This window comes from Halorientalis sp. (assembly GCF_028275115.1).
GTDB lineage: Archaea > Halobacteriota > Halobacteria > Halobacteriales > Haloarculaceae > Halorientalis.
The window spans coordinates 1-47,825 of the sequence record NZ_JAQCNH010000052.1 but is presented as its reverse complement, the minus strand read 5'-3'; the positions used below and the strand labels follow the sequence as shown (position 1 = coordinate 47,825).

51 protein-coding genes, 1 tRNA gene and 2 pseudogenes are annotated in these 47,825 nt (G+C 66.0%); 26 read left to right on the top strand and 28 right to left on the bottom strand.

What is annotated here, in order from left to right; all coding sequences use genetic code 11:
• The first annotated feature begins 272 nt into the window (after window positions 1-272).
• The 3 genes from Q0964_RS07850 (at window position 273) to Q0964_RS07840 (ending at window position 4,362) form a co-directional block, all read left to right on the top strand.
• Entirely contained in the window at window positions 273-1,247 is a 975-nt protein-coding gene (locus Q0964_RS07850; protein WP_299265636.1) for a lamin tail domain-containing protein, read from the top strand.
• Window positions 1,248-1,306: 59 nt separating this feature from the next.
• Window positions 1,307-3,142: a histidine kinase N-terminal 7TM domain-containing protein gene (locus tag Q0964_RS07845; RefSeq protein WP_299265633.1), complete on the top strand. Its 1,836-nt coding sequence runs from the start codon at window positions 1,307-1,309 to the stop codon at window positions 3,140-3,142.
• Between the two features lie 98 nt (window positions 3,143-3,240).
• Complete coding sequence (locus tag Q0964_RS07840; protein WP_299265630.1) at window positions 3,241-4,362, top strand: molybdopterin-dependent oxidoreductase; 1,122 nt, start codon at window positions 3,241-3,243, stop codon at window positions 4,360-4,362.
• Here Q0964_RS07840 and Q0964_RS07835 read toward each other — a convergent pair.
• From Q0964_RS07835 to Q0964_RS07825, 3 genes are read right to left on the bottom strand one after another with little or no spacing between them, the layout of a single operon-like run.
• Window positions 4,354-4,968 (bottom strand): HAD family hydrolase, encoded by a 615-nt coding sequence (locus Q0964_RS07835; protein WP_299265627.1) that lies wholly within the window; start codon window positions 4,966-4,968, stop codon window positions 4,354-4,356. The two genes, Q0964_RS07840 and Q0964_RS07835, sit on opposite strands and share 9 nt — an antisense overlap.
• Complete coding sequence (locus tag Q0964_RS07830) at window positions 4,965-5,381, bottom strand: coaE operon protein (protein WP_299265624.1); 417 nt, start codon at window positions 5,379-5,381, stop codon at window positions 4,965-4,967. Before Q0964_RS07830 ends, Q0964_RS07835 begins: the two co-directional genes overlap by 4 nt.
• Entirely contained in the window at window positions 5,378-5,932 is a 555-nt protein-coding gene (locus Q0964_RS07825; protein ID WP_299265621.1) for an AAA family ATPase, read from the bottom strand. The genes Q0964_RS07830 and Q0964_RS07825 overlap by 4 nt, the downstream gene beginning before the upstream one ends.
• Window positions 5,933-6,149: 217 nt before the next feature.
• Here Q0964_RS07825 and Q0964_RS07820 point away from each other — a divergent pair.
• A tRNA-Arg gene (locus Q0964_RS07820) sits at window positions 6,150-6,256 on the top strand.
• A 318-nt stretch (window positions 6,257-6,574) separates the two neighbouring features.
• Here the strand turns inward: Q0964_RS07820 and Q0964_RS07815 are convergent.
• The gene (locus Q0964_RS07815; protein ID WP_299265618.1) at window positions 6,575-6,940 is read right to left on the bottom strand and encodes a hypothetical protein; all 366 of its coding nucleotides are present in this window, start codon (window positions 6,938-6,940) and stop codon (window positions 6,575-6,577) included.
• 176 nt (window positions 6,941-7,116) lie between these two features.
• Here Q0964_RS07815 and Q0964_RS07810 point away from each other — a divergent pair, with 176 nt between their 5' ends.
• Together Q0964_RS07810 and Q0964_RS07805 are read left to right on the top strand one after the other, a co-directional pair.
• Window positions 7,117-7,587 carry a YbaK/EbsC family protein gene (locus Q0964_RS07810; protein ID WP_299265616.1) on the top strand — a complete coding sequence of 157 codons (471 nt, stop codon included), beginning with the start codon at window positions 7,117-7,119 and terminating at the stop codon, window positions 7,585-7,587.
• Window positions 7,588-7,663: 76 nt separating this feature from the next.
• Complete coding sequence (locus tag Q0964_RS07805; RefSeq protein ID WP_299265613.1) at window positions 7,664-8,896, top strand: ABC transporter substrate-binding protein; 1,233 nt, start codon at window positions 7,664-7,666, stop codon at window positions 8,894-8,896.
• A 6-nt stretch (window positions 8,897-8,902) separates the two neighbouring features.
• Here Q0964_RS07805 and Q0964_RS07800 read toward each other — a convergent pair whose 3' ends face one another.
• From Q0964_RS07800 to Q0964_RS07785, 4 genes are read right to left on the bottom strand one after another with little or no spacing between them, the layout of a single operon-like run.
• Window positions 8,903-9,607 (bottom strand): ABC transporter ATP-binding protein, encoded by a 705-nt coding sequence (locus Q0964_RS07800; protein ID WP_299265610.1) that lies wholly within the window; start codon window positions 9,605-9,607, stop codon window positions 8,903-8,905.
• Window position 9,608: 1 nt separating this feature from the next.
• A complete protein-coding gene (locus Q0964_RS07795) occupies window positions 9,609-10,454 on the bottom strand; it encodes an ABC transporter ATP-binding protein (RefSeq protein WP_299265607.1) in 846 nt (281 codons plus the stop codon).
• A complete protein-coding gene (locus tag Q0964_RS07790; protein ID WP_299265604.1) occupies window positions 10,451-11,764 on the bottom strand; it encodes a branched-chain amino acid ABC transporter permease in 1,314 nt (437 codons plus the stop codon). The genes Q0964_RS07795 and Q0964_RS07790 overlap by 4 nt, the downstream gene beginning before the upstream one ends.
• Window positions 11,761-12,861, bottom strand: a complete 1,101-nt coding sequence (locus Q0964_RS07785) for a branched-chain amino acid ABC transporter permease (RefSeq protein ID WP_299265601.1) — start codon at window positions 12,859-12,861, stop codon at window positions 11,761-11,763. Before Q0964_RS07785 ends, Q0964_RS07790 begins: the two co-directional genes overlap by 4 nt.
• 200 nt (window positions 12,862-13,061) lie before the next feature.
• Here Q0964_RS07785 and Q0964_RS07780 point away from each other — a divergent pair, with 200 nt between their 5' ends.
• The gene (locus Q0964_RS07780) at window positions 13,062-13,280 is read left to right on the top strand and encodes a hypothetical protein (RefSeq protein WP_299265599.1); all 219 of its coding nucleotides are present in this window, start codon (window positions 13,062-13,064) and stop codon (window positions 13,278-13,280) included.
• A 24-nt stretch (window positions 13,281-13,304) separates the two neighbouring features.
• On the opposite strand, the gene Q0964_RS07775 is transcribed toward Q0964_RS07780, so the two are convergent.
• The 4 genes from Q0964_RS07775 to Q0964_RS07760 form a co-directional block, all read right to left on the bottom strand.
• Window positions 13,305-13,967, bottom strand: a complete 663-nt coding sequence (locus tag Q0964_RS07775; RefSeq protein WP_299265598.1) for a translation initiation factor IF-6 — start codon at window positions 13,965-13,967, stop codon at window positions 13,305-13,307.
• A 2-nt stretch (window positions 13,968-13,969) separates the two neighbouring features.
• Window positions 13,970-14,245, bottom strand: coding sequence for a 50S ribosomal protein L31e (locus Q0964_RS07770; protein ID WP_299265596.1), 276 nt, complete (start codon window positions 14,243-14,245; stop codon window positions 13,970-13,972).
• On the bottom strand, window positions 14,245-14,397 hold the full coding sequence (locus Q0964_RS07765; RefSeq protein WP_299265594.1) for a 50S ribosomal protein L39e: 153 nt from the start codon (window positions 14,395-14,397) through the stop codon (window positions 14,245-14,247). Before Q0964_RS07765 ends, Q0964_RS07770 begins: the two co-directional genes overlap by 1 nt.
• A 194-nt stretch (window positions 14,398-14,591) precedes the next feature.
• Window positions 14,592-15,401 (bottom strand): ZIP family metal transporter, encoded by an 810-nt coding sequence (locus Q0964_RS07760; protein ID WP_299265592.1) that lies wholly within the window; start codon window positions 15,399-15,401, stop codon window positions 14,592-14,594.
• 194 nt (window positions 15,402-15,595) lie between these two features.
• Between Q0964_RS07760 and Q0964_RS07755 the strand changes: the two genes are divergently transcribed.
• Window positions 15,596-15,862 carry a DUF7999 family protein gene (locus Q0964_RS07755; RefSeq protein ID WP_299265590.1) on the top strand — a complete coding sequence of 89 codons (267 nt, stop codon included), beginning with the start codon at window positions 15,596-15,598 and terminating at the stop codon, window positions 15,860-15,862.
• A 473-nt stretch (window positions 15,863-16,335) separates the two neighbouring features.
• Here the strand turns inward: Q0964_RS07755 and Q0964_RS07750 are convergent, their stop codons facing one another.
• Window positions 16,336-17,091: a hypothetical protein gene (locus tag Q0964_RS07750; protein WP_299265588.1), complete on the bottom strand. Its 756-nt coding sequence runs from the start codon at window positions 17,089-17,091 to the stop codon at window positions 16,336-16,338.
• A gap of 309 nt (window positions 17,092-17,400) precedes the next feature.
• Window positions 17,401-17,961, bottom strand: a complete 561-nt coding sequence (gene thpR / locus Q0964_RS07745; RefSeq protein WP_299265586.1) for an RNA 2',3'-cyclic phosphodiesterase — start codon at window positions 17,959-17,961, stop codon at window positions 17,401-17,403.
• Between the two features lie 108 nt (window positions 17,962-18,069).
• Between thpR and Q0964_RS07740 the strand changes: the two genes are divergently transcribed.
• The 4 genes from Q0964_RS07740 to Q0964_RS07725 all read left to right on the top strand — a co-directional run bounded on the left by Q0964_RS07740 (window position 18,070) and on the right by Q0964_RS07725 (window position 22,848).
• A complete protein-coding gene (locus tag Q0964_RS07740; protein ID WP_349254445.1) occupies window positions 18,070-18,522 on the top strand; it encodes a M67 family metallopeptidase in 453 nt (150 codons plus the stop codon).
• A gap of 264 nt (window positions 18,523-18,786) precedes the next feature.
• Window positions 18,787-20,352, top strand: coding sequence for a high affinity choline transporter 1 (locus Q0964_RS07735; RefSeq protein WP_299265584.1), 1,566 nt, complete (start codon window positions 18,787-18,789; stop codon window positions 20,350-20,352).
• 160 nt (window positions 20,353-20,512) lie between these two features.
• Window positions 20,513-21,535 carry a phosphate uptake regulator PhoU gene (locus Q0964_RS07730; protein WP_349254446.1) on the top strand — a complete coding sequence of 341 codons (1,023 nt, stop codon included), beginning with the start codon at window positions 20,513-20,515 and terminating at the stop codon, window positions 21,533-21,535.
• A gap of 203 nt (window positions 21,536-21,738) precedes the next feature.
• The gene (locus tag Q0964_RS07725; protein WP_299265581.1) at window positions 21,739-22,848 is read left to right on the top strand and encodes an agmatinase family protein; all 1,110 of its coding nucleotides are present in this window, start codon (window positions 21,739-21,741) and stop codon (window positions 22,846-22,848) included.
• Here the strand turns inward: Q0964_RS07725 and Q0964_RS07720 are convergent.
• Window positions 22,845-23,249 carry a hypothetical protein gene (locus tag Q0964_RS07720; RefSeq protein WP_299265579.1) on the bottom strand — a complete coding sequence of 135 codons (405 nt, stop codon included), beginning with the start codon at window positions 23,247-23,249 and terminating at the stop codon, window positions 22,845-22,847. The genes Q0964_RS07725 and Q0964_RS07720 overlap by 4 nt on opposite strands.
• A 53-nt stretch (window positions 23,250-23,302) precedes the next feature.
• Between Q0964_RS07720 and Q0964_RS07715 the strand changes: the two genes are divergently transcribed.
• Entirely contained in the window at window positions 23,303-24,061 is a 759-nt protein-coding gene (locus Q0964_RS07715) for a tetratricopeptide repeat protein (protein WP_299265578.1), read from the top strand.
• Window positions 24,058-24,348, top strand: a complete 291-nt coding sequence (locus Q0964_RS07710; protein ID WP_299265577.1) for a DUF424 domain-containing protein — start codon at window positions 24,058-24,060, stop codon at window positions 24,346-24,348. The genes Q0964_RS07715 and Q0964_RS07710 overlap by 4 nt, the downstream gene beginning before the upstream one ends.
• 5 nt (window positions 24,349-24,353) lie before the next feature.
• On the opposite strand, the pseudogene Q0964_RS07705 reads toward Q0964_RS07710, so the two are convergent.
• Window positions 24,354-24,470 (bottom strand): annotated as a pseudogene (locus Q0964_RS07705) (zinc ribbon domain-containing protein); the annotation flags it as partial.
• Between the two features lie 324 nt (window positions 24,471-24,794).
• Between Q0964_RS07705 and Q0964_RS07700 the strand changes: the two are divergent.
• The 3 genes from Q0964_RS07700 to Q0964_RS07690 all read left to right on the top strand — a co-directional run bounded on the left by Q0964_RS07700 (window position 24,795) and on the right by Q0964_RS07690 (window position 28,045).
• Window positions 24,795-25,892 carry a mandelate racemase/muconate lactonizing enzyme family protein gene (locus Q0964_RS07700; RefSeq protein ID WP_299265575.1) on the top strand — a complete coding sequence of 366 codons (1,098 nt, stop codon included), beginning with the start codon at window positions 24,795-24,797 and terminating at the stop codon, window positions 25,890-25,892.
• A gap of 381 nt (window positions 25,893-26,273) precedes the next feature.
• Window positions 26,274-27,515, top strand: coding sequence for an aminotransferase class V-fold PLP-dependent enzyme (locus tag Q0964_RS07695; protein ID WP_299265572.1), 1,242 nt, complete (start codon window positions 26,274-26,276; stop codon window positions 27,513-27,515).
• Between the two features lie 128 nt (window positions 27,516-27,643).
• Window positions 27,644-28,045: a hypothetical protein gene (locus Q0964_RS07690; RefSeq protein WP_299265570.1), complete on the top strand. Its 402-nt coding sequence runs from the start codon at window positions 27,644-27,646 to the stop codon at window positions 28,043-28,045.
• A 22-nt stretch (window positions 28,046-28,067) separates the two neighbouring features.
• Here the strand turns inward: Q0964_RS07690 and Q0964_RS07685 are convergent, their stop codons facing one another.
• Both Q0964_RS07685 and Q0964_RS07680 read right to left on the bottom strand, forming a co-directional pair.
• Complete coding sequence (locus Q0964_RS07685; RefSeq protein ID WP_299265567.1) at window positions 28,068-28,409, bottom strand: AzlD domain-containing protein; 342 nt, start codon at window positions 28,407-28,409, stop codon at window positions 28,068-28,070.
• Window positions 28,399-29,097, bottom strand: a complete 699-nt coding sequence (locus Q0964_RS07680) for an AzlC family ABC transporter permease (RefSeq protein ID WP_299265564.1) — start codon at window positions 29,095-29,097, stop codon at window positions 28,399-28,401. Before Q0964_RS07680 ends, Q0964_RS07685 begins: the two co-directional genes overlap by 11 nt.
• 313 nt (window positions 29,098-29,410) lie before the next feature.
• On the opposite strand from Q0964_RS07680, the gene sufU reads away from it, so the two are divergent.
• Window positions 29,411-29,836 (top strand): Fe-S cluster assembly sulfur transfer protein SufU, encoded by a 426-nt coding sequence (gene sufU / locus Q0964_RS07675; RefSeq protein ID WP_299265562.1) that lies wholly within the window; start codon window positions 29,411-29,413, stop codon window positions 29,834-29,836.
• A gap of 47 nt (window positions 29,837-29,883) precedes the next feature.
• Here the strand turns inward: sufU and Q0964_RS07670 are convergent, their stop codons facing one another.
• Entirely contained in the window at window positions 29,884-30,240 is a 357-nt protein-coding gene (locus Q0964_RS07670) for an ATP-binding protein (RefSeq protein ID WP_299265561.1), read from the bottom strand.
• On the bottom strand, window positions 30,183-30,848 hold the full coding sequence (locus Q0964_RS07665) for a PAS domain-containing protein (RefSeq protein ID WP_299265560.1): 666 nt from the start codon (window positions 30,846-30,848) through the stop codon (window positions 30,183-30,185). Before Q0964_RS07665 ends, Q0964_RS07670 begins: the two co-directional genes overlap by 58 nt.
• A 252-nt stretch (window positions 30,849-31,100) precedes the next feature.
• On the opposite strand from Q0964_RS07665, the gene rtcA reads away from it, so the two are divergent.
• The 3 genes from rtcA (at window position 31,101) to thrC (ending at window position 33,952) form a co-directional block, all read left to right on the top strand.
• Window positions 31,101-32,126: an RNA 3'-terminal phosphate cyclase gene (rtcA, locus tag Q0964_RS07660; RefSeq protein ID WP_299265558.1), complete on the top strand. Its 1,026-nt coding sequence runs from the start codon at window positions 31,101-31,103 to the stop codon at window positions 32,124-32,126.
• 67 nt (window positions 32,127-32,193) lie between these two features.
• A complete protein-coding gene (locus Q0964_RS07655) occupies window positions 32,194-32,580 on the top strand; it encodes a helix-turn-helix domain-containing protein (RefSeq protein WP_299265557.1) in 387 nt (128 codons plus the stop codon).
• 49 nt (window positions 32,581-32,629) lie between these two features.
• Entirely contained in the window at window positions 32,630-33,952 is a 1,323-nt protein-coding gene (gene thrC, locus Q0964_RS07650; RefSeq protein ID WP_299265556.1) for a threonine synthase, read from the top strand.
• A gap of 125 nt (window positions 33,953-34,077) precedes the next feature.
• Here the strand turns inward: thrC and Q0964_RS07645 are convergent, their stop codons facing one another.
• Together Q0964_RS07645 and Q0964_RS07640 are read right to left on the bottom strand one after the other, a co-directional pair.
• On the bottom strand, window positions 34,078-34,791 hold the full coding sequence (locus Q0964_RS07645; protein ID WP_299265554.1) for a 3-keto-disaccharide hydrolase: 714 nt from the start codon (window positions 34,789-34,791) through the stop codon (window positions 34,078-34,080).
• A 116-nt stretch (window positions 34,792-34,907) separates the two neighbouring features.
• Window positions 34,908-35,234: a hypothetical protein gene (locus tag Q0964_RS07640; protein WP_299265553.1), complete on the bottom strand. Its 327-nt coding sequence runs from the start codon at window positions 35,232-35,234 to the stop codon at window positions 34,908-34,910.
• A 288-nt stretch (window positions 35,235-35,522) separates the two neighbouring features.
• On the opposite strand from Q0964_RS07640, the gene Q0964_RS07635 reads away from it, so the two are divergent.
• A complete protein-coding gene (locus tag Q0964_RS07635) occupies window positions 35,523-35,882 on the top strand; it encodes a hypothetical protein (protein WP_299265551.1) in 360 nt (119 codons plus the stop codon).
• Between the two features lie 3 nt (window positions 35,883-35,885).
• Here Q0964_RS07635 and Q0964_RS07630 read toward each other — a convergent pair whose 3' ends face one another.
• Complete coding sequence (locus tag Q0964_RS07630; RefSeq protein ID WP_299265550.1) at window positions 35,886-38,882, bottom strand: glycosyltransferase; 2,997 nt, start codon at window positions 38,880-38,882, stop codon at window positions 35,886-35,888.
• 194 nt (window positions 38,883-39,076) lie between these two features.
• Window positions 39,077-40,678, bottom strand: coding sequence for a phosphoglycerate dehydrogenase (gene serA / locus Q0964_RS07625; RefSeq protein ID WP_299265549.1), 1,602 nt, complete (start codon window positions 40,676-40,678; stop codon window positions 39,077-39,079).
• Between the two features lie 200 nt (window positions 40,679-40,878).
• Here serA and serB point away from each other — a divergent pair, with 200 nt between their 5' ends.
• Together serB and Q0964_RS07615 are read left to right on the top strand one after the other, a co-directional pair.
• Complete coding sequence (gene serB, locus Q0964_RS07620; RefSeq protein ID WP_299265548.1) at window positions 40,879-41,514, top strand: phosphoserine phosphatase SerB; 636 nt, start codon at window positions 40,879-40,881, stop codon at window positions 41,512-41,514.
• A gap of 132 nt (window positions 41,515-41,646) precedes the next feature.
• Window positions 41,647-42,360: a sterol carrier protein gene (locus Q0964_RS07615; protein ID WP_299265546.1), complete on the top strand. Its 714-nt coding sequence runs from the start codon at window positions 41,647-41,649 to the stop codon at window positions 42,358-42,360.
• Here the strand turns inward: Q0964_RS07615 and Q0964_RS07610 are convergent.
• Window positions 42,357-43,649, bottom strand: coding sequence for an O-acetylhomoserine aminocarboxypropyltransferase/cysteine synthase family protein (locus Q0964_RS07610; protein ID WP_299265543.1), 1,293 nt, complete (start codon window positions 43,647-43,649; stop codon window positions 42,357-42,359). The genes Q0964_RS07615 and Q0964_RS07610 overlap by 4 nt on opposite strands.
• A 132-nt stretch (window positions 43,650-43,781) precedes the next feature.
• Between Q0964_RS07610 and Q0964_RS07605 the strand changes: the two genes are divergently transcribed.
• Window positions 43,782-44,042 carry a hypothetical protein gene (locus tag Q0964_RS07605; RefSeq protein WP_299265540.1) on the top strand — a complete coding sequence of 87 codons (261 nt, stop codon included), beginning with the start codon at window positions 43,782-43,784 and terminating at the stop codon, window positions 44,040-44,042.
• A 21-nt stretch (window positions 44,043-44,063) separates the two neighbouring features.
• Here the strand turns inward: Q0964_RS07605 and metX are convergent, their stop codons facing one another.
• The 3 genes from metX to Q0964_RS07590 all read right to left on the bottom strand — a co-directional run bounded on the left by metX (window position 44,064) and on the right by Q0964_RS07590 (window position 47,047).
• Complete coding sequence (metX, locus tag Q0964_RS07600; RefSeq protein WP_299265537.1) at window positions 44,064-45,269, bottom strand: homoserine O-acetyltransferase MetX; 1,206 nt, start codon at window positions 45,267-45,269, stop codon at window positions 44,064-44,066.
• Window positions 45,270-46,562, bottom strand: a complete 1,293-nt coding sequence (locus Q0964_RS07595; RefSeq protein ID WP_299265535.1) for an O-acetylhomoserine aminocarboxypropyltransferase/cysteine synthase family protein — start codon at window positions 46,560-46,562, stop codon at window positions 45,270-45,272.
• A 128-nt stretch (window positions 46,563-46,690) separates the two neighbouring features.
• The gene (locus Q0964_RS07590; RefSeq protein WP_299265533.1) at window positions 46,691-47,047 is read right to left on the bottom strand and encodes a hypothetical protein; all 357 of its coding nucleotides are present in this window, start codon (window positions 47,045-47,047) and stop codon (window positions 46,691-46,693) included.
• A 395-nt stretch (window positions 47,048-47,442) separates the two neighbouring features.
• On the opposite strand from Q0964_RS07590, the pseudogene Q0964_RS07585 reads away from it, so the two are divergent.
• Window positions 47,443-47,825, top strand: a pseudogene (locus Q0964_RS07585) (alanine--glyoxylate aminotransferase family protein); the annotation flags it as partial.

The following is a 47,825-nucleotide window of genomic DNA, read 5'->3' as shown; positions in this document are numbered from 1 at the left end:
GTCGCCGGACTGCGTCCGACTGTCGGCGGCGCCTCGCGCCTCGCTGTCCTCGACGACGACGGAGCCGATACCCTCGCCGTGAAGCAACCCGGCGACCGCAACAGCGTCGAACCCGGGGCTGACCGTCTCGACTGTCAGGTGCATTACTTCGCGGATGGTGACGGGGACGAGTACTGTTTATACGATGCAGGGCCGGTGCGCCTCTGCCTTGTGGTCGACTCACAGACGAGTCGCCCTCGTCGCTCAAGTGGCTGGCCCGCTCAACGGAGAGTATGGACCGCGCCGTCGTCGTCGCCGTCGTCGTCGCTCTCACCGTCACGAGCGGCTGTCTGGGCCTCTCACCGGGCGGTTCGCCGACGCCGGGGACGCCCGCGCCCCCCACCGACGCCGACCTCGCGAACAGTTACGCGGTCACCGTCACGGGGGTAGTCGACGGCGACACTGTGAAGATTCGGTACCGGAACGGCACGGAAGACACCGTCCGTCTGCTCGGCGTCGACACGCCCGAGACCAGTGGCGAGAACGACCCCGCGGAGTTCGGGGGTGTCCCCGAAACCGCGGCCGGTCGCGCCTGTCTCCAGGCAGCCGGACACGACGCCACTCGCGCGATGACGCAGCGACTGCTCGGGGAGACCGTCACAATCGGGATCGACGCCGAGAGCGATCGCCGGGGCTACTACGGCCGTCTGCTGGGCTACGTCTATCAGGACGGGGAAAACGTCAACGGCTGGCTACTCGCTGCGGGCCACGCTCGCGTCTACGACAGCCAGTTCACCGAGCGTGGAGCCTTCGACACGGCCGAACGGCGGGCCCGTGGAAACAGTACTGGGGTGTGGACCTGCGCGGCCGACGACCCGACGACGCCAGTGGTAACGACCGGAACCCCCGTCGCCGACGGTGGAACGGCCGACGGCGGACCGTTCTGGGTCGTCACGGTCCACGCGGACGCCGCCGGAGACGACCGCGAGAACCTGAACGACGAGTTCGTCGTCTTCGGAAACCGCGGCGAGACGGCGCTCGACCTCTCTGGGTGGACGGTGACCGACGACGCCGACCACACGTACACGCTCCCGCCCGGAACGGCCCTCGAACCGGGAACGCAACTCACTCTCCGGACCGGCGACGGGACCGATTCGGCGACCACGCTGTACTGGTGGCGAGGGGCACCAGTCTGGAACAACGGCGGTGACACGGTGACTGTCACCGACCGGCGTGGCCGCCTGCGCGGCCAGCGGACGTACGACTGAGCTCTGAATATCGACAGTGATAATTGAAGCGGGAAGCGTTTCAGTGAGGCTACACCCACTTGGTAGCGACTGCCGTGTTCTTCGAGTCCTCGCCGTACACGTTGCCCCTGTTGCTCTCGGCGGCGTGCACTGGGATCGCCGCCTACTTCGCCTGGCGGCGCTACCCGAAAGCGGGAGCGCTGTCGTTCGTGGTCGTGATGGGGACGAACACGGTAATCGCGTCGGTCATGCTGCTGTTTCTCTCCACCCGGCAGTACGCACTCGGCGTCGTCTGCATCTCGGTCGTGGTGGTCGGGTTGCTCGTGACCGCGGTCGGTTGGGCCTCGTTCGGGTACACCTACACTGGCCAGGCGGCGTCGGTCTCGGCCGAGCAACGGTACCTGGTCGCTGGGTCGCTCGTCGCCGCAGTCGCGCTCGTCGCGACCAACCCGTGGCACGAACTGGTTTATTCTACAACTCGCATGGCGGACGGGGGCCTCGCCTACGAACTCGGTCCGGCGTTCTGGGCGTTGGAGGTTGAGGTGGTCTTCCTGGTCACGGCGGGGTCGGTACAACTCTTCCGGCAGGCGGTCCGGTCGCGCAACATCTACCGTCGACTCAACTTCCTGAACGGCCTCGGTGGGTTCTCGCTGCTGTTGATACACGAGGCGGACGTGTTGGGGCTGACGCCGACGCCGTACTTCGTCGACGGGATGTTGCTGTTCGCACTCTGGGGGGTGGTGTCCGTCGTGAGTTTACTCAGCGTGCGGTTCGTCCAGTTCCTGCCGCTCGATGCCATCGTGGCACGTCTCGAGCCCGGCTCGGACACGCTCGTCCCGCTGGGCCGTGACTACGTGCTCGAAGACATCGACGACGGGGTGCTCATCCTCAACGCCGACGGGACCGCCGTCGACATGAACTCGACGGCCAAGACGCTCCTGGGTCGGGGGAGCATCGGTGACAGCGTCCACGACCTGCCCGAGGTCGGCGCGGCTCTGCGTACCGACGGGTCGGTCGACACTCTCGCGGACACACACGAGGAGTGCTGGGTCGACGCACCTGGCGGTGAACGCTACTTCAAGATCAGCGTCTCGACCATCGAGTCCGGAACGGGCTCGGCCGCCGGCTACGTCTGTCTGCTCCAAGACATGACCGACCTGAAGCGGCGCGAGGAGACCGTCGGCCTCCTCAAGGACACGATGAGCCGGTTCCTGCGCCACAACATTCGCAACGAGATGAACGTCGCCAGATCGCGGGTCAACATGCTCGGCACGTCGGTACACGAGAGGGACGACGAGTTCGAGGAGACCCGCCGGTTGGCCCTTGAACGCATGGACAAGCTCGTCGAACAGAGCGAGAAGGCACGGCACGTCGAGGAGATCGTCGAGGCCGGCCGGACGGTCACCGACATCGACATCGCACCGGTGATCGACGGACTGCTCGAACAGCTCCAGCGTCGCTATCCCGCGGTCGAGTTCGAGGTCGATATCGACCGGCCGCTCTGTGTCGTGTCGTCCGAACAGATCGGGACGGCAATCGAGAATCTCGTCGTCAACGCTATCGAACACAACGACACCGAGCAGAGACGGGTGCAGATCGCATCCCGAGACCGTGGCGACCGCGTCGAGATCGTCGTCGTCGACAATGGCCCTGGCATCCCGGACGACGAGATCGCCGTTCTTCGTGAGCGCGAAGAGACCGACCTGCGACACGGCAGTGGCTTCGGGCTGTGGCTGGTCAACTGGATACTCGACCACTCCGACGGGACGGTGACCTTCGAGAGCGACGACAGCGGCACGACCGTCTGTCTGAGCCTGCAGCGCGGGATTCCCGGTGCCGCGACGGACGACCGAGACGACGTGTCGTCCGACCAGGCCGACGCCGGTACCGGGTCCGTCACCCGGTCACAGGACTGAGCCGGCGGGTCACGCTCCTGGATTCGTCCGAGGACGCGACCCCGCATGGCGTCGCGGTTCGACACAGGACCCAAGCCGATTCAGCCCTACGACGACGTATGGGCGTTCTCGCTCGTCTGGCACCGCCGCCGCGGCTGGTCGACTGGTCGATCCTCGCGTTAGTCACCTTCGAGGTCAGCTCCGGACTGGTGAGTCTCACCGTCGGCCAGCCCGACGGGGCGTGGTTGTTCACCCTCCACGCGCTGGCCGGCTTTACCCTCGTGGCCCTGCTCGGCTGGAAGTTCCGCCGTGTCCGTCGCCGGATTACCGACCGGAACCTGTGGGACGGCGGCACCCCCGTCTCGATTCTGCTCGGGACGCTCGCGCTCACGACCCTCGGCACCGGCATCTACTGGGCGCTGTCCGGCCCCGTCCGGATCGCCGGGTGGCCACTGCTGTTCGCTCACATGGTACTCGGCACGCTCGTCGCCCCCGTCCTGCTGTGGCATCTACGCCACCGGTTCCGGCTGCCCTCGACAGCCGGTATGGACCGCCGGCGAACCACCCTCCAGTACGGCGCACTACTGGGGTTCGGTGCGCTCTCCTGGAAGGCGCAGCAGGCCGCCGGCGACGCCCTCTCGCTGCCGGGTCGGAACCGCCGGTTCACCGGCTCCAAAGAGGACGGAAGCGGCGACGGTAACGCGTTCCCGGTCACCAGCTGGGTCGCAGACGACCCCGACCCGGTCGACCCCGAAACCTGGACCCTGACCGTCGCCGGGGCGGTCGCTACACCTCTCGAACTCGACCACGACGCCCTCCCGCCGGATTCCGGGTCGGCACCGCGCCGATACGGGGAGCCGTCGACCGACGCGCCCGTCGGCGCGACCAGCGAGCGGGCCGTGCTGGACTGTACCAGCGGCTGGTACTCCGAACACGACTGGGCTGGCGTCCGCGTCGGTGACCTGCTGGACCGGGCGGCGCCGGCCGGCGACGCCGCGTGGGTCCGCTTTCGCTCGGTCACAGGCTACTACTGGAGCCTCCCCATAGAGGAGGCCCAGGACGCACTGCTGGCGACCCGTGTCGACGACGAGCCCCTCTCGCACGGCCACGGCTTCCCTCTCCGCCTCGTCGCCCCCGGTCGCCGTGGCTTCCAGTGGGTCAAGTGGGTCGATGCGGTCGAGGTGACCCACCGACGGGACCTCGGACAGTGGGTGGCCATCTTCGTCAGCAGTCTAAACTAACGCGTCCAGCGCCCGCCAGAAACTGGGTTCCTCGTCTTCGTAGTGTATCGGGACGAATCCGGCCGCTCGCGCGGCTTCCACGTCGTTCTCGTAGTCGGCACCGACCATCACGTACTCGTCGGCGTCGACCTGCTCACGGGCGTACTGGTAGATGCCCGGGTCGGGTTTGGCCGCGCTGGCTTCCGGGCCTGTGACGACCGTCTCGAAGAGACTGGCGAGGTCGTGGGCCGCCAGTTTGGCCATCTGTCGTGCGTGGCTCCCGTTGGTGAGGACTCCGAGGTGGTCGGTCTCGGCGAGCCCCGACAGTGCCGACCGCGCGGCCTCGGGTACCGTCGTCGCCTCGGCCTCGGCCTCGTGGAGCGCCGCGACCAGCGCGTCCGGGTCGACGTCCTCGTCCGCGGTCGTAGCGACGGCCTCGGCGCCCGCCAGTTCCGCCTTGGGGTCGAGCGCCGCTCGCCGTTCCGCGGCCGTTTCGAGGTATGCCTCGGCCAGCACCGGGTCGGCGTCCCCGAGTACCGTTTCGAGTGTTCGTTCGACGACGGTCTTGTGAGTGTCGGTCCGTTCGAGGAGCGTCCCGTCGACTGCGAAAAAGAGGGCCGCCGTCATCGGTCGTCGGGTTGGACCGGCCGCCCCTCCTCTGTCGGCGGCGCGACCTGATTGACGTACTCCTCGACGGTCGGCTCTTCGACCCGCACCCGGGCGTGGATGTCGCCGAGTTCGCTCGGGTTTCCGACGGCGAACGTGACCACGCCCTCGAAGGCCGGCTGTTTCTTCAGGTCGAAACGAAACGTGTCGCCCTGCCGGTTCTCGAAGAAAACCGTCCGGGCGGCGTCGAGAATCTCCTGCCGATGGAGCGACTCCGAAAGCGTCTGGAGGTCGTGGGCCGTCGCCAGCAACTCACCCGGTCGCTCCTCGATTTCGGCGCTCGGGAAGACGTTCTGAATCGCGTCCGCCACCCTGTCCGTGACTTCCGTGTCGTTGACCGGTGCGGTGATCCGGACGTCGACGCTGTAAATCATCGAACCGCCTCCGGTCCCTCGTCGAAGACCGCTCGAATCCGCCCACGGAACCGGTCGAGGGTGTCGGTGTTCTCGATGGTCACGTCGGCCCGCTCCATGGCCGTCTCCATCCCGAAGCCGAGTTCACGCTCGTCGCGCTTCCGGAGGCTCTCGCCGTCCGTCGTGTCGTCGCGCCCGCGGTCGGTAACCCGCTCGCGGCGGACCTCGAACGGCGCTTCGATACTGACGAGATGGAAGTCGTCGCCGAACCGGTCGCGGAAGGCGTCGAGTTCCACGTCCGACCGCAGGCCGTCGACGAGGACGGTGTCCGCGTCGTCCAGTCGCTCCTCGATAAGGGGGAGCGACCGCTCGGCGATGGCCGCTGGGCCGTTCTCCTCACGGAGCGTCGTGGCGATATCGCCGTGGTGACTGGCCGGGTCCAGCCCGCGGTTCCGACACTCCCGACGGATCACGTCGCCCATCGTCACGACCGGCACGCCCATTTCGCGGGCGACCGCCGCCGCCTCGCCTTTCCCACTGCCCGGGAGGCCGACTGTCCCGATAACGGTCATTGGAATCGGTAGTCCCGAGGCGCGCTTAAGCGCTGTGACTGGCAGGTGTCGTCACTGGCACGCTGGTGAGTCCGCACGGCCCGATCCGACAGCACCCGATCCGTTTCAGTCCCACCCCGTAGCCTGTCACGCGTGGCTGTGTCTTCGGGGTGTTCCAGTGGACACTCGTCCCCGAAACCGGGGTTCTTTTTATCTATCGCGGCAGAACCAGGAACGAGGGCACGTAGCTCAGTCCGGACCAGAGCGTCGGACTTCTAACGACGGCAGCACTCGTTGCCGACGGAAGATATCCGACGGTCGTGGGTTCAAATCCCACCGTGCCCGTCATCTGCGAACGGCAGTGAGCAGTGACGGCTGCGTGGGATTTGTGGTAGACCAGACGCGCGCAGCGGAGCGAGCACATCTGGGCGTGGTTCAAATCCCACCGTGCCCGTTCCCGTGCAGGGAGGAACGCAGCGACGACCGAACCGGCACGCAGGGGATTTGAACCCTGGAAGTCACAGCGGTCGAGCGGAGCGAAACCGACCGTCTTCCTCCGGTTCGAATCCCACCGTGCCCGTCCGCTTTTCAGTTCGTCGGATGACGGCGAAGCCGTCACCACCCCTCAAGAAAACGTGGGGAGAAACTCGCTGGCGGTGGCCGTCAGGAGTTGGTGCACGAATCGGCCACATTCACCGTCGGAACTGCACGGTGGTGGTCATAGCTCGTCGAGCGATGTCGGGTCTCACCGTCCGCCTCGCGGACGTCCGTCGCTCGTTCGGCGAGTTGCCGCCGCTGGTGTTCCTGCCTCGACTCCCCGAGCAGGTCGTCGTCCTCGCCCGCCTCTTTCAGTTCGCTCAGTTCCTGTCCGTACGGTTCTGTCTGTGATTCCGGCGGTGACACCGTGACCACGACAGCGACCTCGTCGAGGGTCTCGACCCGCTTTAGGCCAACGTCGTTTACGTCCTGTGTGACCGCCTGGTGGTTGGCACGCCGTTCGGCGAGTTCGTCGGGGTGAAACTGAGACACACCTCGTCGCACTCGTGCCGGTGAGTTGAACTGACCTGTTGGTCGACCGTTATAAAACGAAGTCGGGGGCCGTAGCCACAACCCAATCGGCCTCGGTGTCGCGGGATTGGCTGCGCGGCGTCTGCAGTGGCACACGGCCCCGTGTGTTTTTGTCCCACCGACCGTTCAGACGGCATATGCATCCGCGCGCCGAGGAGTTCAGGGCGGAAGCCGCAGACCGCTACGGTATCGAGATCGACGTCCACGAGTTCGACGAGGGGACGAAGACGGCCGCCGACGCGGCCGACGCGGTCGGGTGTGACCTAGCGCAGATTGCCAGCGGACTCGTGTTCGCTACGGAGGATGAACCGGTCATTGTCGTCACCAGTGGTGCCAACCGCGTGGACGAGGCACATCTCGCGGCCGAGGTCGATGTCACGGAAGTAGAGATGGCCGACCCCGACCGCGTCCGGGCGGCGACAGGCTACGGGATTGGCGGCGTCCCGCCGTTCTGTCACGACTCGGACCTCCCGGCGTACGTCGACGAGACGCTGCTCGACCACGGGAAAGTGTGGGCGGCCGCAGGCACGCCACAGACGGTGTTTCCTATCGACCCCGACCGACTGGTCGAGTTGGCCGACGCGAAACCGGTCCCAGTGACGGACTGACCGGCAGCGGTGACGGGTGTGAGCACCATTGACAACACAACAGTATATATATCAAGAGAGGTAATATCACCCACGTATGAGAAATCGGCTACGCAGACGGGAGGTGCTCGGCGGAATCACTGCAGCCGGTGTCGCTGGCCTGGCTGGGTGCACAGGCGGCGGCGGTGGAAGCGGCCGCACGATCAGAATGGGGCTGTTGATGGGCGTCACGGGCGGGCTGGAAGACCTGGGGCCGCCGATCCGTAACGCGGCGCAGGTGGTCCCGCAGCAGGTCAACGACGCCGACACGGATTTCGAGGTCGACGTGCAGTTCGAGGACACGGCGACGGCTGCGAGCCAAGGCGTCAGCGGTGGCAACGCGCTAGTCAACGGGGGGTATCCGATGATCTGCGGGGCGCTCAGTTCCGAGGTCAGCCTACAGGTGGCGAACCAGGTCGCGATTCCCAACGGAGTCACGATGTGTTCGCCGGCTAGCACCGCACCCGACTTCACGACACTCGAGGACGACGACTACTTCTTCCGGACACCGCCGACGGACGCGCTTCAGGGACAGGTGCTGGCCCAGATTGCCGCGGAGCGGCAGGGCCACAGCACCGCGGCGACGCTGTACCTCAACAACGCGTACGGAAACGGGCTTTCGGCCGGGTTCGCCGATGCCTTCGAGAGCGAGTACGGCGGGAGCGTCAGCGCGTCGGTGTCGTTCTCGGAGGCGCAGAACTCCTACAGTTCACAGTTGAGCCAAGCGCTAGGCGACGACCCCGACGTGCTGGTGGTGGTCGGGTATCCCGCCAGCGGCGTCACCATCTTCCGGGACTACTACACCGATTACAGCGCCGACCGGGACATCCTCGTCTCCGATGGCCTCCAGTCGGGCGACCTCCCGGACAATGTCGGGCGCAGCATGAGCAACGTCACCGGGACCGCGCCGCTGGGAGAAGGGCCCGGCGTGGATTTCTTCTCCGAGCAGTATCAGAACACCTACGATTCGGACCCGGCGGGGAAGCCGTTCACCCGGCAGTCCTACGACGCGGCAGCCGTCCTGGTACTGGCGAACGCCGCCGCCGGCGAGAACACCGGGTCGGCGGTCCGGGACAACATGCGTGCGGTCGCACAGGGCGACGGCTCCGAGGTCACCCCGTCGAACCTCGTCGAGGGGATCGAGATGGCCGCCAACGGCGACGCAATCAACTATCAGGGCGTCTCCGGGCCGGTCGCGTTCGACGACGCCGGCGACCTGGCGGCGGCGAGTTACGAGTACTTCGAGTTCACCGATTCGGGCGTCGAGACGGTCGAGACTATCACGCCCTGAAACGGGTTACCCGCCGAGGAAGTCCGCCCGGACCTGCTCGTCGTTCAGCAGGGCGCGACCGGTGTCCTCGTGGCGGTTCTCGCCCTGGACTAGCACGTAGCCGCGGTCACACCGACGGAGCGCCTCTTTCGCGTTTTGTTCGACGATTAGCACGGCCGTGCCCGCGCCGTTGATTCCGTCGATGCGGTCGAACATGTCGTCGACCAGGTCCGGCGCGAGCCCCGCGCTTGGTTCGTCGAGCAAGAGGAGGGCGGGGTCGAGCATCAGCGCCCGGCCCATCGCGAGCATCTGCTGTTGGCCACCCGACAGCGACCCCGCCCGCTGGCTCTGGCGTTCTTCGAGAATCGGGAATCGCTCGAACACCGCTTCGACCCGTGACTCGGGGACGCCGTCGAGGGTGTAGGCCCCCATCTGCAGATTCTCCCGGACCGTCAGCCCGGCGAAGACGTTCTCGTTCTGGGGCACGTAACTGAGTCCGCGAGTGATGATTTCGGACGGGCCGAGTCGGCTTATTTCCTGGCCGTCGAACCGGACCGTGCCCCCCATGTAGGTCGTCAGTCCAAAAACCGACTTCATCACGGTGGATTTGCCGGCTCCGTTGGGCCCGACGATGGAGACGTACTCCTCGTCCCCGACGTCCATGTCGACCCCGTCGAGAATCTGCAGGTCGCCGTAGCCGGCGTCCAGGTCGCGGATTTCGAGGAGCGCCATCTCAGACGTCCTCCCCGAGGTACGCCTCCAGCACGCGGTCGTCGCTTTTGACCTGCTCCGGCGGTCCCTCGACCAGGACCGACCCCTGGTGGAGGACGATTACCGGTTCACAGTGGTTCATGATGACGTCCATGTCGTGTTCGACGAGCAGGAAGGTGTAGCCGTCGTCCCGCAGGGCGTGGAGGCGTTCGAGCAGTTTCGTCTCGAGGGTCGGGTTGACGCCGGCCAGTGGCTCGTCGAGCAGAATCATCTCCGGTTCGAGCATCAGGACTCGAGCCAGTTCCAGGAGTTTGCGCTGGCCGCCCGAGAGCCCGCCGGCGTACTCCTCGGCGAGGTGGTCGAGTTCGAGGAACTCCAGCGTCTCCCAGGCCTGCTCGCGCAGCCGCTCTTCCTGCTTGACCACCTCGTCACGGACCCCGGGGAGCACTGCTCGCCAGAGTTGCTCGCCGAGCTGGCCTCGCGGAGCGAGCATCGCGTTCTCCAGTACGGTCATCTCGTCGAGTTCGCGGGCAATCTGGAAGGTCCGGACGAGCCCACGGTTGGCCGATCGGTGGGGTCGCCAACCGGTGGTGTCGGTGCCGTCGAAAATCACCTGCCCGCTGTCGGGCGTCTGCACCCCCGTGACGAGGTCGAAGGTGGTCGATTTGCCCGCACCGTTGGGTCCGATGAGGCCGGTAATCGTGCCGCGGTCGACGTCGAACGTCGCGCCGTCGACGGCCGTGATTCCGCCGAAAGACTTCCGAAGGTTCCGGACCTGTAACAGCGGCGCGCCAGTGGTGCCGTCCTCTGTGGCCGCGGCCGGCCGACTGGTGGCCGCTTCGTCGGTGTCCGTGGAGGGGGTCGTCATCGCTCCTCACCTCCCGGGCGCTCCCCGAGGTCGACGCTCGCGGCGGTTTCCGTCCGGTGGCCCAGCAGGCCCTCTGGGCGGTTCTGGATGAGGTAGACGAGGACGACGCCGAGCAGGACGAGTCGCAGGGCCGAGACGTTCACGTCCGAGAGCGTGTACGCGAGCAGGGGCGTCAGGTCCAGCGAAGCCAGCGGGCCGACGGCCTCGAAGATAGTGTTCGGTGTCTGGCCGAACCCGACGTCGAAGTACTGCGTGGCGACCCGACGGACGAAGTTCGGTCCCTCGAACAGCAGGCTGGCGAACACCGCACCGCCCATGACGCTCCCGGTGTTGGACCCGGCACCACCGATGATGAGCGCGACGAAGACGTAGAAGGTCGTAATTGGTCGGAAGTCCTCCGTCGAGGCCAGCCCGCCGATTCGCCAGAGGATAGCCGCCAGCCCCATCAGCCCACAGCCGAGCGCGAACACTTTTATTTTGAACAGTCGGGTGTCTTTCCCCAGGGCGCTCGCGACGGTCTCGTCTTCGCGGATGGCCTTCAGCACACGTCCGAACGGCGAGTTGCCGACGCGGCGCAGGAGTCCGTACACGCCCGCGACGAACACCAGGAGGACGATGGCGTACGCCGTCCCCTCGACGACCGGGGCGCGAACGCCAATGGCCTCGAAGGTCCCGAACACCGCCTCGCCGAAGGCCGAGGGCGGCGACGTGACCTCCTGTGGGTTCTCGTAGAACAGCATCCGGATCGGGTTGGTGGGGAGGGACATCCCCGTCGAGCCGCCGGTACCGAGCGAGACGCCGCCGACCGAGAACGTCTCGAACACGGGTGAGCGGTAGGTCAGTCGGACGATCTCGGAGAACGCGAGCGTGACGATGGCCAGGTAGTCGCCGCGCAGGCGCAGGGCCGGTAACGACGCGACAGTCCCCACCAGCGCGGCGGCGAGGACGCCGCCGGCGATCCCGACCGGCAGGGGGAGGCCCAGCCCCGGCGGACTGGTAGTGGGAGCAGTGCTGAGCATCCCCATCGTGTAGACACCGATGGCCATGAACCCGGCGACACCGAGGTTGAACAGGCCGGTGTACCCCCACTGGAGGTTCAGCGCCAGCACGAGCATCGCGTAGATGGCCGAGAGGAACGTGATACGTCGGAGTGTGTTGACGATTCCACCGAGGTCGTACCCCAGCACGAGCGAAACGAGCGTGAACAGCGCGTACAGTCCGGCGGCCAGCATCAGCAGGAGCGCAGCGTCGCTCCGGCCGTCGAACCACTCGGTGGCCGCGGCCAGGGGGCCGTCGAGTCGGGCGCTCATACGGTCGTCACACCTCCGAGCAGTCCCTCCGGGCGCACCAGTAGGATGACGATCATCACGACGAACGCCGCCACGATGATGAAGCTCTCGGGGAGCCACACGAGCGAGAGCCGACTCGCGAGCCCGATCACGAGTCCGCCGACCATCGCGCCGTAGACAGAGCCGATGCCACCGAGGATGACCGCCGCGAACACGAGCAGGAGCAGTTGCCACCCGAAACTGGTCGTGAGCGCGCCGCGTTCCAGCGCGATTAGGAATCCGGCCGCGCCGGTCAGGCCGGCCCCGAGCAGCCAGGTGGTCCGGATGACCCGCTCTGTCGGAATCCCACTGACCTGCGCGAGGTCCTCGTTGTCGGCCATGGCACGCATGGCAGTGCCGAATGTCGTGTATCGCAGGAGGACATGCGTCCCGAGCATCAGTGCCACCGCCAGCGCGGCCAGCGTGAGTTCGTGTGCGGTGACCGTCACCGTCCCGCTACCGACCGCGAGGTCCCACGAGGGCGTCGCCGGACCGGCGGTCAGCCCGCGAGGTCCGCTTTGGAGCGTGAACACCAGCAGGTATCGCACCGCGAGCGCGACCCCGACGCTGGCGATGAGGAGAGAGATTCCGCGCTGGCCGCGCATCGGCCGGAACACCAGCCGGTCGATCAAAAGCGCCATCGCGGCGGTCAGAACCACCGCGACGAGTAGTCCGACGACGATGGCGACCGGCGCCGTCGCGACACTGACCCCGAGGGTCCGCGACGACGCCGTCAACAGCGCGAGCGATTCCAACTCGGCCGAGCCGAGTCCGCTGACGAGGAACGTAGCGATCCAGCCAGCCACGCCGCCGATAGTGATGTAGTCGCCGTGTGCGAAGTTGGCGAAGTTGAGGATACTGTACGTCATCGCCAAGCCGATTCCCGCGAGGCCGAGCGACAGTCCCAGCACGGTGCCGTCTTTGAGGAACCCGGCGAGGTCGGCAACGGTGATCCCACCGGCCCCAAGTTTGCGGAACAGGTCGACAAAGAGGACGGCGACGAGGACGGCGAGAGCGATACCGAACGGCCGCTCACGGACGAACGCGGCGAGTGAACTTGTATCTGTACCTGTGGCCATACTGTCGCATATACCGCGAGATATAAAACGTTCACAGAGTCGTGCGAGCGTTCGGGTTGCGTCGTCTGCCCCGTCGGCCGCTGGCGAACGTACCAGAACGGCGATAGACGCTGGCGGGGCTATCGCGGATGATAATTGATGCCACACGCACAACAGCCTGAGACCCAAATATACGCCGCTCCATTTATTTTAAGTGACAGGTGACAGCGGTTTTCGGTCGTGGCGAGCGATCGGGGGCCACAGACGAGGCGGTGACGGCAGCGTTCGAGGGCCTCAGGGACGAGAAAGGCGACGAGGCGGCCGTCGACCGTGCGGAGGCGGCGCTTTCGGCGACGCTCGACGAACCGTTCGGCCCGATGGCGGCGGGCGTCGAGCGGGCCGACGAAATCCGCGAGACCGTCGAGAAACAACGGTTCTGAGACAGGTCCAGGGAGCGACCGCCGTCAGATGTAGCCCAGGGCGTCCTCGATCCGGCCCAGTTCAGGCCCCGTGGTGTCTTCGCCCACCACGTAACCGTTCTCGTTGGCGAGCAGGCCCGAACCCACCAACGGTCCGCCGTAGTTGATGGTGCCGATGTCGGCAGGCACGTCGAGCAGGTCTTCGAGGAAATCCAGTTCCTCGTCGGTGGTCTTTGGGTGACAGAGGACGCCCCGGTTCGTGGCGACAGCGGCGGTGCCGACGGTCCGAACGCCGGCCAGTGTGCCGCGTTCGACGGGGACGTCGAGGGCTGTTTTGACCGTCTGGACGGCCTCGCGGGAGAGGTCCGGGTGGAGGTACGCTCCGGTGTCGTTAGCCAGGACGACGTTCCCGGCAGCGGTAATCCGGCCCGGGAGTGCGGTGACCGGTAGGGCGACGGCGTCTTCGATGGTCTCGCGTTCGCGGTCGGTAGCGCGGCCGCTGACCAGCAGACCGTTTTCGTTGCCGGTCGCCAGCGCGCCGACGGTCCCCGAACCACCGACCGTCGTCGGGACGGCCGGGACCTCGAGTTCGTCGGCGAGACTCTCACAGCGGTCGTCGTCGGCGTCGGGGCGGACGAGCAGACAGTCGTCGGTGGCCCGAGCGAAGACGCCGACGTATGCCGAGCCGGCAAAGGCCGCGCGAAGCAAAGCTATGCCGTCTCTGCTTCGACTACGGCTTCGCCCTCCTCCTCGAAGCGGGCGGCCCGTACTCGAAGCTTACTCGGGGGCTTTTTTTGACCGCGCTCCCAGATCGCTTCGTTGATCGAGGGGTCCAGCCGAACGGCGTCACCCTCGACGCTGAAGTGCTGAGCGAGGTGTTCACGGATCAGCGTCATGGCCTTGCCGGCGCGTTCGTGTTTCGGTTCCGCGTTCAGGTCGCGAAGCGGAACGGTGACGACCCGCTCCTCGAAGTCACTCGCGCTCATTATTCGTCGGTGTCGCTGCTACGCCAACTGCGACGCTGCGGGTTGCGCTGGACCTCGCGGTCCGTTTTGAGCATGACCCACGCCGGAATTCGGCTATTCTGTCGGTCCTTCTTTGCGAGACGCTTTTTCTTGGCTTTCGACTTCTTACCCATAGTGCACTTCTCTACCTCGTCGGCGCTTAAATTTGTGTTCTTTCGCACCGCGCTCAGCTTTTTTTGTGTCGGGTTCGCGCCAGCGGCGCGAACCGTTTCTTGAAAAACGTGGGCGAAAAAGCTCGAGCGCTCACTGCGTTGTGCTCGGTACAACGTACTCGAGGCCGGCCGCACAGCGACCGCTCCGGCGCCCCCTACAGAAACGCCAAGGGCACCATCACCGCGAACCCAACGGCGAGGCCAGTAGCCAGTTCCCGGTAGCCACGGCCCGGGAGCCCACTGCCCATCTCCAGGGCCTCGGGCACGAACTCCGAAAGAACGAGATAGATCATCGCGCCCGCGGCGAAGCCGAACCCGGCCGGCAGGAACTCCCGAGCGATCCGCACGAAGTAGAAGGCCAACACTGCGCCGATGGGCTGGGGGAGACTGGAGAACACCGCCCACCAGACCATCTTCCAATTGGGCACGTCCATCGACCGGAGCGGGATGGAGATCGCCAGCCCCTCCGGAACGTTGTGGATTGAGATGGCGACGGTCATGAACACCGCCAGAAGCGGCACGACGAACGGGCCGAGCGCGAACCCGCCTTCGAGGTTCAATTCGGCAAAAGAGACGCCGACAGCGACACCTTCCGGGAAACTGTGGACCGTCAGGATACCTAAAATCAGGACCAGTTTCTGGAAGTCGGCCTCCTCGTACTCCCTGGCGTCGAATTGGTGATCGGAGATGGCCCTGTCGGCGACGACGACGAGCGCGACGCCCGCCGCCAACCCGACAGCGATCAGCAGGTAGTCACCGCGGCCGTCGGCTTCGGCCATCCCCTCCAGGATGAGTCCGAACGTCGACGCCGAGATCATGATTCCCGAGGCCAGTCCCCAAAGCCCGACCTGCAGTCGGTCGCTCACCTCCGAGATGAGGAAAAACGGGAGTGCGCCCAGCCCCGTAGCCAGTGCCGTAACCAGCCCCGCGGCGAACACCAGGGTCAGGTTCGCGAGCGGCCCCATGTCCGAACTTCGGACGTCGACGGCTTAAGAATTGTCACTGAGTTGATTTTTTGGACGACCTAAACGGACGACAGCAGGCGTCTCGGGGTGACCCTTATACACTCGTAGGAACTTTCGAGAGTTCCGTAGACATCCACGCATTTCTATCGCCTAGTACCCAACGTTTATATTCTAATTTCGCATTTTGCTATTTGATGTCAACGACGAAGTCGACTGAGAGTGGAGAAACGGTCACTATCGTATCGCCGATGGACGAGCGCGGCAGGATGACGGTCACGAAGCCGGCGACCGGCGAGACGGTGGAAGTGGTCGACTACGCGGACGAACTGCTCCGTGAGCGTGCGAAAACGCTCTCGCCAGGTGCGACGGCCCGACTGGAGCTGACGCCGACCGAGGACGGGACGTGTTCGCTCACGCGACTCCTCCCCGGTGGTCCGACCATCGGGTTCGGCGCAGACTGAACAGCTCACCGGCGCGTTCGCGTCACGGCGGTTGCCACGCCGGGGGTGGCACACTGGCGTTCCTGCGTCTTCTCTCGTTCCGAACTCGCGAGCGGCGGGACTGCGACTCGCGCCGCTGCCGTACAGAGGGGACACTGCGTCCGACTCGCTCTCGCTGCTCGTAGAGCGTACCGTCGCCGGCGGGGTCCGCGCCCGCGCCCACCGCGGACACGGTCGGATCAGTCGCCGCCGATGCCCGTACGGTACCGGCAATGCCACGCTCGGCTGGCGCGGCCGCCAGTCCGCCGGCCGTCGTGTCGTGTCGGCCCGTCGTAGGAAGCAACGCCCGTCGGCACCGTCGCCTCTCCCTATAGAACGCCACAGACACTACTGCTGTTCGAGCAGTTACGAGAGACACTGTGTTTTGAGTCCGTTCGGCAGTGGCACTGTCGGGCGGCCGAGGACGGTCGGGAGCGACCGGCAGCGGTCAGGCGTTAGACCGTGCCGCCGTAGCCGTATTCCCCGTAGTCCTGTGTCCCGTACGATTCGGACGTCGTGGTGGTCGTCTGCGTCGCGGTCGTAGTGGTCGGCGTTTCGGTCGTCGTCTGCGTCGCGGTCGTAGTGGTCGGCATTTCGGTCGTCGTCTGTGTCTCGGTCGTGGTGGTCGGCGTTTCGGTCGTCGTCTGTGTCTCGGTCGTCCCGGACCGAACGGTCACGGTGTAGTCGCCGCTACCGTCTTCGACGTCGACGACTTGGATGTAGTACTGGCCGTCGGTCGTGGTCGTTTCCGTCAGTTCGACCGGTGCCGTCGCGCTGGCGTACACCTGGTCCTCGAAGTCACCGCCGTCGCTGTAGATCGCGACGACCGCGACGCCCGCGTGGTCCTGTGTCGTGTACTCGACAGTCAACTGTTCGCCAGTGGTTACGTCGACCGCGTACCAGTCAACCTCCCCGATGTCCAGCGTTCCGCTGATCGCCGTGTCCTTCTGGACCACCGTCGCATCTGCTCGTGCGTCGTTTGGCTCCTGCTCTGCGGTCGCGGCGCTCGCTGCGGCGACCGAACCGGCCCCTGCAGCCCCGACCGGTACACCGCCGTACCCGAACTGCCGCTCGACCGGCTGCTCGGGGTCGTCGTCACTGCCGAGGCAACCGGCCACGACGGTTGCTCCGACCGCGGCCAGTCCAGTGCCCTTGAGCAGGGTCCGACGAGCGAGTTCCGTCTCGTCGTCAGTCTGCTGGCCGTCCGTCATCGCGTTGCCTCTCTGGCCCCGACGGGACTCCGGGTCGCTACTCCGAAAGTACTAGAATATAAACTATTGCTGCTGTCTGATGTTTCGGCCGCCCCAAAGTGGTCGGGCTGTGCTCTGTCGCCACAGTGCGTATATTTGATATCTCCGGCGACATCGTCTATTTTTCGCTTTTCGCGCATTGTGGACGGCTCTCATCGGCCACCTCTTAATACCCTTCGCCGCAGGTTATCTAGTATGATATCTGCTTGCATGAGGTGAGACATTAGATAACAGAAATATAATAAGTATCTAATTATATATTTCTTTTACTTATCGGAGCGGGAACGATTCGACCGTCGTGTACGCCGGTCCATCGTCGATGAGGCGGCTCTCGGTGAGGCGGATTTCGTCGACACGGAGTCGGCCCGCTACCGGTTCCCGGTTCCGGACGGCGTTCTGGACCGGGGCTTTCCCGCCGGCGTGTTCCATCCGCGCGACGGTGACGTGTGGTGTGAACTCGTGGTCCGGCGGTTCGAAGCCCAGTTCGACCAGCGGTGGCGCGACCGCCTCGTGGAGGGCGGTTAGACGGTCACCGCCGGATTCGACGTCGAGCCAGACGACGCTGATGTACTCGAGAGACGGGAACACGCCGAGGCCACCGAACTCGGCGGTGAAGGGGTCGACGCCCGATTCGGCGATAGCGGCGTCGAGCGTGGCCGTGACCTCGTCGAGACGGTCGGAATCGGTGTCACCGAGGAAGAAGAGCGTCACGTGTGCCTGCTCCGGGTCGGTGGCGTTCAGCCCGGATGCGTCCGCAAACAGGTCCTGTACCGCCGCGACGGCGTCGCCGAAGCCGTCGAGGTCGACGCTGACGAACAGTCGCTTGCCCATACCGGTCGCAGTGTCGACGGCGAATTGAACGTTGGGACCCGACTCGACGTGTGATACGAGCGAAATTGTCCTAAGTGCCGCGGGCCAAGACCCGACGAGGACGACTGCGTGGTGGCGATTACCCCTATCAGATGTGTGACGATCCCGCGGGCTTTCGTTCGTGCTGTCGAAGAACACGTCGCGGCCGAACATCCCCGAGAAGCAGGCGGTTTTTTATCCTGTGAGCGGCGCAGCGGGCGCCTCCACGCGACTGAACACGTCCCTCTACCGAACGAAGCGGCCACACCCGAGCGTCGGTTCGTCGCCACTGTCGACGAGCGCGCTCCTCCGGAGCCTCGGGTCTGCTATCACTCCCACACGTCGGCGTCGGCCCCGTCGGGGCTGACGGACCTTGACCGGCGGAAGATTCCGGAGCGGTACGCCCTCGTCGTGTTCGCACCCCGCGGTGAGTCCCACAGTTACCGGCTGTTCCGGCGTGGGCTGCTCCGCTGGCGAGAGCTGCCCGTCGGCCACACTGTGTCCAGCCCCGGCGAGTGGCAGCCGCTTCCGCGTCTGGCCTAGTACGCCTTATATTTCTCCTGTCGAGACAGGGTAGTACCGTCCTACCCGCACGTCCACCGATTCACCGCATTCGACGGTATTCGTTGCATCAGTACCGGATTCGATATACAATCATATGGGAAAGCCTTTGAACTGTGAACAGACCCTAACTTTTATGACGAAAACGAGCCTGAACGTGGCACAGCTTGGCGGTGGGACTGGAGCACTTCGATTTCGAACGGCGTTCGGTGACGGATCGGTCACCGTGGAAAGCGGGGTGGTCGTGTGAGCCTCATCCTCTACGGGGTCGGCGGGGCCATCGTCGTGATGTTGGCGGTGGGGTTGTACGTCTCCCGGAAAATCAAGGGTGACAGCATCAACTACATCGTCGCGGGACGGGGTCTGATTCTCCCACTGGCGGCGGCGACGCTGATGGCCCAGTCACTGGACGCGAACGCGACGCTGGGGAACACCGACCTGGTGGCCGCCGCCGGGTTCTGGGCCGGCGCGGCACTGCCCATCGGGTTGGCACTGTGTCTGTTCATCACCGGCCTGTTTTTCGCCAAGCCGATGAATCGGATGAACCTCACGACGTTGCCCGACTTTTTCCGGCGCAGGTACGGCCGCGGCGTGGAGATGCTGGCGAGTCTCATCATGATCGTCAGTTACGCCTTCCTGCTGGCGGGGAACCTCGTGGCCGGCGGGTTCCTGTTCCAGACGTTCGTTGGCACCTCATACGCGACGGGCGTCGTCCTGATCGCTGCCATCGTGTTCGCATACACCATCGCCGGCGGACTGTTCGCGGTCGCGTACACCGACGTGATCCAGGCGTTCGTCGCCTTCTTTGGCTCCATCGGGCTCATCGTCTTCGTGGCGACCCAGTACGGGATCACCGTTCCCGACGGGATGGGACCGATGGCACTGGGCCAACTCACCGACCCGAGCCAGGGTGCGTACATCAACCTCGCGACTATCGTCGCCCTGGGATTGGGTGACATCGTCGCCATCGACTTCATGGAACGGGTGTTCGCAGCCGACAGCCCCGAGACGGCCCAGCGGGCCTGTTTCGTCGGGGCCGCCGGCACGCTGGTCATCGGCATCCCGTTCTCCGTCGTCGCGCTGTCCTCGGGGTCGATTCTGGCGGGTCTGGGCATCGAACCCGGGAGTCAGGCGGTGCTGTACGTCCTGTTACAGAACGCCGTTCCACCGTGGCTCGCGGCGATCGTCATCGCGGGTATCGTCGCGGCCTCGTTCTCGACCAGTGACGGCGCCATCCTGGGCACGTCCTCCGTGATGGCCCGCAACATCGTCGGCATCCGCGTCGACGAGGAACGGAGCTCGAGTGCCGCGACGGCGGCCGACGGCGGCTCGGCCGGCTTGTTCAGCGGCGAGAGCGACAAACTGCTGAAAGTGACGCGGCTGATGGCGGTGCCGATCACGCTGCTGGGTATTTTCTTCGCGCTCCGCGTCTCGGCGACCGGCATGTTGCTCGTGCTGGCGTTCGACATCATGCTCGCCGGCGCACTGGTGCCGCTCGTGTTCGGCCTCTACTGGCCGGACCTGGCGAACACGCCCGCCGCGATGTCCTCGATGGTCGCCGGCTCTGTCACCCGCCTGGTCTTTTTCGTCCTCGTCCCGACGACCTACGCTTACGAGAACACGCTGCTGTACATCCCCAACGACATCTTCACCGCGTCGTTCGACGGCCTGCCGACGTTCATTGCCGCCGCCGTGAGCCTCGTCGTGTTCGTCGTCGTGGGGTATGCCACCCGCGACAGCTACGGGAGTCGCTCGCTCGACGACGAGGGTCAACGGACCATCGTCGCCGGCGGTGACGACGGCGACGAATAAGACGTTCGTCTACCCCGGCTCGACTTTCGTACTGTTTCCTGAACCAGTACTCGCTTAAGCCACGGACCAAAACACGAATTCGAGAATAGATGGACGATCATCGACCGATTTTTCCCGGCCAGCGACGGAGTGAGTGGGCGTGAACCGGGACCCGATTCGGATGAAACGGAAGGTCCAGCAGTTGGGCTCGTCGACGCTCGGCGTGACGGTCCCGGCCGACTGGGTTCGACACCACGGTATCGAGAAGGGCGACGAACTCGTCATGCAACGCGACGAGAGCGGGGGGTCGCTGCTGCTCGTCCCCGAAGACCCGACACTCGCCGACGAGGAGGCGACGGTCGACGCGGACTCGCTGGCGGCCGACGCGCTGGAACGGGCCATCGAGACTCAGTACGTTCTCGGTCGGCAGCTCATCCGCATCGCCGGAACCGACCCGCTGACCGGCCCGCAACGCGACGCCGTTCTCAACGCGGAGCGCTGGCTCATGGGACTCGGCATCGTCGAGGAGCGCAGGACAGAGATCACGGTCCGGTGTTCCATCGCGCCCACGGACTTCGAACTCGGGACGTTACTGGGCCGACTGTGCCGGACGGAAGCGGCGATGCGTCGTGACGCTCTGACTGCCCTCCGGGAGGGTGACGCCACGGCGGCCGAGCGCGCCGTCGACCGGCAGTCCCAGATTCGGAAACTGTTCTACCTGTTTCTCCGAATCGTCTTCGCGACCTACCGCAACCCCCGCCTGAACCGGGCGGTCGGCCTCGACACGGGCTTCCCGCTAATCGGCTACCGGTCGGCGGTTCAGGATATCGTGTTGATGGCCGACGCCGCCACCGAAATCGCCGTGCTGGTCCGCGACCACGACGTGTCGGCGCTCGACGAGAGGACGGCCGCCCACGTCGACGCGCTCGCCGACGCGCTCGACACTGCCGCCGACGCCACCCGGACCGCGGTCGTCACTCCAGACTACGAGACGACCTGCGAGGCCCGGACGGCGCTCGAGAGCGTCGACGACCACGTTGCGGAGGTGAACGGCTACCTCCGTGACCGCCGGCCGGAGCCGTTACTCGTCCTCCAGCGCGCCGTCGATATGCTCGAACGGAGCGCCCGCCACACCCGGGATACCCTCGCCGTCGCGACCCACCTCGCCTTTCGCGAGGACCCCGAACTGGTCATCGCGGAGTGACCACCCCGTCCGTTCTCCGCTCCGTCCTTACCCGACGAATCCTCTAGGTATTTAATGACACAGTGACAACCACTGGGCCCAGCGGTACATGGGTGCCCGTATTACACATCTCAGGGAACGCTTTTGCATACTGGCCAATCACACATAAACGTCGACGAAAATGGCACGAACGAACCGCGTTCTGCCACAGGGATACACAAATCATGACTGACGACAGATCAGGCCGCGACATCTACGGCGAGGCGTACGACGAGGCGAACGAACCTATTTTTTCCGGGATTCCCTCCTTCCTCAAGCTGCCGGAGGTCGACCGCGAGGACCTCGACGAGGAGGACGTGGACGTGGGCATCATCGGTGCGCCGTTGGACACGGCGACGACGATCAGACCGGGCACTCGGTACGGCCCCCGCGCGGTGCGTGCCGCCTCGACGGTCCCCTCGCCGCCATATCAGCACTTCAACATCGAGACGGGCGTCGACCCCTTCGACCACTTCAGCGTCGCCGATACCGGTGACGCGTCGGTTTCCCCCGGCGACACCCGCCAGAGCCAGTTGAACATCGAAGACGCCGTCTCCGAGGTCAGTGAACAGGCGACGCCGATCGTCATCGGCGGCGACCACTCCATCAGCTATCCGGATATCAAAGGCTGGGCCGAGGCGAACGGCTACGAGGACGTAGGCCTGATCCACTTCGACTGCCACGCAGACACGGGGGACGAAGGTCTCACCGGTTTCGAGTACGACCACGGCGCGTGGGTCAAGCGCGTGTTCGACGACGGTCTCGTCACGGGCGAGAACTACACACTGATTGGCCCACGTGGGTTCTGGCCCGGCCCCGAAATCTACGAGGAGATGCGCGAGGCCGGCATGAAGTGGTACACTGCGATGGACGTCGAGGAGTGGGACCTCGACGACATCGTGACCGACGCCGTCCAGCGGGCCACCGAGGACACCGACGCCGTCTGGGTTTCCTTCGACGTGGACGTGATGGAGCCGGCGTTCGCGCCCGGCACCGGCGAACCGGAACCCGGCGGACTCGTTCCCCGGGAGGCCATCTACATGATCCGCGAGGTCGTCAGGGCGCTGGACCCCGAGGACTTCGGCTTCGACGTGGTCGAGGTCTCGCCCGCGTACGACACCAGCGACAGCAACTCCTACAACGGCGGCGTCACCAGCGGCCTCGCCAACCGCCTCATCATCGAGGTGCTGGGCAGCATGGCACTGGCCGACCAGGGCCTGGAGTCAGGCGACCCGATCAGGCCCAAAGAGCCCCTCGGACCGACCGAGGAGACGGAAGCGCCGGCGGACGACTAGCCTTCCGACGCCCCGCCCGCGGGTCGCCCACTGACAGCCCGGTGTGTCGCCCGCCCGAGTCCGGGCGCGACGAGACCGGGTGCCGGCCAGCCACCACTCGAACCCGTCTTGGACGCCCTGCGGTGCCACACCGACGCGGACCGGCAGACGAGCAGGGCCGCTGCGAAGGCGAGAATCGCGTCGCGTCCGCGCCGTGTCTCTGCAACCCACTCGTCGAACCGACCGGTCCGGAGTCGCCGGATCACGGCGGCGGTGACGAGCGGAAACGCCAGACCGGTTGCCAGTGCGGGGACGAGCGGCGGTTCGTTCGCTCCCAAGCCGGCACCCGCGAGCAGGCCGTAGACCGTTCCAAAGAAGACGAGCACGGCGTCTCGTCGAGTCCACGTAGGGGTGGCGGGCACGGATGTCCGGGCGGGACGTAGCTCTTAACCGCCTGCCCGTCCAACTCACTGGTATGACAGACAGAGAGCCCGACGACTACGAGTTCTCGGAGGGGCAGGGGTTCTCGGACCCGTACGACGAGTTCGACCTCGACCCGCCGGAACTCGACGTCGACCCGGACAAGGTCGATCCAATCGACTCCCGGGCGCTCACCGACATGCTCGACGAGCGCAGCCTCGCGACGGAGGCGGTCGACACCGAGCGGTTACTCGACGTGGCGCTGTCGTACATGCAGATCAACCGCTTCGAGCAGGCTACCGACGCCTTCGAGCGGGTCGCACAGTTCGCCGAGGACGACCGTATCGAACAGGAGGCCTGGGTCAACAAAGGTGCGGCCCACGCACAACTCGAGGAGTACGACATGGCCATCGGCGCGTACCGGGAGGCCATCGATATCGACGAGTCGGGTGAACACGCCGCCACCGCCGAGACGAACCTCGCATACGCGCTCTGGGAGTTCGGCCGCTCCGAGGAGGCGCTCGAACACGCCGAACGCGCCGTCGAGATCGACGAGCGCTTCGCCGAAGCCTGGTACAACCGCGGTTTCTTTATGCTGGAACGAGGCCTCGCCGAGGACGCCCTGAACGCCTTCGACAACGCGATCCGGCTGGGCCATCGCAACACCCGGATTCTGGAGGAGAAAGCTCGCGCACTCGAGGAGATGGGCGAGTTCGACAGAGCCGAGGAAGTCGCCGAGGAAGCGGAGGAGATGCGTGAAAACGCCGAGGCGGACCTCGTCCAGGAGCAACAACAACAGCAACTCGAAGAATGATTCTCAACGAGCGGGAGACAGACGAAGGACTGCTCGTGTCGGTCTGTGACCCCGACGTACTCGGGGAGACCTTCGAGAACGGCCAAGTGTCGCTCACCGTCGATACGGATTTCTACGACGGCGAGGCGGTCGACGAGGACGCCGTCGTCGACAGCCTCGCTCGCTGTGCCGTCGCCAACATCGTCGGCACCCGTGCAGTAGAAGTCGCTATCGAACACGGCTTCGTCGAGGAGGGGAACGTCCTCGACATCGAGGAGACGCGCCACGCCCAGCTGTTGCAGATGTAAACCCAACAGGTCGAACACCGCTTTGACGTGTTCCGTGGGTCTACTTCGACGGCTTCGATGCCCTGCTCGCTGGCTTTGTATGCGACGTACTCGTAGGGGCGACGGAACGCCCAGAGATGGTGCCTGTTTGAGAGTGAGCAGGCAACAGTCTGGCGGCTGGTTGCGACCGAGTCGGCTTCTGCTCACGGCTTTGCCGTTCGCACGGCCCGCGGAACTTCGTTCCGCGCTGTCCTCCCCACCCTGCTCGCTCGTGCTTCCGCCGGGGCCGGAAGCCCGGCGTCGTCCGAAAGTCTCCGATTTTCGGGACCACGAGAATCTTCGATTCTCGAACGACTTCTTGAGGGTGGGGTCTCGGACTCGGATTAGGTGATTGCCGCTCGTCGTCCACACCTCTCCCCCATCGCTCCGGCTGAACGCTTTTGTATCCGCCGACACCCTCCGTTTCCATGCAGATCACAGGCGTCGACCAGTATCACTTGGAACACCAAGCAGAGGGGAGTTTCGAACCGACGTGGATTCCCGGCTACCCGCAGGGCACCCACGAGGTGGAGTTGTTCGCGATTCGTACCGACACCGGCCACACCGGGTACGGTGCGATGCCGAGTTTCGCCGGCGGCATGGACTTCTCGGACCCACTGTCGTACTTTTTGCTCGGCGAGGACCCCCACGACGTGGAGGGGGTCTTGCGAAAGCTCGACAGCATCAACCTCGTCGGCCCGCGGCCGTGGGGCGTCGAGATCGCCATGTGGGACCTCATCGGAAAGAACGCGGGGAAACCGGTCTACGAACTGCTCGGGGGGTCGACCAGCGAGATTCCCGTCTACGCGTCGACGGGCGAACTGCTGCCGGCCGAGGAGCGTATCGACTACGTCGCGGATGTGACCGAGGCGGGCGTCGACGCGGTCAAACTCCGCGTAACCGAGCCGGATCACATCGACATCGTCCGGGCAGTGCGGGACGCGTACCCCGACCTGCCGCTGATGGTCGACGCGAACAAGGGGTGGGCGGTGCGGGTGGTGGAAGACGAACGCCAGTGGTCGTTCCGGGAGGCCCTCGAATTCGCCCGCGGGCTGGAGGACGTGGGCGGTGTCCGCTGGCTCGAAGAACCGCTTCCACGGCACGATTACGAACAGTACGCCCGCCTGCGCGATGCGGTCGACGTGCCCATCGCCGGCGGGGAATTCAACGACGGTATCCACCACTTCCGGGAGTTCGTAAAGCAGGGGTCGCTCGACGTGTTACAGCCGGACGCCGCGCTGGCGACGGGAATCAAACGCGCCGACGAGGTGGCCGCGATGGCGCGCCAGCACGGTCTCGAGTACGTACCCCACACCTGGACCAACGGGGTCGGGTTCGTCGCCAATCTTCACGTCATGGCCGCCAACGACTCGCCGTGGTGTGAGTTCCCCATGGAACCGCCGTGGACGCCCGACGTGCGTGATTTCCTGCTCGAAGAGACCGTCGACCACGAGGACGGCGTGGTCACCCCACCCGAAGGTCCCGGCCTCGGCGTTGAAATCGACGAGTCGCTGCTGACCGGGTGAGCGCGGACGGTCGCCTCTCACCCGTGAGCGAGTTCGGATTCACGACAGCAGCGGGGTCGAGGTCGCCGTCCGGGCCACCGAGCCGGGGTCGTCGGGCCTGAGGCTGGCTTGGGAGGTCCGGACGAGCCCTGCGAACCCGGGCGCCGGGGTCGAGCGAAGCGAGAGTACCGGTGTTCCCGCAGCCCGAGCAGGCGGGACGGTCTCGGCCACCGGCGAAACCACGCGGGTCCACATTGAGGACGGCACGCACACCGTTGCCGGAGGAGTAACGGGCACTATCGAGGCGTTCGAGCGCGAGCGGTCACAGACGTAACCGCCAGCAGCTAGCAGTACCCGGCAAGACCGAAGGAGTGTTGGGCACGGAACCCTTCGATATTGGTAATGGGAACCACTGAATCAGCGCCGCTTTCCGTGGACCGGATCCGCGAAGACTTCCCGATCCTAGAGCGGGAGGTCGACGGGACACAGCTGGTGTACCTCGACAACGCAGCGACCAGCCAGACGCCGGAACCGGTCGTCGATGCCATCGCCGACTACTACCGCCGGTACAACTCGAACGTCCACCGCGGGCTCCATCAGCTCTCACAGGAGGCCTCTATCGCCTACGAGGGGGCTCACGACCGCGTGGCGGAGTTCATCGGTGCGGCCGGCCGCGAGGAGATCGTGTTTACGAAGAACACCACCGAGTCGATGAATCTCGTCGCCTACGCCTGGGGACTCTCGGAGTTGGGGCCTGGCGACGAGGTGGTGCTCACGGAGATGGAGCACCACGCCTCGCTGGTCACGTGGCAGCAGGTGGCCAAGCGAACCGGGGCGACAGTCAAGTACATTCGCATCGACGACGAGGGGTACCTCGATATGGACCACGCCCGTGAGCTGATCACCGAGGACACGCAGATGGTCAGCGTCGTCCACATCTCGAACGCACTGGGAACGGTCAACCCGGTCTCGACTCTCGCCGACATCGCCCACGACCACGACGCCTACATCTTCGTCGACGGTGCCCAGTCGGTGCCCAACCGGCCGGTCGACGTCGAGGCGATCGACGCCGACTTTTTGGCGTTTTCCGGCCACAAGATGTGTGGTCCAACCGGGATCGGCGTCCTCTACGGGAAAGAGCACATTCTGGACGCGATGCAGCCGTACCTCTACGGCGGCGACATGATCCGGAAGGTTACCTTCGACGACGCCACCTGGAACGAACTCCCCTGGAAGTTCGAGGCCGGCACGCCAAACATCTGTCAGGGAATCGCGCTGGCCGAGGCCATCGACTACATAGAGGACATCGGGATGGAGCGCATCCAGGCCCACGAGGAACAGTTGGCCGAGTACGCCTACGACCGACTCTCGGAGTTCGAGGATATCGATATTTACGGCCCGCCCGGCGACGACCGCGGTGGTCTCGTCGCGTTCAACCTCGGTGCCGTCCACGCCCACGACACCTCGGAAATTCTCAACGAGTTCGCCGTCGCCGTTCGGGCCGGCGACCACTGCACCCAGCCGCTGCACGACAAACTCGGCGCTCCGGCGTCCGCACGCGCCTCGTTCTACATCTACAACACGCGGGAGGAAGTGGACAAGCTCGTCGAGTCACTCGAAGACGCCCGCGAACTGTTCGCCTGACCGCGGGTGCAGAGATGGCGTCCCAGCACGACCCAGAAGTGGTGGCCGCGTCGGGACGGTGTTTCGCGCCCGACTGGATGGACGACGCTGAACTCTGTTCTACCGTCGTGTACGACCGCGAGTGACTGGTGGTCCGGTTCTCCATCCCCGACAGCGCGGACCACCTGCTCGAGACGTCGCTTCTGGAACTGCTCTCACTGTACGACCGCCTCGAATCCGGGACGACCGGAACCATCGTGGTCCACATGGGCGCACATCTTCGGGTCACGGCGGACCAGCCGGAGACAGTTCTGGACCTGACACGGTGGACGTGGTCCGAGTCGGAGGGGGAGTGGGTCGTCTCGACACCTGGACCGGCGGTGGCCGGCGAGCGCGAGGCGGTGCTCGAAGTGCTCGCAGACCCGATTCGGGAAGCCATTGGGACCGTCGAGGATCACGGGTGGGGGGTCGAAGCGGTCCGGCAGCGCCACGATAGCGACCGCACAGAGCTGATGACACGGCTATCGGTGTGGGAGCGGTTAGTCGAGTGACTGCGGCCATCCTCGCGGCCCGTCACAGCGCAGGCAACAGGAGAAATCGGGCGACCCACAGCGTCCCCATCCCGACGGCCATGGTGGCGAAGACGTTCTCCGTGCGCCAGGCCACGACGGCGGCGAGGCCGCCGGCGACGAGTTTTTCGACCGCGAGCCCGCCGGCGTTGAGCGTGACGAACGCGGGCAGGACCAGCGCCGCGAGGACGGCCGCGGGGACGTACCGGAGCGGGCGTTCGAGCCGCGGCGGAATCTCGTCGAGGTAGCCGAAGAGCCCAATAAATGAGAGGCGGATGGCGTAGGTCAGGACGCCGATGACGAGGATGACGCCCCACACCAGCGGGTCGGCGTAGCTAGTGGCCATCGGTCGCGTTCACCTCCATGGGTCGCTCCGCGACCAGTCCCGCGACGATCCCGACCGACGCACCGACGAGCAGGCCGAGGTTGAGCGGGAGGCCGGCACCAGCGACGGCGATGGTGCCGCCCGCGAGGCCCGCGACCGTGGTCGGGCCGTCCTCCATGGCGGGGACGAGCAGGGCGAGGAAGACGAGCGGGACGGCGAACTCCAGGCCCCAGGCGTCGGGGACGCCGGTGCCCAGCACGACCCCAGCGGCAGTCGTGACCTGCCAGACGACCCACAGCGTGAGGGCGACCCCAATGTAGTATGCGGCCCGGTCGACCGACCGCTCGCCACGGTAGCTGGCGATAGAGAGCGCGTACGCCTGGTCGGTCAGCAGGTAGGCCAGTCCGGCCTTGAGACGGGTGGCGAACGTCCGGAAGTGAGGGGCGATTGAGGCCGAGTACATCAGCATGCGGAGGTTGATGACGACGGCGGTGAGGACGACCACCGAGAGCGGTGCGTCCCGGCCGATGAGGTCCAGCGCGGCCAGCTGGGAGGCCCCAGCGAAGACGATCACCGACATTCCGACGGCCTGCGTGAGGTCGAGACCGGCGTTCGCAGCCGCGATGCCAGCGACGAGGCCGAACGGTGCCACACCGAGCAGGAGCGGAGCGACCTCGCGAACGCCGCGAGCGAAATCTTCGCGGTCCATGGTATGAGGTGGACCTACGGGTGTTTACGCGTGGCTGTTCGCGGTGCGAGGGCGGGACTGGCGAGGCGGAGCGAAGCCAGCAGGTGTCGAGGGGTTGGCAGGCGACGGTCGACTCGGGGGTTGCGTTCAGCGGACGGTTCGCGATGTGGTGTCGTATGTGTATCCGCGCGACCGGAGGGAGCGCGGTTCACCGCTTGGCTTCGCCCGACCGGCTTTTTTTCACTGGTTTGTTGCGAGCAGTTCGCGCGAACTCGGGCGCGAGAAAGGTAGCTCGGAAGCCTTTTGCCTTGGACACACCAAGGTTCAGATAACGATGGTTGGCGGCTCTGATATGTACCGGCAGCAGATCCTCGATCACTACAAGAGCCCGCGTAACTACGGGGAAATCGAGGAGCCGACGTTCACACACGTCGGCGAGAATCCGATGTGTGGCGACACCATCGAGATGCAGGTGAAACTCGACGACGACGAAGAGGAGATCGAGTACGTCGCCTTCCAGGGCGACGGCTGTGCAATCTCGCAGGCCTCGGCGTCGATGCTCTCTGAGAAGCTCCAGGGGATGGGCGTCGAGGAACTCGACGAGCTGGACCGCGACGACGTGGTCGACATGCTCGGCGTCGATATCTCGCCGATGCGAATCAAGTGTGCCGTTCTGGCCGAGAAGGTCGCACAGGACGGCGCAGGTATCTACTTCGACGAACTGGATGTAGACAAAACCACGGTCGAGGACGGCGACTGAGCGCACGAGAACGGTCCCGTTTCGCGGGGGCAGTGCTGCCAGTCCGGTCACTGCGACGGATAACGGATAGTGACGGTAGTGTCCCCGTCATCGTTCTCGACGACGGCGACGTGGCCACCGACGCGCTCGACGGCCAACCGGACCATCCAGAGGCCGAGTCCTGTGCCGTGGGCCAGTGGCGTAGTCTCATCGTCGCGCAGTGCCAGGAGTTCGGGGTCGGGGGTCGGGGGACCGTCATCGGTGACGGTGAGTCTGGTCCACGGTTCGTCCGGCGAGACGCCGACGGTGACGACGACTTCGGGGTCGGGCGAGTCGGCGTGCTGGATGGCGTTCTCACAGAGTTCTGTCAGGGCGAGTTCGACCTCCGGGCGGATGGTCGCGGTCCCCTCGGCGGGGCGTAACACGTGGACGTGAGCGTCGGGGCAGCGGTCGTCGAGGTCGGCCTCAACGCGTTCGAGGACGGTTGCGAGGTCGGTCGCCAGTCGTCTTCCGGGGAGAGGACTTGGCGGATGCGCTGGACCTTTTCAACGAGGCGGTCCCAGCGCTGGGCGATGTCGCGAACCGTCCGTGCAGAGTCCCGTTCGGTCTCGTCGAGGGCGTCGGCGAGCAGGCGGGCGTGGCTCAGTACGACGGTCATACCGTTTCGGAGGTTGTGCCGGAGCAGGCGGTTGAGGACCGTCGCCTGGCGGCGCTGCTCGCGCATCGTGATGGCGACGAACAGGAATCGGGTACCGACGACGCCGCCGTCGTCGGTTCGTGGCACCGTGCGCACGAGCGTCTGCACGACGGTCCCGTCGGCACAGACCAGTTTGCGCCGCTCGGTCACCGGTTCGTCGTCGGTCGGTGGCCGTGGCCCGTCGGCTTCGAGCGCCGCCGCCGACTCCGGCGTGTAGACGTCCGCGAGCGGACGGCCGTCCGGCGACTCGCGGTCGTAGCCCAGCGTCTCGACGAACCGTTCGTTACACATGTCGATTACCGCCTGCCCGTCCTCGGTTCGCGTGTGGACGTACATTGTCGGTAGGTCCTCCAGCAGACACTGCCAGTTCCCTGCGTTATCAACCCCCTGAGATATCTCCGTGTGTTGTTTTCGAGCACTATTATTTGAAAACCATCGCGGATTACGACCCGTGTGTCGCCATTTCCCGTCGCGCCATCCACACCGAATCCGGCAGTTCGTGTTACTCGGTCTGACGTTCTGCGCGCGGTGGCCGCGCCTCCGGATATCGTGACCACGTTTTTCTCCGGCGGTGCGCTACCGGGTGCTATGCTGGAACTGGACGGGGGAGACGCCGGCGGCGGATACCTCCGGACCGCCCTCGCACTGTCGGTCCTGACCGGTCGGGCCGTCCACATCGAAAGCGTCCGCGGCGGGCGACCGGAACCGGGGCTGAAGCCCCAGCACGCCGCGGCCGTTGAGGCGGTGGCGACGGTGTGTGACGCGACCGTCACCGGGACCGACGTCGGCTCCGAGACCGTCGCGTTCGAGCCCGAGGGACAGCCGTGTGGCTCGACGTCGGTCGACATCGGAACCGCCGGTAGCGTCACGCTCGTCTTCGACACGGTGGTCCCGCTGGCGCTGTGTGCCGACGCGCCGATTAAGCTGTGTGCCACCGGTGGGACGGACGTGGCGTGGTCCCCGCCGCTCACGACGTTCCGGCGTGTCAAACTCCCGTTCCTGCGGCGGCTGGGCGTCCCGGTCGCCGTCGACACGTCTCGGCGGGGCTTCTACCCGGTTGGCGGCGGTACGGCGACGCTCACGCTCGCCCCCGCCGACCTGGACCCGCTCGCACTCGCCGAGCGTGGTGCTCCCGAGGGCCTCCGGGTCCATTCGGTGGCCAGTGCCGGACTGGCCGATGCCGGCGTCGCCGAGCGACAGGCCGCGGTCGCGGTCGACCGGCTAGAGGCCGCGGGTCGGACGGTTCACAAACGGACCGTTAGCTACGTCGAGAGCGATTCGCCGGGGTCTGTCTGCACCCTCCGAGCCGACTACGACACCGGCGTCGCAGGGTTGGACGCACTCGGCGAGAAAGGCGAGTCGGCCGAGGAAGTCGGGCGCAAACCGGTCGATGCACTCGATAGCTTCGAGGAGACCGGTGCCGCAGTCGACCAGCACCTGTCGGATCAGTTGTTGCCGTTCCTCGCGGTAGTCGGTGGAGTGGTGACCGTGCCAGCGGTGACCGACCACGTGGCGTCGGGCGTCGACCTGCTCTCCCGGTTCGGCTGTGACGTGGCGGTCGAGGAGGGGAACGGCCAGGTCCAGTTGCGGGCGGACGGGCTGGTCGGGAACTGAGGTCCAGCCAGCGGTGAGCCTGAGGTAACTCGTCGTTTTATTCGCCAGGCCGCCTAACCGACCGGCAATGCCAACGGTCGACCCGCAGCCGGATCGGTTCCGTCGCCTGATGCTCGACAGCCAACCGGGGTTCGAGGACGTGCTGACCTGTGTGTTCGACGTTCAGCGCCACGAGGCACGGACGTACCTGGAACTCGCCGAACGCCCCGACAGCACCGTTGCGGAACTGTCGGACGTACTGGACCGGGACCGCAGCAACGTCAATCGGTCGCTGTCGACACTTCGGGAGCGAGGGCTCGCCAGTCGAAACCGGCGGTTGCTGGACGACGGGGGCCACGTCTACCAGTACACCGCAACCCCGGTCCCGGAGGCCCGGGAGCTGATGCACGAGACGCTCGACGAGTGGTGTGCCTACGTCCACGAGCGTATCGACGAGTTCGGCGACGACGTGTAGCGAACGGAAACCACCCCACTTTTGCGCCGCCACGCCGTCCTGTCAGGTAATGGCAACCCTCAATCTCGAACTCGGCGGCTCGCAGGCGGCGCCCGAGGACGCAGACGACGGCGTCTGGCTGACCTGTATCGAGTGCGGCGAGACGTTCGCGCCCTTCGACGACGTTCGCTACACCTGCGACGACTGTGACGGTCTGCTGGAGGCCCGCTACGCCGACGCTCCCACCTTCGAGGACTTCGAGGGTCGCGGTGTCTGGCGCTACAGCGAGGCCCTCCCCTTCGAACAGGGTGTGACGCTCCCCGAGGGCGATACGCCCCTGCACCGCGCCCCCGACCTCGAGGACGACATCGACGTGCGCAACCTCCGGGTCAAACACGAGGGTATGAACCCGACCGGGTCGTTCAAAGACCGAGGGATGACCGTCGGCGTCCGGGTCGCCCAGGAAGTCGGGGTCGACCGTCTGGCCTGTGCCTCGACAGGGAACACCAGCGCCGCGCTGTCGGCGTACGGGGCCCGCGCCAACCTCGAAACGCTCGTGCTCCTCCCTGCCGGCAAAGTCGCCGCCGGGAAGGTGGCTCAGGCCAGTTTGCACGGCGCACGCATCCTCGAAGTCGACGGCAACTTCGACGCCTGTCTCGACATCGTGCAGGACCTCGCCCAGCGCGGTGAGGCGTACCTGCTGAACTCCCTGAATCCCTTCCGCCTGGAAGGACAGAAGACCATCGGCTTCGAGATTCTCGAACGCTTCTACGAGGACGAGGGTCGGTTCCCCGACCGAATCGTTCTGCCAGTGGGTAACGCGGGCAACACCGCGGCGCTGTACAAGGCTTTCCGCGAACTCGTCCAAGGCGGCGCGCTGGCCCCCGGCGACGTGCCGAAGCTCACCGGCGTGCAGGCCGAGGGGGCCGCACCGATGGTCGAGGCCATCGAGAACGGCTACGAAGACACCGAGCGCTGGGACGACGTCGAGACCCGCGCGACCGCAATCCGCATCGGCAACCCAGTCAACGCGCCGAAAGCCCTGCCCGGCATCCGCAACACGGGCGGAACCGCCGTCGCCGTCTCCGACGAGCGCATCACCGAGGCCCAGCGCAACCTCGCCGAACAGGGCATCGGGGTCGAACCCGCCTCCGCCGCGAGCGTCGCGGGTCTGCGGAAGCTCCGCCTCGCCGGCGAGGTCGGCCCCGGCGAGGACGTTGTCTGTCTGACCACCGGCCACCTCCTCAAGGACCCCGAGGCCGCCGCCGAGGCCGGCGCCGACCCCGAACCTGTCCCCAACGACACGGACAAGGTCCTCGACCACCTCGCGGGCAAACGCGTCGGCGTCGGCGGTGACGGCCTGCTCGGGAAGGTGCTCGGGTACGTCCGGTAAGCTGTTTAGTGTGGAAACGGCCGACGTGAACACGCCTGCGATGGGGTCACCTGTTCACCGTCGATACGGTCCGCGTGTCCTCTTCTGCGCTGGTTCGGTGTGCCAGCAGTCGTTCGAAACGGCACTCAGAGCGGCCGGTACCAGATATTGCGGAAGCGAACCGGGAAGCCGTGGTCCTGTAGCCTGAGCGGGGCCGGACCGTGTGGTTCGTACTCGCCGTAGTCGCGGTACGCCGTCGGCCCGTACGGCTCGGTCGCGTCTTGGACCGCAACCCCGTTGTGCAGGACGGTCACCCGTGCCGGTGACACCAGCACGTCGCCGTCGAATCGCGGGCGTCGCCAGACGATGTCGAACGACTGCCACGCACCCGGGGCGAGACAGACGTCGACCCGCGGGGGATGCTGTCCGTAGACGGCACCGACCCAGCCGTCGGCGTAGATGGGTGCCGTGACACAGTCCAGAATCTGGAGTTCGTACCGATCCGCGAGGAACACACCGCTGTTGCCCGGGTAGTCCGTGTCCGCCGGATCGGCTGGTGTTGCCCACTCAAGATGGAGCTGACAGTCACCCAGCGAGTCGGCCGTGCGGATGTCGCCGCTACCGGGTTCGACACGCAGCGTCCCGTCCGTCACCGTCCACTCGGGGTCGCCGCCATCGGCGGCAACCCATCCGGCCGGACTCGTACCGTCGAAGAGGACGGTCGCATCCGAGGGCGGTGACTGCGTGACGGGTCCGGCCGGCGTCACGGTCGGTGGGTGCGGTCGGTCGGGGTCGTGAACGCGATGTTCGGAGTCTGGAAGGCGTGGGGTGTCCTCGAACCCCGGTCGGTCGTCGGGCATACACCAGCGTTCGTGATGGACATCCTAAGCGTGGTGGGCTACCTGTTCAGTGACCGTCGAACGCGGGTCGGTGGTGGCCGTCGACGGGTCCCGGGCCGCTTGACAGCACAGGCTGCTCACAGCACTCGGATTCGGTACCCTTCAGCGGCGGAGTCGTCGGTGACCCGGCCCGCCTCGATAGCGGCATCGAGCAGTTCCGCGACGAACTCTTTGGGCACCTCGACGCCGATGAAGTCGGTCCCCTCGCGACCCGTGGTCAACCGTGCCATCGTTCGGTCGGTGCCGTCGTCGTTGTAGATGCTTCCGACACGCTCGTCGTCGCGCAGGAACCGGAGGGTCACGTCGGTCGGTTCGAGCGAGTCGAAGTGCACCTCGAACACCCGGTCGTCACTCTCGATGCGTGCGAGCATGGACCCGTTCCGTTCAGTCACGATGGTTTGCATACACGTGCAATGGATTCCAGACGTATAATGCCGCGATTCGGAGTCGTCCTGCGGTCCGTGCTCGCCTGTTCGTCCGGTGAGACACGCGCCCGTCGTTCGGCGAGCGAGTTCCACTACCCGTCGGGGAGTCGAGCCTGTCGTGTCGTTCTGTGGCTCCGTTCGGTCCACGGCGACGTCGACGGGGTCACAGCCGCGACCGATCGCCCGACAGCACGGTGTCGGCCGTCCGTGTGCCGGGTGTCTGACTGGTCTTTTTTTGACTCGGTAACACAGTCTCTCGCCCGCGAGATGACATCCGACACGACACACGCCGCCCCCGAGCTATCGGCCGAGGGGCAGGCCGATGACGGGACGACGGCCGCGCCGCCTGCACGCCCCGCCACCGGTCGATTCCCGCGCGCCGACAGTGTGCGATTACGAGCGACCGAACGCGAGATTCTCAGGACACGGGTCGCTCTGCTGGAACGACAGGTCGCCCGGAAAGAGCGCGAACTGAACGCGGTGATCGACCGGTACGAGGAACTGCTGGCCGCCGAGAACCCACGCACACACGTCGACGACGGGGCCGTCGAGATCGAGTTCGAGAGCGACGAGACCGAACCGGGTGTGGGTGTACGGCTCCGGGACGCGCTGTCGCGACTATTCTGACGGTCAGGAGGTGGCTTGCCCACCGTCGAGGAACGCCGCGGGTTCGGGGCATCCGGTGTCCCGCGAGTACTCCCGGACCGTGATGACACCGAGGCGGTTCGAGTTCGATCCGTCATGACAGGCGTCGAGATACCGGACAGCGGCGTCACGGCTCCCGTAGTACTGGACGAGATAGACCGTCCCGTGGCGGGTCGAGAGGCCCCGCAGGTACCGGAGGTCGTCGACGCCGATGCGACTCGACTGGGAGAGCGTCGCAGTCGTGAGTGCCGTGTCGGCGTAGTACCGTCGTTCGTACCCGCCCATGTTGCCGGGCTGGTGGACGACCACGTCGTCGGCCTCGGCGTTGGCCGTGATGGTCCCGGCGGCCTGCGACCACGGTTCCGCGGAGTCGGCGGTGTAGTAGACGCCGACGAAGACGAGCGAACTCACCAGCACGACCGTCAGCAGGCCAGCCCGGACTCTGCGGACCGGGACGTTCCGGAGGCCGCGGGCGGCCAGCACGACGAAGCCGACGCTGGCCGGGGCCGCGTACCGGGGGACGTAGGTCGGGACGACCAGCGAGACGAGGATGGGGACCAGCGTCGGCACGAACAGCAGAGCGGCGAGCTGGCCGACGGAGCTCGGGTCTTCGAGCGTGAGCCCGTCCGCGCCGACACGGACGACCGACGCCAGCAACTGCCCGACGTAAACGAACAGGACGACCGCGGCCAGCACGTAGAGCCCGACCGTCCCCGCGGTCAGCGGGTAGAAGTCCGGAAACCCGACGAACGAGATCGCCGTCTGTGTCAGCAACACAGACGAGGGCTCGGGGATCCACTCGATGTTGGCCCCGCCGGTCCCGGTGACGATGGCGACGACGCGATGTCCGAGGAGGGCGGCCCAGGGTGTCGACAGCAGACCAAGCGCGGCCGAGACCCGAACCCAGCGGCGACGGCCGATCCCGCCGTCGACTTCCGAGAGTGCGGTGTAGGCGTGCTGGGCGAGGACGACGAACAGGCCGTAGACGTGGGTGTAGACCAGCAGCGTCGAGGTCAGGACGTAGCCGACCGCACTCGTCCGGGTGCCGTCACGCAACCGGGCGTAGTAGTACCACGACAGGGCCGTCAGCATAGTGAAGAGCGCGTACATCCGGGCGACCCGAGAGAAGTGGACGTGAAACGCCGAGACGGAGACGATAGCCGCCGCGAGCAGGCCGGTTCGGTCGTCGAACAGTTCTGTCCCGAGCAGATAGACGCCGGCCGTCGCGCCGAGGCCGGCCAGGACTGACAGCGACCGGACGGCGACCCGTCCGGTTCCGAAGGCGTCCATCCACCAGTGGAGCAGGAGATAGTACAGCGGCGGGTGCGGATCGTTCGGCAGGACGAGCAGGTCCGCGACAGGGAGGGCACCGCGGACGGCGACGGAGTAGATCTCGTCGGTCCAGAGGCTCCAGCCACCGAGGACGAACACCCGGAGGATACCGGCGGCGGCGAGGACGAACGCGAGTGCGAGGAGGCGCTGGTACCGAGGCAGGGTCAGCCGACCCGTCCGCCGGCCGAGCGCGCCAGGGTCGCGCTCGTCAGTATCGCCCGTTCCACGACCGAGGTGCTCCGTGTGTTCCCACCGGAGGTCACCGCCGTAGAGGCGGACGAGCGCGCGGATGTCGGCCCCCCACTGGACGAACCAGTACAGTGGGAGCGTGAGGGTCGAGAGGAGCGCGCGTCTGAGTCGGGTCGGGAGCGCCGCGTCCGAGGCCGTCCAGTACCCGACGGTGGATAGACAAGCGGTGACGAGGGCGAACGCACCACCGAGACCGAGGACGAACTCGACGAGTGTCGACGGTTGGTACTTCGCGAGGTTCGCGATCAGAAATAGGACGACCAGGCCGGCGACGTTGAGCGGCCCGAGGTGAGGGAGCAGCGACTGCCAGTAGACGTGGGCGCGGTCCCGACGGTCGGTGGGCGGGTGTTCGCGCCGGTCCAGAAACGTGTACACTTTGCCTTTCTTCCAGCGCGTCCGCTGGTCGAGCCAGCCCGACAGCGTCGGCGGCGACTCCTCGGTCGTCACCGAATCGAGGTAGGTGAACTCGTAGTCCAGTTCCCAGAGGAACAGGCCGAGTTCGAAGTCCTCGGTGACGTTCCGGGGGTCCCACGGCCGGACGCCGTCGAGGCCGTGCGCGCCGGTCCAGGCCCACTCGTCGTCGGTCCAGGGGTCGCCCCGCTGGGCCAGCCGCTTTTCGCTCGCGGTCTCCAGAACCGACCGACGGAAAAAGCAGGTCGTGCCGGCCATCGGGATGGGATAGTCGACCCGCGCGAACGCCGGCGTCACGACGTTGTACCAGTAACCGTACTCGGCGCGAAAGAGCAGGTTGAGCCAGCCGTCGTCCTCGTTGGCCATGTCGAGGCGGCCCTGAGCGAAGTCCGCCCCGCCCTCGACCGCCGCGGCCACCTCCTCGAGGAGGCCGTCGGCGACGATGTCCTCGGCGTCGACGACACCCACGATGTCGCAGTCCGTGTGTTCGAACCCGTAGTTGAGCGCACGCGGTTTGTTGGGGTCGCCCGGGTACGACGCCGGGACGGTCAGCACGTCGAAGGTGTAGGACTCGCGGAGGCGGTCGACGACCGCGCGGGTCGCGTCGTCGCCCGGTTCGAGCAGGACCGTCAGCGTGCGGTGATCGTCGGGATACTCCGCGTCGAGGACCGACGTGATCGCCTGTTCGATCACGTCCGCCTCGTCGTAGGCTGCCAGCAACACGTCGACCGTGGGCCGACCGCCGTCGGACAGCGGGCCCGGGTCGGCCTCGGGGTCGGCGGGCGGTCCGCGCAGTCGCTCAACGAGGGCCTCGAGGCCCGACTGGACGAGGGGGTAGAACGCGTAGAAGTTCGCCAGCGTCCAGATCGCGCCGAACAGGAGCGCCAACAGCGTGATGGCCGGGTTCGGTGACAGCGCCGGCAGTTGCAGTGGCACCGCTGGCAGGGAGAGCGCGACGGCTACTGTGGGGAGCGGTGTGAGCGTTATCACTAATGCGGGGAAAGTGAATCGACTGCACCGAACCCGGAGACCGCGGTCCGGGATGGGGTGTGTGAGTACCGAGTACTCGGCACGGGATACATATAAGCAGATAGATACTATTTTCCGCCGGGGACCGCCTTCGAACGAAATAACGGGGGAGACGGGGTGAACGAGAGCTACGGGAAAATCGGGCGAATAGTCGGTTACTCGTCGTCTTCGGCGGCGCCGTTGAGGCTGATGTGGCTCACGTCGATGATTCGGTCGTCGTCGAGGGTAGCCTCTAGTACCTCCTCGCCCGGCGGGTCGTCGAGGTTGTACACCGAGAGCGCCTCGCCGCCGATGGTCTCGCGGGCGTTGAACATCGCCGCGATGTTCACGTCGTGGTCGCCGAGCGTCGAGCCGATGAATCCGATGACGCCGGGCACGTCGTCGTTTCGTGCGACGAGCATGTGGCCGTGGGGAATGGCGTCGACCCGGAACCCATCGATCCGGACGATTCGCGGGTCCTCGCCGGCGAACTGGGTCCCGCAGACGCCGACTTCGTCGTCGCCGTTGCGGACCGTCACCGTCACCAAACTCTGGAAGTCCTCGGAGGACCGGCTTTTCGTCTCGGTCACGTCGATTCCACGCTCGTCGGCGACACGGGGTGCGTTGACGGCGTTGACCTGCCACTCCAGAGGCTCGAAACAGCCCTTGAGCGCGCTCGCCGTGACCAGGTCCAGCTCTTCCTCGGCGATATCGCCCTCGTAGGAGATTTCCACTTCCTCGACGCGGTCGTCGAATAACTGGACGGCGATTTTCCCGGCCGTCTCGACGAGGTCGATGTACGGCCGGACACGCGGGAACGCCGACTCGTCCATCGAGGGGGCGTTCAGCGCGTTCATGACCGGTTCGCCCCGGAACGTGGCGAGTACCTGGTCGGCCGTGGCGGTCGCGACGTTCTCTTGGGCAGCCTCCGTGCTGGCACCGAGGTGAGGCGTGACGATCACGTCGTCCGCGTCAAGCAGCGGGTTGTCCGGGTCGACCGGTTCCTCGGCGAACACGTCGATCGCGGCGCCGGCGAGCGAGCCACTCTCGACGGCCTCGGCCAGCGCGGGCTCGTCGATGATTCCGCCGCGAGCGCAGTTGATGACGTATCCGTCGCCGAGCGTTGCGAGTTCGTCCTCGCTAATCATATTCTCGGTTTCGGGCGTGAGCGGGGTGTGGATCGTGATGAGGTCCGCACTGTCGAGACAGTGTTTCAGGTCGTCCGCGAGGTCGGCACCGAGCTGGTCGGCCCGTTCCTCGGAGATGTACGGGTCGAAGGCGACGAGATTCATCCCCAGACTCCCCAACCGCTTGGCGACTTCCTGACCGACTCGACCGAGACCGACGATACCGAGGGTCTTGCCGTTGAGCTCGGTGCCGAGGAACTCGCCTTTGGCCCACTCGCCGTCCCGGAGGCGGGCGTGGGCCTGCGGGATCGAGCGGGCGGTGGCAAAGGTCATCGCGACCGTGTGTTCGGCGGCTGCGCGAACGTTGCCCTGGGGAGCGTTGGCGACGATGACGCCGTGTTCGGTCGCGGCGTCGATGTCGATGTTGTCCACCCCGATGCCGGCGCGACCGACGATCACCAGATCGGTTGCGGCGTCGAACACCGCGTCGGTGACCTCGGTGCCCGAGCGGACGATCAGTGCGTTCGCGTCGGCGACGGCGTCGAGCAACTCCTGTCCCTGCACGTCGTAGGCCGTCTCCACGTCGTGGCCCGCAGCACGCAGACGCTGGATGCCCGCGTCCGCGATGGGGTCCGTGACGAGTACCTTCATGACCGACCAATTCCAGCCTGCCGGCATAACCCTTTCCTCATCGGCTCGGCCCGAAACCGAGAGCGAGCGACCGCCTCGCGTGGGATTCGTCCGCACGGGCCGCCCGACCGCGAACGGTTCCGCGAGGCTGCACACGGGACGATTCGGGCTAGCCACCCGAAACCGCCGCGTTTGAAGCCCCCGGCCGCGAACGATAGGGTATGACACTCGTCGCCTTCGATTTCGACGGGACGCTTTCGGACTCTGAAATGACTGTCCTACTGGGTGCGGAGTGTGGGGTCGCCGACCAGATGGAAGCGATCACCGAGCAGGCGATGAACGACGAGATCGGCTACGCCGAGAGCCTCCGGGGCCGGTGTGAGCTTCTAGACGGCCTCTCCCAGGAGCGGGCCGAGGCGGCCTTCGACCAGGTCGTCCTCCGGGCGGACGCCGCCATGGTCATCGAGAATCTCAACGAGGCGGGTGTCCACACCGCCATCCTTACCGGCGGGTTCGAGCGCGGCGTCGAGCGCGCCCTCGAGAAGGCCGGCGTGGCTGTCGACTCCATCGTCGCCAACCGGCTCCCGATGGAAGCGGACGAACTCACCGGCGAGGTCGATGGGCCGCTCATCGAGGGGACGAAAGACGACGCCCTCGAGGACCTCGCCGGCACAGTCGGCGTCGACGTGGCCGACACCATCGCCGTCGGCGACGGCGCCAACGACATGCCGATGCTGGAAGTCGCGGGCCTGTCGGTCGGGTTCGACCCGAAACCGGCCGTCGAGTCCGCGTGTGACACCATCGTCCTCTCGATGGCCGAACTGCACGGCATGCTCGAAGCCGAAGGCGTCCTCTGAGCGGCACGTCGCTCCGTGGGGCAGGCCACGTTCCGTCGCCGGTGATTGTTCCGAATCGTCTTCTGTCTTAATTTATCTCGTATCGGCCGTTGGTGTTTTATGTAGTCGGCGTATATACAACGTGTCTTGAGTGTGAGCCTGTTTCCCACATCACAGTGGCTCGACGCATACCAGCGCGAGATCAACGAGAGTACCGCGCTGGACGACGTCGGTGTCGGCTGGGGAGTGGGGTCGAACGGAGACGTGCTTATTGTGGTCGAGGACCTGCCGCTTGCGGAGACACGGCTCGGTGAGCTGCCCGAACTGGTGTTCGACGGCGTTCCGGAAACCGTCCGGAACGACCTCGGCGACGTGGCTCTCGAGAGCGCCCCGTCGCTGATGGACCCGAGCGTCCGTCAGCATTTCCCGCCGGTGGCCCAGAGCCTGCTCGACCAGCTCGAACACTGTGTCGTCGATGGAAACATCTACTGCTACATCGGACTGGAAAGCGGCAAGTGCCCGGAGGTCGACATCCTCGACGGACCGGACGAGCGTGAGGTGAACGCCGTGCTGGAGGCGCCGTGGAACGTCTGGCAGGCGATTATCGACGGGCGGCCGGCGACCTCGGCCGTCCTCAGCGGAGACCTATCCGTCGAAACCGACGGGCCGTTGGGCCCACAGACCCTGACGATGTTACAGTTGCTCGGCGACGTGGCCGCCGACGTGGAGACAACGTTCCTGTTCGAGCAGTCCCGTCGGTCGATGTCGGACCTGGTTCTCGACGAGGCAGTGCGGCAACCGGCCGCGTTCCAGAAACTGGCGTACCAACAGGCCGCGCTGACCAGCCGGCTGTTCAGCCTGTTCTAGGTCGCTCGTCCGATAGCCTGATCGAGGTCCGATTTGATATCCTCGACGCCTTCCAGACCCACCGAGAGACGCACGAGGTCGTCCGTGACGCCTGCGGCTTCCTGTTCCTCGTCGGTCAACTGCTGGTGGGTCGTGCTCGCCGGATGGATGACCAGCGTCTTGGCGTCACCGACGTTGGCCAGCAGACTGGCGACTTCGGTGGACTCGACGGTCGTTCTGGCGGCGTCGTACCCCTGTTTCAGTCCGAACGTGATCATGCCACCGTAGCCGCCGTCGAGGTACTTCGAGGCGTTGTCGTGGGTCTCGTGGTCGTCGAGGCCGGGGTATGTCACCCACGACACCTCGGGGTGGTCGTCGAGGAACTCCGCGACGGCCATCGCGTTCTCACAGTGAGCGCTCATGCGCTGGGGAAGCGTCTCGATGCCCTGGAGGGTCTGCCAAGCGTCGAAGGGTGACTGCTGGTTGCCCAGGTCGCGCAGGCCGCGCGCGATGGCGGTGTAGGTAAACGCCTGTTCGCCCATCGCCTCGGCGAAGTTGACGCCGTGGTATGCGGGGTTATCCTGGGCGACCTCGGGATACTTCTCGTCGTGGGCGCTCCAGTCGAAGTTGCCACCGTCGACGACGACGCCGCCGACGGTCGAACCGTGACCGTGGATCCACTTCGTCGTGGAGTTCCAGACGAGGTTCGCACCGTGTTCGATGGGGCTGCAGAGCGCAGGCGTCGCGAACGTGTTGTCCACGAACAGCGGGACGCCGTGGTCGTCGGCGATTTCGGCGAGGCGGTCGAAGTCCGGCGTCACCAGCGCCGGGTTGCCGATAGTCTCGCAGTGAACGTAGGCGGTGTTCTCGTCGATGGCGTCGTCGTAGGCCGCGTAGTCCAGCGTGTCGACGAAGCGGGCCTCGACGCCCTGCCGAGGGAGCGTGTGGGTGTAGTACGTGTAGGTTCCACCGTAGAGCGACGAGGCGGTGACGATGTTGTCGCCGGCGTCGGCCAACACGAAGTCGGTCACGTTGAGCGCCGCCATCCCGGAGGCGGTTGCGACGGCACCGACCCCGCCCTCGAGCGCGGCGATGCGTTCCTGCAGGGTCTCGACGGTCGGATTCATCAGCCGCGAGTAGATGTACCCCGGCGTCTCCAGCGAGAACTGTGAGGCGGCGTCCTCGGCGTCCTCGAAGACGTACGACGTGGTCTGGTAGATCGGCGGTGCGCGCGCTCCCGTGGCCGGGTCGGGGTCCTCCTGGCCGACGTGGAGCGATTTCGTCTCGATCTGGTCGTCTTCGTTCGTCATGACTGGGAACAATTCACACGTCTCGGACAAATAGCTGTCTACTCGGGTGTGACAACGTCCAAATATTTTCGTCCGCGAGACGGCCCCTTAGCGTGGGTAGATTCATATTGAACCGGCGAGACGTTCCCGTCGATGAGTGGCCGCGTCGGTCGGACCGGGGGCGTCGTTCTCGAACGACTCAGCGACAGCCCGCTGGCCGTCGCTGGGTTCGTCGCCGCCGTCGGAGCAGCGGTGGTCGTTCTCGTGGGAGCCAGCGCCCGGAGTGGGGCGGCACTGACCGACCCCGCGAACGTGCCGACAGTACTCTCGGCCGTCCCGGGTGTCGCAGTCGCGCGACCGGCATACGTCGCGGCGTTTCTGGCGGGACTGGCTGCGGCGGTCTACGCGCGGTGAGCGCGGGGGCCGGTTACCGGCTCACGAGAACAGACTCGTGTGGACGGGCGCGAACTGGCTCTCGGTGCCGTCCGCCGCTGCCGTGTCGGTGATCGCTTTCCCGTCGACGCCGTCTTCGAGGAAATCCGACAGCGGCGGGCCGACCTTCTCGGGTTGGACGAGAAAGGCGTCGTGGCCGTGGTCGGACTCAACGACGTGGTGGGCGACCGGCGTGTCGAGGGTGCGGAAGGCGTCGGCGACCTGCTCGGACTGCTCGGTCGTGAAGTGCCAGTCGCCGCTGAACGACAGCAGCAGCGCCTCGCCATCGAAGGCACTGAGGGCGTCTGCGTCGTCCTCGAACCCGGCGGCGAGGTCGTAGTTGTCCATCGAGCGCGTGAGGTAGAGATAGGAGTTGGCGTCGAACCGCTCGACGAACTTCTCGGCCTGGTAGTCGAGGTACGACTCGACGTCCCTGTAGGGAAAGAAGGTACCCGCCGGGTCGACGGGGAAACTCCGCATGGCGTCGCGGCCGGCGGCCCGACGGCCGAACTTCTGTTCCATCGACGCCTTCGAGAGGTACATGATGTGACCCAGTTGACGCGCCAGCGCCAGTCCGTCCGTCGGTTCGGCGTCGGTGCCGTAGTAGTCACCGCCCTGCCAGTCGTCGTCAGTGGTGATGGCCCGACGGGCGACGGCGTCGAGGGCGAGACACTGCGGGTCGAGGCGCGCGGCAGCGGCGATAGGGACGACCCGCTCGACGTGGTCGGGGTGGCGCTTCGCCCAGTCCAGCGCGTTCATGCCGCCGACGCTGCCGCCGACGACGGCGTGGAGGTGGGGGACGCCGAGTTCGTCCAGCAGACTGCGCTGGGCCTCGGTCCAGTCGCCGACGGTGACCGCGGGGAACTCCGTGCCGTACGGCTCGCCGGTCTCGGGGTTCTCGCTGGCCGGGCCAGTCGTCCCGTAACAGGACCCCGGGACGTTGGCACAGACGACGTAGTACTCGGTGGTGTCGATGGCTTTTCCGGGGCCGACGATGTCGTCCCACCACGCCCGGGCCTGCCCGCTGGTCTCTTTGCCGGTTCGGTGCCCGGCGACGTGTGAACTCCCAGTCAGAGCGTGACAGACCAGCACCGCGTTCTCGCCGGTGAACTCGCCGTAGGCCTCGTAGGCGACTTCCAGGTCGGGGACCGACTCCCCGCACTCGAACTCGAACTCGCCGACCGAAACCGTGTCGCGTTCGACCTCCATCTATGTCGCCGTCCCGATTGCTTGGTCGAGGTCGGTTTTGATATCTTCGACATCCTCGATACCGACCGACAGCCGCAGGAGGTCCGGCGTCACGCCGCTGGCGCGCTGTTCGTCCTCGGTCAACTGGGCGTGGGTCGTGCTGGCCGGGTGGACGATGAGCGTCTTGGCGTCGCCGACGTTGGCGAGGAACTGGCCGAGTTCGACGGCCTCACAGACGTCGCGGCCGGCCGCGTAGCCGTCCGCCAGTCCGAACGCGACCATCCCGCCGTAGCCGCCGTCGAGGTACTTCGAGGCGTTGTCGTGGGTCTCGTGGTCGTCGAGGCCGGGGTATGTCACCCACGACACCTCGGGGTGGTCGTCGAGGAACTCCGCGACGGCCATCGCGTTCTCGCAGTGGCGTTCCATCCGGAGTTCGAGGGTTTCGCTCCCCTGAAGCGTCTGCCACGCGTCGAACGGCTTCTGTCCGTCACCGAGTGCCCGAATACCGCGGTAGCGGGCGGCGGCGGTGAACGCACGGTCGCCGAACCGCTCGCTGAAGTTCGTCCCGTTAAACGCCGGATTGTCGGCACCGATTTCTGGGTAGCGCTCGGGGAACTCGCCCCACGGAAACGAGCCACCGTCGACGAGGATGCCACCGACCGTCGTTCCCGACCCGTGAATCCACTTGGTGGTCGACTCCCAGACGATGTCCGCCCCGTAGTCGAGCGGGGCACAGAGCGCGGGGGTCCCGAACGTGTTGTCCACGAACAGCGGCACGTCGTTTGCCGCACAGACGGCGGCCAGTTCGTCGAGGTCGGGCGTCACCAGCGACGGATTCCCGATGGTCTCACAGTGGACGTAGGCGGTGTTTTCGTCGATGGCGTCGTCGTAGACCGCGTAGTCCAGCGTGTCGACCAGGCGGGATTCCACCCCGCGTCGGCGGGCGTTGTGCGAGAGATAGGTGTGGGTCCCACCGTAGATGGACGACGCCGAGACCACGTTGTCGCCGGTCTCGGCCAGCACCGACGTTGCCGCGTCCAGCGCCGCCATCCCGGAGGCCGTGGCGACGGCGTCGACCCCGTGTTCCAGTGCTGCCAGTCGCTCCTCGAGGGTCCGCACCGTCGGGTTGTGAAACCGTGAGTAGATGTTGCCGTCGTCCTCTAGTGCGAACAGGTCCGCCGCGTGGTCCGCGTCCTCGAAGACGTACGACGTGGTCTGATAGATCGGCGGCGCGCGTGCCCCCGTCGCCGGATCCGGTTCCGCCTGTCCGGCGTGGACACACCGCGTTCCGAACCGTCGCGTATCGTTGTTCATGTATCACACTCATATATCCCGAACCATCTATAACCGGGAGTTACGGCAATATTTCTGTGTGTGTTCATGTCTCGCATGGGTTAGGGGGTCAGGGCAGATGAGACTGGCGACACGAGAGACAGAGGCAGTCAGTCGTCCGACGCCGTTGGCGTGGCGGTCGCGGCTGCGGTCGTGTTGCCCGTTGGCGTCGTCGCGCCGTTCGGTGCCGTTTCGTTCCCGCAGGGCTGCTCTTGGAGAATCTCGTCGATCGCCAGTTCGGCCAGTTTCCGGCCGGTGAGGACGAAGCCATCGTCCTCGCTCACGTTCGGTCGAGACTCGTTGTAGTCGGAGGCGTTCGTTCGGTTCTGGAGGCGCTCTTTCGAGAGGTTCTCCGTCTTGTTGACCGGTTCACACTGGCTCGAACCGACCGCACCGGACGCCACCGCGAGTCCGGTCCCGGCGGCCACAGCGAGCACTGTCAGCAGGAGTGTGCGTTTTTGTACCATCGGTGTCGGAGGGCTCCCGCAGTGCCGCACGCGAGAGACGTTGCCCTTCTATTCTCGTATTTCCTATTTGCAATTTACGGTTCGCCGGAACCCTCTCGCCACCGGGGAGTCGCGCGAAACGGGGCAACCGATTTGCGGTCAGCAGACGCATCGGTACGGTCGCGACCGTCGCCAGGGTATCTGTCGACACCAGTGACGGGTCCCGCCCGCAAACCGGGTTCCCACGGACGCTCACCTGTCGCGTTCTCGCGGAGTTGACTCGGTCCGCGCTCCAGTGGGGCGGGCCGTGGCGGGGTGGTGAGTCGTCCGGTGTTCGGTTCGTCTCGACGCTCTCCGCGCGGTATCAAAACTACCATGCTCCCCCGCCGAGGAGTATATCTCACTAGGTGGTTTCGGTGACAAAGAAACAGGAATACACGGGCGACTATCCAGACAAGACGCTGTATCTTCCGGGTCCGACCGAGGTTCGCGACGACGTGCTCGAAGCAATGGCCGAACCGATGTTCGGCCACCGGATGGACCGGATGACCGACCTCTACACGACCATCGTCGAGGACACGAAGGCGTTCCTCGGCACCGACGACGAGGTCATCGTCCTCACGGCCTCGGGGACCGAATTCTGGGAGGCGACGACGCTCAACCTCGTCGAGGACCGCATGCTCGTCCCCACGTCGGGGAGTTTCAGCGAGCGGCAGGCCAACGTGGCAGAGCGCCTCGGTAAGACCGTCGACCGCATCGAGTACGACTGGGGCCGGGCGGTCAAGCCCGAGGACGTCCG

What these genes read in the sequence shown, in the direction of transcription:
- Q0964_RS07730 (WP_349254446.1), top strand. Translation starts at nt 20,513, where the DNA reads ATGAAACGGAAGGTCCAGCAGTTGGGCTCGTCGACGCTCGGCGTGACG.
- Q0964_RS07760 (WP_299265592.1), bottom strand. Translation starts at nt 15,401, where the DNA reads ATGGGGCCGCTCGCGAACCTGACCCTGGTGTTCGCCGCGGGGCTGGTT.
- Q0964_RS07645 (WP_299265554.1), bottom strand. Translation starts at nt 34,791, where the DNA reads ATGCCCGACGACCGACCGGGGTTCGAGGACACCCCACGCCTTCCAGAC.
- serA (WP_299265549.1), bottom strand. Translation starts at nt 40,678, where the DNA reads ATGAAGGTACTCGTCACGGACCCCATCGCGGACGCGGGCATCCAGCGT.
- Q0964_RS07610 (WP_299265543.1), bottom strand. Translation starts at nt 43,649, where the DNA reads ATGACGAACGAAGACGACCAGATCGAGACGAAATCGCTCCACGTCGGC.
- sufU (WP_299265562.1), top strand. Translation starts at nt 29,411, where the DNA reads ATGGTTGGCGGCTCTGATATGTACCGGCAGCAGATCCTCGATCACTAC.
- Q0964_RS07790 (WP_299265604.1), bottom strand. Translation starts at nt 11,764, where the DNA reads ATGAGCGCCCGACTCGACGGCCCCCTGGCCGCGGCCACCGAGTGGTTC.
- Q0964_RS07825 (WP_299265621.1), bottom strand. Translation starts at nt 5,932, where the DNA reads ATGACCGTTATCGGGACAGTCGGCCTCCCGGGCAGTGGGAAAGGCGAG.
- Q0964_RS07785 (WP_299265601.1), bottom strand. Translation starts at nt 12,861, where the DNA reads ATGGCCACAGGTACAGATACAAGTTCACTCGCCGCGTTCGTCCGTGAG.
- Q0964_RS07840 (WP_299265630.1), top strand. Translation starts at nt 3,241, where the DNA reads ATGGGCGTTCTCGCTCGTCTGGCACCGCCGCCGCGGCTGGTCGACTGG.
- thrC (WP_299265556.1), top strand. Translation starts at nt 32,630, where the DNA reads ATGGCAACCCTCAATCTCGAACTCGGCGGCTCGCAGGCGGCGCCCGAG.
- Q0964_RS07715 (WP_299265578.1), top strand. Translation starts at nt 23,303, where the DNA reads ATGACAGACAGAGAGCCCGACGACTACGAGTTCTCGGAGGGGCAGGGG.
- Q0964_RS07755 (WP_299265590.1), top strand. Translation starts at nt 15,596, where the DNA reads ATGTCAACGACGAAGTCGACTGAGAGTGGAGAAACGGTCACTATCGTA.
- Q0964_RS07810 (WP_299265616.1), top strand. Translation starts at nt 7,117, where the DNA reads ATGCATCCGCGCGCCGAGGAGTTCAGGGCGGAAGCCGCAGACCGCTAC.
- Q0964_RS07800 (WP_299265610.1), bottom strand. Translation starts at nt 9,607, where the DNA reads ATGGCGCTCCTCGAAATCCGCGACCTGGACGCCGGCTACGGCGACCTG.
- Q0964_RS07770 (WP_299265596.1), bottom strand. Translation starts at nt 14,245, where the DNA reads ATGAGCGCGAGTGACTTCGAGGAGCGGGTCGTCACCGTTCCGCTTCGC.
- Q0964_RS07595 (WP_299265535.1), bottom strand. Translation starts at nt 46,562, where the DNA reads ATGAACAACGATACGCGACGGTTCGGAACGCGGTGTGTCCACGCCGGA.
- Q0964_RS07725 (WP_299265581.1), top strand. Translation starts at nt 21,739, where the DNA reads ATGACTGACGACAGATCAGGCCGCGACATCTACGGCGAGGCGTACGAC.
- Q0964_RS07850 (WP_299265636.1), top strand. Translation starts at nt 273, where the DNA reads ATGGACCGCGCCGTCGTCGTCGCCGTCGTCGTCGCTCTCACCGTCACG.
- serB (WP_299265548.1), top strand. Translation starts at nt 40,879, where the DNA reads ATGACACTCGTCGCCTTCGATTTCGACGGGACGCTTTCGGACTCTGAA.
- Q0964_RS07795 (WP_299265607.1), bottom strand. Translation starts at nt 10,454, where the DNA reads ATGACGACCCCCTCCACGGACACCGACGAAGCGGCCACCAGTCGGCCG.
- Q0964_RS07605 (WP_299265540.1), top strand. Translation starts at nt 43,782, where the DNA reads ATGAGTGGCCGCGTCGGTCGGACCGGGGGCGTCGTTCTCGAACGACTC.
- Q0964_RS07710 (WP_299265577.1), top strand. Translation starts at nt 24,058, where the DNA reads ATGATTCTCAACGAGCGGGAGACAGACGAAGGACTGCTCGTGTCGGTC.
- Q0964_RS07700 (WP_299265575.1), top strand. Translation starts at nt 24,795, where the DNA reads ATGCAGATCACAGGCGTCGACCAGTATCACTTGGAACACCAAGCAGAG.
- Q0964_RS07750 (WP_299265588.1), bottom strand. Translation starts at nt 17,091, where the DNA reads ATGACGGACGGCCAGCAGACTGACGACGAGACGGAACTCGCTCGTCGG.
- Q0964_RS07835 (WP_299265627.1), bottom strand. Translation starts at nt 4,968, where the DNA reads ATGACGGCGGCCCTCTTTTTCGCAGTCGACGGGACGCTCCTCGAACGG.
- Q0964_RS07830 (WP_299265624.1), bottom strand. Translation starts at nt 5,381, where the DNA reads ATGATTTACAGCGTCGACGTCCGGATCACCGCACCGGTCAACGACACG.
- Q0964_RS07695 (WP_299265572.1), top strand. Translation starts at nt 26,274, where the DNA reads ATGGGAACCACTGAATCAGCGCCGCTTTCCGTGGACCGGATCCGCGAA.
- Q0964_RS07640 (WP_299265553.1), bottom strand. Translation starts at nt 35,234, where the DNA reads ATGCAAACCATCGTGACTGAACGGAACGGGTCCATGCTCGCACGCATC.
- Q0964_RS07680 (WP_299265564.1), bottom strand. Translation starts at nt 29,097, where the DNA reads ATGGACCGCGAAGATTTCGCTCGCGGCGTTCGCGAGGTCGCTCCGCTC.
- Q0964_RS07655 (WP_299265557.1), top strand. Translation starts at nt 32,194, where the DNA reads ATGCCAACGGTCGACCCGCAGCCGGATCGGTTCCGTCGCCTGATGCTC.
- Q0964_RS07665 (WP_299265560.1), bottom strand. Translation starts at nt 30,848, where the DNA reads ATGTACGTCCACACGCGAACCGAGGACGGGCAGGCGGTAATCGACATG.
- Q0964_RS07685 (WP_299265567.1), bottom strand. Translation starts at nt 28,409, where the DNA reads ATGGCCACTAGCTACGCCGACCCGCTGGTGTGGGGCGTCATCCTCGTC.
- Q0964_RS07805 (WP_299265613.1), top strand. Translation starts at nt 7,664, where the DNA reads ATGAGAAATCGGCTACGCAGACGGGAGGTGCTCGGCGGAATCACTGCA.
- Q0964_RS07590 (WP_299265533.1), bottom strand. Translation starts at nt 47,047, where the DNA reads ATGGTACAAAAACGCACACTCCTGCTGACAGTGCTCGCTGTGGCCGCC.
- metX (WP_299265537.1), bottom strand. Translation starts at nt 45,269, where the DNA reads ATGGAGGTCGAACGCGACACGGTTTCGGTCGGCGAGTTCGAGTTCGAG.
- Q0964_RS07765 (WP_299265594.1), bottom strand. Translation starts at nt 14,397, where the DNA reads ATGGGTAAGAAGTCGAAAGCCAAGAAAAAGCGTCTCGCAAAGAAGGAC.
- Q0964_RS07635 (WP_299265551.1), top strand. Translation starts at nt 35,523, where the DNA reads ATGACATCCGACACGACACACGCCGCCCCCGAGCTATCGGCCGAGGGG.
- rtcA (WP_299265558.1), top strand. Translation starts at nt 31,101, where the DNA reads ATGCTGGAACTGGACGGGGGAGACGCCGGCGGCGGATACCTCCGGACC.
- thpR (WP_299265586.1), bottom strand. Translation starts at nt 17,961, where the DNA reads ATGGGCAAGCGACTGTTCGTCAGCGTCGACCTCGACGGCTTCGGCGAC.